61 protein-coding genes and 4 tRNA genes (1 of these 65 running past the window's edge) are annotated in these 54605 nt (G+C 68.2%); 11 read left to right on the top strand and 54 right to left on the bottom strand.

Annotation, left to right across the window (positions count from 1 at the left end; genetic code table 11):
- The 29 genes from AB0F13_RS08730 to rpsJ all read right to left on the bottom strand — a co-directional run.
- A protein-coding gene (locus AB0F13_RS08730) for a DNA-directed RNA polymerase subunit alpha (RefSeq protein WP_004946635.1) crosses the window boundary here: on the bottom strand, positions 1-761 show its 5' portion. 262 nt of this gene lie to the left of the window's left edge; 761 of the gene's 1023 nt are visible here — the first part of the coding sequence; the start codon lies at positions 759-761; its stop codon lies beyond the left edge, outside the window.
- Between the two features lie 140 nt (positions 762-901).
- On the bottom strand, positions 902-1306 hold the full coding sequence (rpsK, locus tag AB0F13_RS08725; protein ID WP_003956432.1) for a 30S ribosomal protein S11: 405 nt from the start codon (positions 1304-1306) through the stop codon (positions 902-904).
- A 68-nt stretch (positions 1307-1374) separates the two neighbouring features.
- Entirely contained in the window at positions 1375-1755 is a 381-nt protein-coding gene (rpsM, locus tag AB0F13_RS08720; protein ID WP_362077363.1) for a 30S ribosomal protein S13, read from the bottom strand.
- A gap of 178 nt (positions 1756-1933) precedes the next feature.
- Complete coding sequence (gene rpmJ, locus AB0F13_RS08715; protein ID WP_003956441.1) at positions 1934-2047, bottom strand: 50S ribosomal protein L36; 114 nt, start codon at positions 2045-2047, stop codon at positions 1934-1936.
- 59 nt (positions 2048-2106) lie between these two features.
- On the bottom strand, positions 2107-2328 hold the full coding sequence (gene infA / locus AB0F13_RS08710; RefSeq protein WP_003956442.1) for a translation initiation factor IF-1: 222 nt from the start codon (positions 2326-2328) through the stop codon (positions 2107-2109).
- 163 nt (positions 2329-2491) lie between these two features.
- Positions 2492-3328 carry a type I methionyl aminopeptidase gene (gene map / locus AB0F13_RS08705; RefSeq protein ID WP_362077360.1) on the bottom strand — a complete coding sequence of 279 codons (837 nt, stop codon included), beginning with the start codon at positions 3326-3328 and terminating at the stop codon, positions 2492-2494.
- Positions 3329-3546: 218 nt separating this feature from the next.
- Positions 3547-4203, bottom strand: coding sequence for an adenylate kinase (locus tag AB0F13_RS08700; protein ID WP_362077357.1), 657 nt, complete (start codon positions 4201-4203; stop codon positions 3547-3549).
- Complete coding sequence (gene secY, locus AB0F13_RS08695; RefSeq protein ID WP_362077355.1) at positions 4203-5516, bottom strand: preprotein translocase subunit SecY; 1314 nt, start codon at positions 5514-5516, stop codon at positions 4203-4205. Before secY ends, AB0F13_RS08700 begins: the two co-directional genes overlap by 1 nt.
- Positions 5517-5731: 215 nt before the next feature.
- A complete protein-coding gene (rplO, locus tag AB0F13_RS08690) occupies positions 5732-6187 on the bottom strand; it encodes a 50S ribosomal protein L15 (RefSeq protein WP_362077353.1) in 456 nt (151 codons plus the stop codon).
- 1 nt (position 6188) lies between these two features.
- The gene (gene rpmD, locus AB0F13_RS08685; protein ID WP_030368398.1) at positions 6189-6371 is read right to left on the bottom strand and encodes a 50S ribosomal protein L30; all 183 of its coding nucleotides are present in this window, start codon (positions 6369-6371) and stop codon (positions 6189-6191) included.
- Positions 6371-6973 (bottom strand): 30S ribosomal protein S5, encoded by a 603-nt coding sequence (gene rpsE, locus AB0F13_RS08680; protein WP_362077350.1) that lies wholly within the window; start codon positions 6971-6973, stop codon positions 6371-6373. Before rpsE ends, rpmD begins: the two co-directional genes overlap by 1 nt.
- Positions 6974-7019: 46 nt before the next feature.
- A complete protein-coding gene (rplR, locus tag AB0F13_RS08675) occupies positions 7020-7403 on the bottom strand; it encodes a 50S ribosomal protein L18 (protein ID WP_362077347.1) in 384 nt (127 codons plus the stop codon).
- Between the two features lie 3 nt (positions 7404-7406).
- Positions 7407-7946 (bottom strand): 50S ribosomal protein L6, encoded by a 540-nt coding sequence (gene rplF / locus AB0F13_RS08670; protein WP_362077344.1) that lies wholly within the window; start codon positions 7944-7946, stop codon positions 7407-7409.
- Positions 7947-7967: 21 nt separating this feature from the next.
- Positions 7968-8366, bottom strand: coding sequence for a 30S ribosomal protein S8 (rpsH, locus tag AB0F13_RS08665; RefSeq protein WP_071964540.1), 399 nt, complete (start codon positions 8364-8366; stop codon positions 7968-7970).
- A gap of 209 nt (positions 8367-8575) precedes the next feature.
- Entirely contained in the window at positions 8576-8761 is a 186-nt protein-coding gene (locus AB0F13_RS08660) for a type Z 30S ribosomal protein S14 (RefSeq protein ID WP_071964550.1), read from the bottom strand.
- 2 nt (positions 8762-8763) lie between these two features.
- On the bottom strand, positions 8764-9324 hold the full coding sequence (rplE, locus tag AB0F13_RS08655) for a 50S ribosomal protein L5 (RefSeq protein WP_362077340.1): 561 nt from the start codon (positions 9322-9324) through the stop codon (positions 8764-8766).
- On the bottom strand, positions 9324-9647 hold the full coding sequence (gene rplX / locus AB0F13_RS08650; protein WP_071964542.1) for a 50S ribosomal protein L24: 324 nt from the start codon (positions 9645-9647) through the stop codon (positions 9324-9326). Before rplX ends, rplE begins: the two co-directional genes overlap by 1 nt.
- A 3-nt stretch (positions 9648-9650) precedes the next feature.
- Positions 9651-10019, bottom strand: coding sequence for a 50S ribosomal protein L14 (gene rplN / locus AB0F13_RS08645; protein ID WP_030368406.1), 369 nt, complete (start codon positions 10017-10019; stop codon positions 9651-9653).
- Positions 10020-10135: 116 nt separating this feature from the next.
- Complete coding sequence (gene rpsQ / locus AB0F13_RS08640; RefSeq protein ID WP_030026328.1) at positions 10136-10417, bottom strand: 30S ribosomal protein S17; 282 nt, start codon at positions 10415-10417, stop codon at positions 10136-10138.
- Positions 10417-10641, bottom strand: a complete 225-nt coding sequence (gene rpmC, locus AB0F13_RS08635; RefSeq protein ID WP_030368408.1) for a 50S ribosomal protein L29 — start codon at positions 10639-10641, stop codon at positions 10417-10419. Before rpmC ends, rpsQ begins: the two co-directional genes overlap by 1 nt.
- Positions 10641-11060 (bottom strand): 50S ribosomal protein L16, encoded by a 420-nt coding sequence (gene rplP / locus AB0F13_RS08630; protein WP_030368409.1) that lies wholly within the window; start codon positions 11058-11060, stop codon positions 10641-10643. The genes rpmC and rplP overlap by 1 nt, the downstream gene beginning before the upstream one ends.
- Before the next feature lie 5 nt (positions 11061-11065).
- Complete coding sequence (gene rpsC / locus AB0F13_RS08625) at positions 11066-11887, bottom strand: 30S ribosomal protein S3 (RefSeq protein ID WP_362077335.1); 822 nt, start codon at positions 11885-11887, stop codon at positions 11066-11068.
- The gene (gene rplV / locus AB0F13_RS08620) at positions 11887-12234 is read right to left on the bottom strand and encodes a 50S ribosomal protein L22 (RefSeq protein ID WP_030359020.1); all 348 of its coding nucleotides are present in this window, start codon (positions 12232-12234) and stop codon (positions 11887-11889) included. The genes rpsC and rplV overlap by 1 nt, the downstream gene beginning before the upstream one ends.
- Before the next feature lie 41 nt (positions 12235-12275).
- On the bottom strand, positions 12276-12557 hold the full coding sequence (rpsS, locus tag AB0F13_RS08615) for a 30S ribosomal protein S19 (RefSeq protein ID WP_301886640.1): 282 nt from the start codon (positions 12555-12557) through the stop codon (positions 12276-12278).
- Positions 12558-12569: 12 nt separating this feature from the next.
- Entirely contained in the window at positions 12570-13406 is an 837-nt protein-coding gene (rplB, locus tag AB0F13_RS08610; RefSeq protein WP_071964544.1) for a 50S ribosomal protein L2, read from the bottom strand.
- A 40-nt stretch (positions 13407-13446) separates the two neighbouring features.
- Positions 13447-13770 carry a 50S ribosomal protein L23 gene (rplW, locus tag AB0F13_RS08605; protein WP_030368414.1) on the bottom strand — a complete coding sequence of 108 codons (324 nt, stop codon included), beginning with the start codon at positions 13768-13770 and terminating at the stop codon, positions 13447-13449.
- A complete protein-coding gene (gene rplD / locus AB0F13_RS08600) occupies positions 13770-14420 on the bottom strand; it encodes a 50S ribosomal protein L4 (protein WP_362077330.1) in 651 nt (216 codons plus the stop codon). The genes rplW and rplD overlap by 1 nt, the downstream gene beginning before the upstream one ends.
- Before the next feature lie 8 nt (positions 14421-14428).
- Positions 14429-15073 (bottom strand): 50S ribosomal protein L3, encoded by a 645-nt coding sequence (gene rplC, locus AB0F13_RS08595; protein ID WP_362077327.1) that lies wholly within the window; start codon positions 15071-15073, stop codon positions 14429-14431.
- 13 nt (positions 15074-15086) lie between these two features.
- Positions 15087-15395 (bottom strand): 30S ribosomal protein S10, encoded by a 309-nt coding sequence (gene rpsJ / locus AB0F13_RS08590; RefSeq protein WP_003948644.1) that lies wholly within the window; start codon positions 15393-15395, stop codon positions 15087-15089.
- A gap of 587 nt (positions 15396-15982) precedes the next feature.
- Here rpsJ and AB0F13_RS08585 point away from each other — a divergent pair.
- A complete protein-coding gene (locus AB0F13_RS08585; RefSeq protein WP_362077324.1) occupies positions 15983-18121 on the top strand; it encodes a PIG-L family deacetylase in 2139 nt (712 codons plus the stop codon).
- 85 nt (positions 18122-18206) lie between these two features.
- A complete protein-coding gene (locus AB0F13_RS08580; protein WP_362077321.1) occupies positions 18207-19208 on the top strand; it encodes a winged helix-turn-helix domain-containing protein in 1002 nt (333 codons plus the stop codon).
- Here AB0F13_RS08580 and AB0F13_RS08575 read toward each other — a convergent pair.
- On the bottom strand, positions 19189-20634 hold the full coding sequence (locus AB0F13_RS08575; RefSeq protein WP_362077318.1) for an SDR family NAD(P)-dependent oxidoreductase: 1446 nt from the start codon (positions 20632-20634) through the stop codon (positions 19189-19191). The two genes, AB0F13_RS08580 and AB0F13_RS08575, sit on opposite strands and share 20 nt — an antisense overlap.
- Positions 20635-20740: 106 nt before the next feature.
- Between AB0F13_RS08575 and AB0F13_RS08570 the strand changes: the two genes are divergently transcribed.
- Positions 20741-21604 (top strand): metallophosphoesterase, encoded by an 864-nt coding sequence (locus tag AB0F13_RS08570; RefSeq protein ID WP_362077315.1) that lies wholly within the window; start codon positions 20741-20743, stop codon positions 21602-21604.
- 79 nt (positions 21605-21683) lie between these two features.
- On the opposite strand, the gene tuf is transcribed toward AB0F13_RS08570, so the two are convergent.
- From tuf to AB0F13_RS08505, 13 genes are all read right to left on the bottom strand, one after another.
- The gene (tuf, locus tag AB0F13_RS08565) at positions 21684-22877 is read right to left on the bottom strand and encodes an elongation factor Tu (protein WP_362077312.1); all 1194 of its coding nucleotides are present in this window, start codon (positions 22875-22877) and stop codon (positions 21684-21686) included.
- A 187-nt stretch (positions 22878-23064) separates the two neighbouring features.
- Positions 23065-25188, bottom strand: a complete 2124-nt coding sequence (gene fusA, locus AB0F13_RS08560) for an elongation factor G (protein ID WP_362077309.1) — start codon at positions 25186-25188, stop codon at positions 23065-23067.
- Between the two features lie 38 nt (positions 25189-25226).
- Positions 25227-25697 (bottom strand): 30S ribosomal protein S7, encoded by a 471-nt coding sequence (rpsG, locus tag AB0F13_RS08555; protein ID WP_030368420.1) that lies wholly within the window; start codon positions 25695-25697, stop codon positions 25227-25229.
- Positions 25698-25699: 2 nt separating this feature from the next.
- Positions 25700-26071 (bottom strand): 30S ribosomal protein S12, encoded by a 372-nt coding sequence (gene rpsL / locus AB0F13_RS08550; protein ID WP_003948652.1) that lies wholly within the window; start codon positions 26069-26071, stop codon positions 25700-25702.
- Positions 26072-26666: 595 nt separating this feature from the next.
- Positions 26667-30581, bottom strand: a complete 3915-nt coding sequence (locus AB0F13_RS08545) for a DNA-directed RNA polymerase subunit beta' (RefSeq protein ID WP_362077305.1) — start codon at positions 30579-30581, stop codon at positions 26667-26669.
- 121 nt (positions 30582-30702) lie between these two features.
- A complete protein-coding gene (gene rpoB / locus AB0F13_RS08540; RefSeq protein ID WP_362077302.1) occupies positions 30703-34185 on the bottom strand; it encodes a DNA-directed RNA polymerase subunit beta in 3483 nt (1160 codons plus the stop codon).
- 614 nt (positions 34186-34799) lie between these two features.
- On the bottom strand, positions 34800-35183 hold the full coding sequence (gene rplL, locus AB0F13_RS08535; RefSeq protein WP_362077299.1) for a 50S ribosomal protein L7/L12: 384 nt from the start codon (positions 35181-35183) through the stop codon (positions 34800-34802).
- Positions 35184-35290: 107 nt separating this feature from the next.
- A complete protein-coding gene (gene rplJ, locus AB0F13_RS08530; protein ID WP_362077296.1) occupies positions 35291-35848 on the bottom strand; it encodes a 50S ribosomal protein L10 in 558 nt (185 codons plus the stop codon).
- A 350-nt stretch (positions 35849-36198) separates the two neighbouring features.
- Entirely contained in the window at positions 36199-36915 is a 717-nt protein-coding gene (gene rplA / locus AB0F13_RS08525; protein ID WP_362077293.1) for a 50S ribosomal protein L1, read from the bottom strand.
- Positions 36916-37021: 106 nt separating this feature from the next.
- Entirely contained in the window at positions 37022-37456 is a 435-nt protein-coding gene (gene rplK / locus AB0F13_RS08520) for a 50S ribosomal protein L11 (protein WP_362077290.1), read from the bottom strand.
- Positions 37457-37644: 188 nt separating this feature from the next.
- Positions 37645-38523: a transcription termination/antitermination protein NusG gene (gene nusG, locus AB0F13_RS08515; protein WP_362077287.1), complete on the bottom strand. Its 879-nt coding sequence runs from the start codon at positions 38521-38523 to the stop codon at positions 37645-37647.
- A gap of 84 nt (positions 38524-38607) precedes the next feature.
- Complete coding sequence (gene secE, locus AB0F13_RS08510; protein WP_362077284.1) at positions 38608-38982, bottom strand: preprotein translocase subunit SecE; 375 nt, start codon at positions 38980-38982, stop codon at positions 38608-38610.
- Positions 38983-39005: 23 nt separating this feature from the next.
- Positions 39006-39078 (bottom strand) — tRNA-Trp (locus AB0F13_RS08505).
- A gap of 267 nt (positions 39079-39345) precedes the next feature.
- On the opposite strand from AB0F13_RS08505, the gene AB0F13_RS08500 reads away from it, so the two are divergent.
- Together AB0F13_RS08500 and AB0F13_RS08495 are read left to right on the top strand one after the other, a co-directional pair.
- Positions 39346-40593: a pyridoxal phosphate-dependent aminotransferase gene (locus AB0F13_RS08500; RefSeq protein WP_362077281.1), complete on the top strand. Its 1248-nt coding sequence runs from the start codon at positions 39346-39348 to the stop codon at positions 40591-40593.
- Between the two features lie 152 nt (positions 40594-40745).
- Positions 40746-41780, top strand: coding sequence for an adenosine deaminase (locus AB0F13_RS08495; RefSeq protein ID WP_362077278.1), 1035 nt, complete (start codon positions 40746-40748; stop codon positions 41778-41780).
- A gap of 78 nt (positions 41781-41858) precedes the next feature.
- On the opposite strand, the gene AB0F13_RS08490 is transcribed toward AB0F13_RS08495, so the two are convergent.
- The 6 genes from AB0F13_RS08490 to AB0F13_RS08465 form a co-directional block, all read right to left on the bottom strand.
- Entirely contained in the window at positions 41859-42914 is a 1056-nt protein-coding gene (locus tag AB0F13_RS08490; protein ID WP_362078045.1) for a UDP-N-acetylmuramate dehydrogenase, read from the bottom strand.
- Between the two features lie 202 nt (positions 42915-43116).
- Positions 43117-43551, bottom strand: a complete 435-nt coding sequence (locus AB0F13_RS08485; protein ID WP_362077275.1) for a MaoC family dehydratase — start codon at positions 43549-43551, stop codon at positions 43117-43119.
- Positions 43551-44003, bottom strand: coding sequence for a MaoC family dehydratase N-terminal domain-containing protein (locus tag AB0F13_RS08480; protein WP_362077272.1), 453 nt, complete (start codon positions 44001-44003; stop codon positions 43551-43553). Before AB0F13_RS08480 ends, AB0F13_RS08485 begins: the two co-directional genes overlap by 1 nt.
- Before the next feature lie 131 nt (positions 44004-44134).
- Positions 44135-44299, bottom strand: coding sequence for a 50S ribosomal protein L33 (rpmG, locus tag AB0F13_RS08475; protein WP_087927546.1), 165 nt, complete (start codon positions 44297-44299; stop codon positions 44135-44137).
- An 85-nt stretch (positions 44300-44384) separates the two neighbouring features.
- Positions 44385-44457, bottom strand: a tRNA-Met gene (locus AB0F13_RS08470).
- Positions 44458-44508: 51 nt separating this feature from the next.
- Positions 44509-44581: transfer RNA gene (locus tag AB0F13_RS08465), tRNA-Thr, on the bottom strand.
- A 277-nt stretch (positions 44582-44858) separates the two neighbouring features.
- Between AB0F13_RS08465 and AB0F13_RS08460 the strand changes: the two genes are divergently transcribed.
- Both AB0F13_RS08460 and AB0F13_RS08455 read left to right on the top strand, forming a co-directional pair.
- On the top strand, positions 44859-46133 hold the full coding sequence (locus AB0F13_RS08460; RefSeq protein WP_362077269.1) for an amidohydrolase family protein: 1275 nt from the start codon (positions 44859-44861) through the stop codon (positions 46131-46133).
- A 21-nt stretch (positions 46134-46154) separates the two neighbouring features.
- On the top strand, positions 46155-46817 hold the full coding sequence (locus AB0F13_RS08455; RefSeq protein ID WP_362077266.1) for an NAD(P)H-binding protein: 663 nt from the start codon (positions 46155-46157) through the stop codon (positions 46815-46817).
- Between the two features lie 75 nt (positions 46818-46892).
- Here AB0F13_RS08455 and AB0F13_RS08450 read toward each other — a convergent pair.
- Positions 46893-46974: transfer RNA gene (locus AB0F13_RS08450), tRNA-Tyr, on the bottom strand.
- Positions 46975-47159: 185 nt separating this feature from the next.
- Between AB0F13_RS08450 and AB0F13_RS08445 the strand changes: the two genes are divergently transcribed.
- The gene (locus AB0F13_RS08445; protein WP_362077263.1) at positions 47160-47648 is read left to right on the top strand and encodes a YajQ family cyclic di-GMP-binding protein; all 489 of its coding nucleotides are present in this window, start codon (positions 47160-47162) and stop codon (positions 47646-47648) included.
- Positions 47649-47677: 29 nt separating this feature from the next.
- Here AB0F13_RS08445 and AB0F13_RS08440 read toward each other — a convergent pair whose 3' ends face one another.
- Together AB0F13_RS08440 and AB0F13_RS08435 are read right to left on the bottom strand one after the other, a co-directional pair.
- Complete coding sequence (locus AB0F13_RS08440) at positions 47678-49000, bottom strand: tyrosine-type recombinase/integrase (RefSeq protein ID WP_362077260.1); 1323 nt, start codon at positions 48998-49000, stop codon at positions 47678-47680.
- Positions 48993-49556, bottom strand: a complete 564-nt coding sequence (locus AB0F13_RS08435) for a helix-turn-helix transcriptional regulator (RefSeq protein ID WP_362077257.1) — start codon at positions 49554-49556, stop codon at positions 48993-48995. Before AB0F13_RS08435 ends, AB0F13_RS08440 begins: the two co-directional genes overlap by 8 nt.
- Positions 49557-49684: 128 nt before the next feature.
- Here AB0F13_RS08435 and AB0F13_RS08430 point away from each other — a divergent pair, with 128 nt between their 5' ends.
- Genes AB0F13_RS08430 through AB0F13_RS08420 form a run of 3 tightly spaced genes read left to right on the top strand, consistent with a single transcriptional unit; the run spans position 49685 to position 52538 of the window.
- Positions 49685-49906: a helix-turn-helix domain-containing protein gene (locus tag AB0F13_RS08430; protein WP_362077254.1), complete on the top strand. Its 222-nt coding sequence runs from the start codon at positions 49685-49687 to the stop codon at positions 49904-49906.
- A 14-nt stretch (positions 49907-49920) separates the two neighbouring features.
- Positions 49921-50970, top strand: coding sequence for a bifunctional DNA primase/polymerase (locus AB0F13_RS08425; RefSeq protein WP_362077251.1), 1050 nt, complete (start codon positions 49921-49923; stop codon positions 50968-50970).
- Positions 50967-52538 carry a hypothetical protein gene (locus AB0F13_RS08420; protein WP_362077248.1) on the top strand — a complete coding sequence of 524 codons (1572 nt, stop codon included), beginning with the start codon at positions 50967-50969 and terminating at the stop codon, positions 52536-52538. The genes AB0F13_RS08425 and AB0F13_RS08420 overlap by 4 nt, the downstream gene beginning before the upstream one ends.
- A gap of 383 nt (positions 52539-52921) precedes the next feature.
- On the opposite strand, the gene AB0F13_RS08415 is transcribed toward AB0F13_RS08420, so the two are convergent.
- Positions 52922-53317, bottom strand: coding sequence for an endonuclease domain-containing protein (locus AB0F13_RS08415; protein WP_362077246.1), 396 nt, complete (start codon positions 53315-53317; stop codon positions 52922-52924).
- Positions 53318-53706: 389 nt separating this feature from the next.
- Positions 53707-54381, bottom strand: coding sequence for a restriction endonuclease (locus AB0F13_RS08410; protein ID WP_362077243.1), 675 nt, complete (start codon positions 54379-54381; stop codon positions 53707-53709).
- Between the last annotated feature and the right edge of the window lie 224 nt (positions 54382-54605).

The following is a 54605-nucleotide window of genomic DNA, read 5'->3' as shown; positions in this document are numbered from 1 at the left end:
AGCTCCTCGATCGGCAGCGCCAGGTCGGCGGCAAGGGCGGCGTCCGTGGGGGACGGGCCCATGTCGATGCCCTCGGCGTCGATGTTGAGCTCGCGGGCCAGACCGAACAGCTCGACCAGGGTCTTACCGGCGGACGCCATGGCGTCGCGCGGGCGCATGGCCTGCTTGGTCTCGACGTCGACGATCAGCTTGTCGAAGTCGGTGCGCTGCTCGACACGGGTCGCCTCGACCTTGTAGGTGACCTTGAGAACCGGCGAGTAGATGGAGTCGACCGGGATACGGCCGATCTCCTGGCCCACCTGCTTGTTCTGGACGGCGGAGACGTAGCCGCGACCGCGCTCGACGGTCAGCTCCATCTCCAGCTTGCCCTTGGCGTTCAGGGTCGCCAGGACCAGGTCGGGGTTGTGCACCTCGACGCCGGCCGGCGGGGCGATGTCGGCGGCGGTGACCAGACCCGGACCCTGCTTGCGCAGGTACATCACGACCGGCTCGTCGTGCTCCGAGGAGACGACCAGCTGCTTGATGTTCAGGATCAGGTCGGTGACGTCCTCCTTGACGCCCGGCACGGTGGTGAACTCGTGCAGGACACCGTCGATGCGGATGGACGTGACCGCCGCACCCGGGATCGAGGAGAGGAGCGTACGACGCAGGGAGTTGCCGAGGGTGTAGCCGAAGCCCGGCTCCAGCGGCTCGATCACGAACCGGGAGCGGAACTCGTCGACGACCTCTTCGGTCAGCGAGGGACGCTGAGCGATCAGCATGAGTTGTTGCCTCTCAGTCTTAGGCACCCACTATTTGATGCCTAGGTCAAGGGTACGGGCGGCACGGCCCCGAAGAGCCGTACCGCCCGAAGTGCCGTGTGAAGCGGCGCGCGGATTCCTAGGGTCAGCGACCCCGGGGATCAGACGCGGCGGCGCTTCGGCGGACGGCAGCCGTTGTGCGGGGTGGGGGTGACGTCCTGGATGGAGCCAACCTCGAGGCCGGTCGCCTGCAGCGAACGGATGGCGGTCTCACGACCGGAACCCGGACCCTTGACGAAGACGTCGACCTTGCGCATGCCGTGCTCCTGCGCGCGACGGGCAGCCGACTCGGCGGCCATCTGCGCGGCGAAGGGGGTGGACTTGCGCGAGCCCTTGAAGCCGACGTGGCCGGCGGAGGCCCAGGAGATCACGTTGCCCGAAGGGTCGGTGATCGAAACGATGGTGTTGTTGAACGTGCTCTTGATGTGCGCGTGGCCGTGAGCGACGTTCTTCTTTTCCTTGCGACGCACCTTCTTGGCTGCGCCCTGACGACCCTTGGGGGGCATGTCTTACTCCTGTGGAGTGGAGGTGATCGGTCCTACAGCGAAGACCGCTGGTGAGCGTCCGCTGAGGACTACTTCTTGCCCGGCTTCTTCTTGCCGGCGATCGCGCGACGCGGGCCCTTGCGGGTACGAGCGTTCGTGCTGGTGCGCTGACCGTGGACCGGCAGGCCACGACGGTGACGCAGACCCTGGTAGCAGCCGATCTCGACCTTGCGGCGGATGTCGGCCTGGATCTCGCGACGGAGGTCACCCTCGGTCTTGAGGTTGGCGTCCACGTACTCGCGGATCTTGACCAGGTCCTCTTCGGGAAGGTCACGAACGCGGGTGTTCGGGTTCACGCCAGTGGCGGCGAGAGTCGCCTGCGACTGGGTGCGGCCGATGCCGAAGACGTAGGTGAGTGCAACCTCCACGCGCTTTTCACGCGGGATGTCAACACCGGAAACGCGTGCCATTCAATGGCTCCAGATGTTCTCGGGGGTCTGACACAGAACCGCTCCCGGCCGCCGTACAAGGTACGTTCCGGGTCCCCGGCCCCCGCCGGAGGTGTCGCCAGCCTGGGCTGGACGGGCTCTGCGTATGTACGTATTTGCTGTGCGTCGCGCGAAGAAACTGCGGAGTGCAGGTTCTGCGTCAGCCCTGGCGCTGCTTGTGGCGCAGGTTGTCGCAGATGACCATGACCCGGCCGTGGCGGCGGATCACCTTGCACTTGTCGCAGATCTTCTTGACGCTCGGCTTGACCTTCATGGGTGTGAGGTTCTCCGGGTCAGTGCCGTCACCCCGTGCGAGCGGGGCGCCGACAAGATCTACTTGTAGCGGTAGACGATCCGGCCACGCGTCAGGTCGTAGGGAGACAGCTCCACGACGACCCGGTCATCCGGAAGGATGCGGATGTAGTGCATCCGCATCTTGCCGCTGATGTGCGCGAGGACCTTGTGACCGTTCTGGAGCTCTACCTTGAACATCGCGTTCGGCAGAGACTCGATCACGGTGCCCTCGATCTCGATGGCACCTTGCTTCTTGGCCACGCTTCGCCTTTCGAATCGGCTACCTTGATCGACTCCCCCATATGCACGCAGGCATGCGGATACACGAGAGCCGACGCATCAGTCTACGTCAGGGCAACCGGAAAGACTAATCCAGGGTCCTTGCCCCGCCGAGAAGATCCTTACGCCGGCGCGCCGGGGTGACTCAGGCCAGCGGGTCGGGCGCCGCCGTGACCCCGTACTCCGCCAGCTTCGCCCGGCCGCCGTCGACCGCCGTGAGCACCAGGGGGCCCTGCTCCGTCAGGGCGACGGAGTGCTCCCAGTGCGAGGACCAGCTCTTGTCGTCCGTCAGTACGGTCCAGTCGTCCTCGAGGACGTGCGTACGGGCGGTGCCCAGGCTCACCATGGGCTCGATGGCGATGCAGAAGCCGGGAACGAGCTTGGGACCCTTGCCGCGCTTGCGGGAGACGTAATTCAGCAGGTGCGGGTCCATGTGCATCTCGGAGCCGATGCCGTGGCCGCCGTAGTCCTCGATGATCCCGTACTTGCCGGAGGCCGGGCGGGGCTGGCGGCGGATGTAGCCCTCGATGGCCTTGGAGATGTCCACCAGGCGGTTGCCGTTGCGCACGGCCGCGATACCGGCCCACATGGACTCCTCGGTCACCCGGGAGAGCTCGATGAGCTCCGGGGCGTGACCGGTGCCCACGAAGGCCGTGAAGGCCGCGTCACCGTGCCAGCCGTCCACGATGGCGCCGGCGTCGATGGAGATGATGTCGCCGTCCTTCAGGACGGTCCTGGTGTCCGGGATGCCGTGGACGACGACCTCGTTGACCGAGGTGCAGATCGTGGCGGGGAAACCGCCGTACCCGAGGAAGTTCGACTTGGCCCCGTGCTCGGCGAGCACCTTGCGGGCCACCTCGTCCAGGTCCCTGGTCGTGGCACCGGGAACGGCGGCTTCCCGGGTGGCCGCGTGGATGGCGGCGACGACAAGCCCCGCCTCGCGCATCTTCGCGATCTGCTCCGGGGTCTTGATCTCGACCATTGCGGCTGAAGCCTTTCCTGAACCGACGACTGGGCTCGCCCACGGCTCGGCCGGGGCTCCGGCGGCCCGGGGCCGCCTGGCGTGCCGCGCGGCCCGGACGGCCGGCGACGCCCGGCGGAGCCGGAGCGTCACTCAGCGCGAGGGCGCGGCAGGCCCCTACACAATACGGCCGCGATGCCCTGGTGGGCATCGCGGCCGTATCCGTACTGCTGGGTCCCTCAGGCGGCGTCGCGCTCGAGCGCGGCCATCGCCCGCTGGGTGACCTCGGCGACCTTGCCGAGCGCCGAGATCGTCACCACCAGGCCCTGGGCCTTGTAGTAGTCGATGATCGGCTCGGTCTCGCTGTGGTAGACCTCCAGCCGCTTGCGGACAGTCTCCTCGCTGTCGTCCTCGCGCTGGTACAGCTCGCCGCCGCAGATGTCGCAGACACCTTCGGTCTTCGGCGCGTTGTAGATCGCGTGGAAGACGTGGCTGCTCTCGTTGCGGCAGATCCGGCGACCGGCGATCCGCTTGACGACCTCGTCCTCCGGGACCTCCAGGTCCAGGACGGCGTCGAGCCGCAGTCCGTCGACCTTGAGGATCTCGTCCAGCGCCTCGGCCTGGGCCAGGTTGCGCGGGAAGCCGTCCAGCAGGAAACCGTCGGCGGCGTCCGGCTGCTGCATGCGGTCCTTGGCCATCCCGATGGTGACCTCGTCCGGCACCAGCTGGCCGGCCCGCATGTACTCCTGGGCCTTCTGGCCGAGCGGCGTGCCCTGGCTGATGTTCGCCCGGAAAAGGTCACCCGTCGAGATGTGCGGGATCGCGAGGTTCTTGGCGAGGTACGCGGCCTGCGTACCCTTGCCGGCGCCGGGCGGGCCGACGAGGACGATTCGCATCAGCGGAGGAACCCTTCGTAGTTGCGCTGCTGAAGCTGGCTCTCGATCTGCTTCACAGTCTCCAGACCGACACCCACGATGATCAGGATGCTGGTTCCCCCGAACGGGAAGTTCTGGTTCGCGTTGAGTGTGACCAGTGCCACGGTGGGCACCAGGGCGATCAGGCCCAGGTAGAGCGAGCCAGGCCACGTGATGCGGTTCAGCACGTAGCTCAGGTACTCCGCGGTGGGACGACCGGCCCGGATGCCCGGAATGAAACCACCATACTTCTTCATATTGTCGGCAACTTCTTCGGGGTTGAAGGAGATGGCGACGTAGAAGAAGGCGAAGAAAACGATCAGCAGGAAGTACGTGACCATGTAGATCGGGTGGTCACCCTTGACCAGGTTGGCCTGGACCCAGTTCGCCCAGCCCGCCTTGGATCCCGTGAACTGCACCAGCAGCGCCGGGATGTAGAGCAGCGACGAGGCGAAGATGACCGGGATCACACCGGCCTGGTTCACCTTCAACGGGATGTAGGTGGACGTGCCGCCGTAGGAACGGCGGCCGATCATGCGCTTCGCGTACTGCACCGGGATGCGGCGCTGGGCCTGCTCGACGAAGACGACCAGCGCGACCATGGCCAGACCGCAGAGGATCACCAGGCTGAACTCCAGCCAGCCGCCCATCAGCTTGCCCTGCATCTTGATCGCCCACAGGGCGCCCGGGAAGCCGGCCGCGATGGAGGTGAACATCAGGATGGACATGCCGTTGCCGATGCCGCGGTCGGTGATCAGCTCACCGAGCCACATGATGAGCGCGGTACCCGCGGTCATGGTGATGACCATGACGACCGTGGTGAAGATCGACTGGTTGGGAACGATCTGGTTCCCGACCGTGCAGTTCCCGAAGAGCGCACCGCTGCGCGCGGTGGCCACGAGGCCGGTGCCCTGGAGTACGGCGAGGGCGACGGTCAGATAGCGCGTGTACTGCGTGATCTTGGTTTGTCCGGACTGGCCCTCCTTCTTGAGGGCCTCAAGTCGCGGAATGACGACGGTGAGCAGCTGAAGGATGATGCTCGCCGTGATGTACGGCATGATCCCCAGCGCGAAGATCGTGATCTGAAGCAGCGCACCACCGCTGAACATGTTCACGAGGCCGAAAAGGCCCATCCCGCTCTTGGCCTGGTCCATGCACGTCTGGACGTTCTGATAGTCGACGCCCGGCACGGGCACATGTGCCCCGAGCCGGAAGAGGACCATGATGCCCAGCGTGAACAGCAGCTTCTTGCGCAGGTCGGGCGTTTTGAACGCCCGGGCGAACGCGGTGAGCACGGTGCCTCCTGCGCCTCCCACGTGGCTGCGTGAGAGGTGACGGTCTTGAAGGATCGACAGAAACCTGACGGATTACGTATCAGTCAAAATCCGCACGGACACAGGCCGTGCGGAGGTTAACAGTGCACGCCACCTTACCGGCGACCGTGCCCCCCTTGGAACGACCAACCGGGGATGCCCCTTTTGGGACATCCCCGGTTGTCAGATCAACGGGCTCAGATGAGCTCGGTGACGGTGCCGCCGGCGGCGGCAATCTTCTCCTGGGCGGAGCCGGAGACGGAGTCGACCGTCACCTGCAGCGCCACGGAGATCTCGCCCTGGCCAAGGACCTTGACGAGCTCGTTCTTGCGAACAGCACCCTTGGCGACCAGATCGGCCACCGTAACCTCGCCACCCTGCGGGTAGAGCGCGGCCAGCTTGTCCAGGTTCACGACCTGGAACTGCTTGTGGGCGGGGTTCTTGAAGCCCTTGAGCTTCGGGAGACGCATGTGGAGGGGCATCTGCCCGCCCTCGAAGCGCTCCGGAACCTGGTAGCGGGCCTTCTGGCCCTTGGTGCCACGACCTGCGGTCTTACCCTTGGACGCCTCGCCACGACCCACACGGGTCTTGGCGGTCTTGGCGCCCGGGGCAGGACGGAGGTTGTGGACCTTCAGCGGGTTGTTCTCCGCCATGTCAGTCGACCTCCTCAACCGTCACGAGGTGGCGGACGGTCTGCACCATGCCGCGGATCTCGGGACGGTCCTCCTTGACAACCACATCGTTCATGCGCTTGAGACCAAGCGAACGAAGGGTGTCGCGGTGGTTCTGCTTGCTGCCGATGTAGGACTTGACCTGCGTGACCTTGAGGCGAGCCATTACGCACCCGCCCCTGCACGCGCCCGCAGCAGAGCGGCGGGAGCAACGTCCTCCAGCGGCAGGCCACGACGGGCAGCGATCTCCTCGGGGCGCTGAAGGCCCTGAAGCGCAGCCACCGTGGCGTGCACGATGTTGATCGGGTTCGACGAACCGAGCGACTTCGACAGGATGTCGTGGATGCCCGCGCACTCGAGCACCGCTCGCACCGGGCCACCGGCGATAACGCCGGTACCGGGGGAAGCGGGCTTGAGCAGCACGACACCGGCCGCCTTCTCGCCCGTGATCGGGTGCGGGACGGTGCCCTGGATACGGGGGACCTTGAAGAAGTTCTTCTTGGCCTCTTCAACGCCCTTGGCGATGGCAGCCGGAACTTCCTTGGCCTTGCCGTAACCGACACCGACCGTGCCGTCACCGTCGCCCACCACGACCAGCGCGGTGAAGCTGAAGCGGCGACCACCCTTGACAACCTTGGCGACGCGGTTGATCGCGACTACGCGCTCAACGTACGCGGTCTTCTCGGCGGCAGCGCCACCGTCGCGACCCTTCCGGTCCCGCCGCTCGCCGCCACCGGCACCGCTTCCGCGGCGCTGGGGTCCAGCCATTGGATTTACCTCTCTCTGTTACGTCCGCTAGCTCCGGAACCGGGGCTTAGAACTTCAGCCCGGCTTCGCGGGCGGCGTCCGCCAGAGCGGCAATGCGCCCGGCGTACTGGTTGCCACCGCGGTCGAACACGACGGCCTCGACGCCGGCGGCCTTGGCACGCTCGGCGACCAGGGCGCCCACCTTCGTGGCCTGGGCGCTCTTGTCGCCCTCGCCACCGCGGATGGAGGCGTCCAGGGTCGACGCCGACGCCAGGGTGTGACCCTGAACGTCGTCGATGACCTGAGCCACCAGGTGACGGTTGGAACGCGTCACGACCAGGCGAGGACGCTCGGCCGTACCCGAAATCCGCTTACGGATGCGGATGTGGCGGCGCTTCGCGGCGGCGCGCTTGTACGCGTCACCCTTGGCGATCTTCACACCGTATGCCATGGCTTACTTACCAGCCTTTCCGACCTTGCGGCGGATGACCTCACCCGCATACTTCACGCCCTTGGCCTTGTAAGGGTCAGGCTTGCGAAGCTTGCGAATGTTGGCGGCAACCTCGCCGACCTTCTGCTTGTCGATGCCCTCGACACTGAGCTTGGTGGGCGACTCGACCTTGAAGGTGATGCCCTCGGGGGCCTCGATCAGGATCGGGTGGCTGTAGCCCAGGGCGAACTCCAGGTTGGAGCCCTTCGCCTGGACGCGGTAACCGACACCGCTGATCTCAAGAGCCTTGCTGTAGCCCTGGGTCACGCCGGTGATCATGTTCGCCACCAGCGTGCGGGACAGGCCGTGCAGGGCCTTGTTCTGACGCTCGTCGTTGGGGCGGATGACGTTCAGAACGCCGTCCTCGCCCTTGGCGATCTCGATGGGCGCGGCGATGACGTGGGTCAGGGTGCCCTTGGGGCCCTTGACCTGAACCGCGCGGCCATCAATGGTGACGTCCACACCAGCGGGAACCTGGATGGGCAGCTTGCCAATACGCGACATTAGCTATTCCTCCGTTCCCGATTACCAGACGTAGGCGAGGACTTCCCCACCCACGCCCTTCTTGCTGGCCTGCTGGCCGGTCAGGAGACCGTGGGACGTGGAGATGATCGCCACGCCCAGGCCGCCGAGGACCTTCGGCAGGTTGGTGGACTTTGCGTAGACCCGGAGGCCCGGCTTCGAGATCCGCTTGATGCCCGCGATGGAGCGCTCACGGTTCGGGCCGAACTTCAGGTCGACGACGAGCTTCTTGCCGACCTCGGCATCCTCGACCTTCCAGCCGGCGATGTAGCCCTCCTGCTGCAGGATCTCGGCGATGTGCGCCTTGATCTTGCTGTGGGGCATCGCCACGGAGTCGTGGTAAGCCGAGTTCGCGTTCCGCAGACGGGTCAGCATGTCTGCGATCGGATCGGTCATGGTCATGTTTGGCCTTCGGCCTCTCTCGCCGGGGTTTCCTATGTGCGCCATCCCTCTCCCCGAACAGAGTCGGAGCGGGTGCGGCGCGGGGACCTACGGCGTAGTAAGACGGTCATGGGCGGCGGGCGCCCAACCCTTCAACTCTACGCGAGTGAAGGACTGGGCCCCACCGTCCTTGATGCTTACCGAGAGCCCTGGTCAACCCAAGTGGGTTGTTACCAGGAGCTCTTGGTCACGCCCGGCAGCTCGCCACGGTGAGCCATCTCACGAAGGCACACGCGGCACAGGCCGAACTTGCGGTACACGGAGTGCGGGCGGCCGCAGCGGTTGCAGCGGGTGTACGCGCGAACCGCGAACTTCGGCTTGCGCGCCGCCTTGGCAATCAGGGACTTCTTCGCCACGGTCAGTTCTCCTTGAACGGGAAGCCGAGGTGACGAAGCAGCGCACGGCCCTCATCGTCATTCTTCGCCGTGGTGACCACGGTGATGTCCATACCCCGGACCCGGTCGATCTTGTCCTGGTCGATCTCGTGGAACATGACCTGCTCCGTGAGACCGAAGGTGTAGTTACCCCGACCGTCGAACTGCTTCGGGGACAGACCACGGAAGTCGCGGATGCGCGGGAGCGCCAGCGACAGGGTGCGGTCCAGGAACTCCCACATGCGGTCGCCACGGAGGGTGACGTGGGCGCCGATCGGCTGGCCCTCACGCAGCTTGAACTGCGCGATGGACTTGCGGGCCTTGGTCACGGCGGGCTTCTGACCGGTGATCGTGGTGAGGTCGCGGATGGCGCCCTCGATCAGCTTGGAGTCGCGGGCGGCGTCGCCCACACCCATGTTGACCACGATCTTGGTCAGGCCGGGAACCTGCATGATGTTCTCGAAGGAGAACTCCTCACGCAGCTTGCCGACAATCTCTTCGCGGTAGCGCAGCTTGAGACGCGGCGCGTTGGTGGTGGCAGTCATCAGATGTCCTCACCGGTGCGCTTGGCAACGCGGATCTTGTTGCCGTTGTCATCGAAGCGGTAACCGACACGGGTGACGACCTTCTTGCCGTCCTTCTCCACGACGAGCTGAACGTTGCTCACGTGGATCGGGGCCTCGGTCGTCACGATGCCGCCGGTCTGCGAACCGCGAGCGGTCTGGCCGGCCTTGGTGTGCTTCTTGACCCGGTTGACACCCTCGACGAGGACGCGGTTCTCGCTGGGCATGGCCACGATGACCTTGCCCTGCTTGCCCTTGTCCTTACCGGTGATGACCTGGACCAGGTCGCCCTTCTTGATCTTCATCGGTTACAGCACCTCCGGCGCGAGCGAGACGATCTTCATGAACTTCTTCTCGCGCAGCTCTCGGCCCACGGGGCCGAAGATACGGGTGCCGCGGGGGTCACCGTCGTTCTTGAGAACGACAGCGGCGTTCTCGTCGAAACGGATGTACGAGCCGTCGGGACGGCGGCGCTCCTTGACGGTGCGAACGATGACGGCCTTGATGACGTCACCCTTCTTCACGTTGCCACCGGGGATCGCGTCCTTGACGGTGGCGACGATGACGTCACCGATGCCCGCGTAGCGGCGACCCGAGCCACCGAGAACACGGATGCAAAGGATCTCCTTGGCACCAGTGTTGTCGGCGACGCGAAGTCGCGACTCCTGCTGGATCACGTCTATCTCCTGATCGTCTGCCGGTTCCCGGCGGGGGCCTCAAGCCTCCTGCTGGAGGCTGCGAGGCCCCACACCGAGCCTGGCGGAACTTATCCGAGGGGAAACCCCCTCAGAAATTACTTGGCCTTCTCGAGGATCTCGACGATGCGCCAGCGCTTGCTCGCCGACAGCGGACGCGTCTCCATGATGAGGACGCGGTCGCCGACGCCGGCAGCGTTCTGCTCGTCGTGCGCCTTGAGCTTGTTCGTACGGCGGATGACCTTGCCGTACAGCGCGTGCTTGACACGGTCCTCGACAGCGACGACGACGGTCTTGTCCATCTTGTCGCTGACGACGAGACCCTCACGGGTCTTGCGGAAACCGCGCTCGTTCGTCTCAGTCACATTCTTCTCGCTCATCAGGCGCTCTCCACCGTCTCGATGCCCAGCTCGCGCTCGCGCATCAGGGTGTAGATCCGGGCGATGTCCTTACGGACGGACTTGAGCCGACCGTGGTTCTCGAGCTGCCCGGTCGCCGCCTGGAAGCGGAGGTTGAACAGCTCTTCCTTGGCCTCACGGAGCTTCGCGACGAGGTCCTCGTCGTTCAGCTCACGCAGCTCGGTCGCCTTGATACCAGCGGCCATCACGACTCACCTGCCTCGCGCCGAACAATGCGGCACTTCATCGGAAGCTTGTGGGCGGCGCGGGTGAGCGCCTCCTTGGCAACCTTTTCGTTCGGGAAGGACAGCTCGAACATCACCCGACCGGGCTTGACGTTCGCGATCCACCACTCCGGAGAACCCTTACCGGAACCCATGCGGGTCTCGGCCGGCTTCTTCGTCAGCGGACGGTCCGGGTAGATGTTGATCCACACCTTGCCGCCGCGCTTGATGTGACGGGTCATGGCGATACGAGCGGACTCGATCTGCCGGTTCGTCACGTAGGCCGGGGTCAGGGCCTGGATGCCGTACTCACCGAAGGCGAGCTCAGTGCCACCCTTGGCCATGCCGTTCCGCTTGGGGTGGTGCTGCTTGCGGTGCTTGACCCTGCGAGGGATCAGCATGTCGGTCAGGCCTCCGTTCCGGTGGACTCAGCCGGAGCAGCGGTGGCCTCGGCCTTGGGGGCCTCGGCACCCTGCTGCGGCTTGCGGCCGCGGCCGCCACGCTCGCCACCACGGCCACCACGGGCCGGGCGGTCCTGGGCGCCACCACGCGACGGGCGGTTGCCCGCACGAGCGGCGGCGTTCTCGGCGCGGACCTCGGCGATGTTCTTGACGTCGCCCTTGTAGATCCAGACCTTGACGCCAATACGACCGAAGGTCGTCTTGGCCTCGAAGAAGCCGTAGTCGACGTTCGCGCGGAGGGTGTGCAGCGGCACACGGCCCTCGCGGTAGAACTCCGAGCGGGACATCTCGGCGCCGCCGAGACGGCCACCACACTGGATCTTGATGCCCTTGGCGCCGGCCTTCATCGTCGACTGCATGCTCTTACGCATGGCGCGACGGAAGGAGACGCGGGAGGACAGCTGCTCGGCGACGGCCTGGGCCACCAGCTGAGCGTCCACCTCGGGGTTCTTGACCTCGAGGATGTTCAGCTGGACCTGCTTGCCGGTCAGCTTCTCCAGCTCGCCACGGATGCGGTCGGCCTCGGCGCCACGGCGGCCGATGACGATGCCCGGGCGGGCGGTGTGGATGTCAACGCGGACGCGGTCGCGGGTGCGCTCGATCTCAACCTTCGAGATACCGGCGCGCTCCATGCCCTTCGTCATCATGCGACGAATGGCAACGTCTTCCTTGACGTAGTCCTTGTACAGCTTGTCGGCGTACCAACGCGACTTGAAGTCGGTGGTAATGCCGAGCCGGAACCCGTGCGGGTTAACCTTCTGGCCCATTACCGGGTTCCTTCCTTGCTGCTGACGACCACGGTGATGTGGCTGGTCCGCTTGCGGATCCGGTAGGCACGACCCTGGGCACGCGGACGGAACCGCTTCAGGGTCGGGCCCTCGTCCACGAACGCCTCGCTGATGAACAGCGAAGAAGCGTCCGTGTGGTCGTAGTTGTGCGCGGCGTTGGCAATGGCGCTGTCCAGCACCTTGCCAACCGGCACGCTCGCGGCCTGCGGGGCGAAACGCAGGACCGCCTGAGCCTCCGTGGCGTCCATGCCACGGATGAGGTCCACCACTCGGCGGGCCTTCATGGGCGTGACGCGGATGTACCGCGCCTGGGCCCTGGCTTCCATGGTTGTCCCTTCGGTGTCAGTCATAGTCGTTCACACCCCGCCTAGCGGCGCTTCGACTTGCGGTCGTCCTTGACGTGGCCGCGGAAGGTGCGGGTCGGCGAGAACTCGCCGAGCTTGTGGCCGACCATCGACTCGGTGACGAACACCGGGACGTGCGTCTTGCCGTTGTGCACCGCGAGCGTGTGGCCGAGCATGGCCGGCACGATCATGGAGCGACGGGACCAGGTCTTGATGACGTTCTTGGTGCCGGCTTCGTTCTGGACATCCACCTTCTTGATGAGGTGGTCGTCGACGAAGGGCCCCTTCTTGAGACTACGCGGCATCTAAACCCGCTCCTAGCGCTTCTTGTTCGTCTTGCGGCGGCGGACGATGTACTTGTTGCTCGCCTTCTTGGGAGAACGAGTACGACCCTCCTTCTGACCCCACGGGGAAACCGGGTGGCGACCACCGGAGGTCTTACCCTCACCACCACCGTGCGGGTGGTCGACCGGGTTCATCGCGACACCGCGGACGGTCGGGCGAACGCCCTTCCAGCGCATACGGCCGGCCTTGCCCCAGTTGATGTTCGACTGCTCGGCGTTGCCGACCTCGCCGACAGTGGCGCGGCAGCGGACGTCGACCAGGCGGACCTCGCCGGACGGCATGCGCAGGTGGGCGTAAGCGCCCTCCTTCGCCAGCAGCTGCACGGACGAACCGGCGGAGCGGGCGAACTTGGCGCCACCACCGGGACGGAGCTCGATCGCGTGGATCGTGGTACCGACCGGGATGTTGCGCAGCGGGAGGTTGTTACCCGGCTTGATGTCGGCCGTGGGGCCGTTCTCAACCCGGTCACCCTGGCTGAGCTTCGCCGGGGCGATGATGTAGCGCTTCTCGCCGTCTGCGTAGTGCAGGAGCGCGATGCGCGCGGTGCGGTTCGGGTCGTACTCGATGTGAGCGACCTTGGCCGGCACGCCGTCCTTGTCGTGACGACGGAAGTCGATCACGCGGTAGGCGCGCTTGTGGCCACCGCCCTGGTGACGGACGGTCACACGACCGGTGTTGTTACGGCCGCCCTTGCTGTGCAGGGGGCGGACCAGCGACTTCTCCGGCGTGGACCGCGTGATCTCGACAAAGTCGGCGACGCTGGAGCCACGACGGCCCGGGGTCGTCGGCTTGTACTTGCGGATACCCATTTCTCAGTCCTCGTCCGATTCCGGACGATCCAGACCGCCCTTAGGCGGTCGGACCGCCGAAGATGTCGATACGGTCGCCCTCGGCGAGGGTCACGATGGCGCGCTTGGTGTTGGCGCGCTTGCCGAAACCGGTCTTGGTGCGCTTGCGCTTACCCTGACGGTTGATCGTGTTGACCCCGGTGACCTTGACCGAGAAGACCGCCTCGACGGCCTGCTTGATCTGGGTCTTGTTGGCGCGCGGGTCGACGATGAACGTGTACTTGTTCTCGTCCAGCAGCGCGTAGCTCTTCTCCGAGACAACCGGCTTGACCAGGAGGTCGCGCGGGTCCGAGAAGGTCTTGCTGGTGACGACGGCCTCAGTCATCAGGCCTCGCTCCCTTCGGTCTCAATGGCCTTGGGGCCAGACACGAAGGACTCGAAGGCGGCCTGGGTGAAGACCACATCGTCCGAGACGAGCACGTCGTACGTGTTCAGCTGGCCCGGCTCCAGGATGTGGACCTGGGGCAGGTTGCGGGCGGACAGCCACGCGGCCTCGTCGGACCGGTCGACGACCAGGAGCAGGTTCTTGCGCTCCGAGATCTTGCCGAACAGGGTCTTGGCGGCCTTGGTGGACACCGCACCGTCGACCACGCCGGAGACGACGTGGATACGGCTGTGGCGGGCCCGGTCGGAGAGGGCACCGCGCAGGGCGGCGACCTTCATCTTCTTCGGGGTCCGCTGCGAGTAGTCACGCGGCTGCGGGCCGTGGACGACGCCACCGCCGGCGAACTGCGGCGCACGGGTCGAACCCTGGCGCGCGCGGCCGGTGCCCTTCTGGCGGTACGGCTTGCGGCCACCGCCTCGGACCTCGCCACGAGTCTTGGTCTTGTGCGTGCCCTGGCGGGCAGCGGCCAGCTGTGCGACGACGACCTGGTGGATCAGCGGGATGCTGACCTTCGCGTCGAAGATCTCCGTGGGGAGCTCGACGGTCCCGGCCTTGTCGCCTGCCGGCGAAAGGATGTCAATGGTGCTCATCGGTTACCTCAGGCCCCCTTGGCCGCGGTACGGACCAGGACGAGGCCGCCATTCGGACCAGGAACCGCACCCTTGATCAGGAGCAGGCCCTTCTCCGCGTCAACGGCGTGGACGGTCAGGTTCTGGGTGGTGACCCGCTCATTGCCCATACGGCCCGCCATGCGCATGCCCTTGAACACACGGCCCGGGGTGGCGCAGCCACCGATGGAACCGGGCGAGCGGTGCTTGCGCTGGGTGCCGTGACCGGCGCCGAGGCCACGGAAGTTGTGACGCTTCATGACACCGGCGAAGCCCTTGCCCTTGCTCTGGCCGGTGACGTCAACCTTGACGCCCGACTCGAACACGGCAGCGGTGATCTCCTGGCCGAGCACGTACTCGCTGGCGTCAGCGGTACGGAGCTCCACCAGGTGGCGGCGCGGGGTGACGTCGGCCTTGGCGAAGTGACCCTTGAGGGGCTTGTTCACCTTGCGCGGGTCGATCTCGCCGAAGGCGATCTGGACCGACTCGTAGCCGTCGCTGTCGTTGGTGCGGACCTGGGTGACGACGCAGGGCCCGGCCTTGACGACGGTCACCGGGACGACCCGGTTGTTCTCGTCCCAGACCTGGGTCATGCCGAGCTTCTCGCCCAGGACGCCCTTAATGTTCTTTGCCATCTCGCGCGTCACCTCAGAGCTTGATCTCGATGTCGACGCCAGCCGGCAGGTCGAGACGCATAAGCGAGTCAACCGTCTTCGGCGTGGGGTCGAGAATGTCGATGAGGCGCTTGTGCGTGCGCATCTCGAAGTGCTCGCGCGAGTCCTTGTACTTGTGCGGCGACTTGATGACGCAGTACACGTTCTTCTCAGTGGGCAGCGGCACCGGGCCCGCGACCGACGCACCAGTGCGCGTCACCGTCTCGACGATCTTCTTCGCCGAGGAGTCGATGACCTCGTGGTCGTAGGCCTTGAGCCGGATGCGGATCTTCTGTCCCGCCATGGCTACTCAGTAGTCCTGTCTCTCGTAACGCTCTGGGACTCGGCCGGCTGCGCACCCAGGATCCGGAAAACCCTGCGAACGCCGCCCTTCCTCACTCCACCTCCGACCCACGCGGTCGGGCGTGTCGCGCCCCTTCCAGCAAAATTTCCCAAAGGAAATTCCCTGCTCAAGGGGTTTGTGGGGGAAGGACACCCACCGAGCGCCTGGCTGGGGCCCCGCTGACGCTTCCCGGAAGATTCCCGTACTTCCGCCCCTCATAAGGGACGACGAGTACTGCGGGACTCGCTTCCAGTCCTCCCGACGGGAGGCGCGCAGCATCGGCACACAACCGAGCAACCTGAACAGTGTGCCACATGCCCCCGGAGGGGCGCCAATCGCGGCCGAAGACGGTACTCCGACCGGCTCACTTGTCAAACCACCCCGCCGACATACGGGACACTATGGTCGCGAACGGCCAGGTGCCACGGCCGCATCACTCCCCAGCATGCTTTGTCAGGGCTAGGGCAACCCCTGAGGAGCCCCAGCCGTCCCTTAAAGCGCTGGGGCAGCCGGGGACTGCGCGCTGCATGACAGGAGGAGTCGCTGAGTTGAACATCTCACAGCGCAGGGGCATGTCACGCCGGGCGGTACTGGCCGGGATCGCCGCCACCACGGCGGTCACCGCGGCCGGGTGCAGCGCCGGTGACTCCGGCCGGCTCACATCATCCCCCGAAGCCATAAGCCCCGTCGACCCCATCGGCCCCGGCGTCACGCAGTCCTTCGCCGGCACCCGGGGCCCCCTGCTGCTGCAGATCATGGCGCACCCGGACGACGACCTGTTCTTCATGAACCCCGACGCCCAGCACCTGGTCACCTCCGGCGTCCCCGTCGTCTCCGTGTACGTCACGGCCGGCGAGGCGGTGGGCCAGAACTGGATCCCGGGCATGCCCCAGCCCAAGCCGGACAAGGCCGCCTACTCCTCCGCCCGCCACCAGGGCCTGCGCCAGGCCTACGCCGAGATGATCGGCCGCGACAAGTTCACCCCATGGAAGGAGTCCGTCATGGACCTTCCGGGTGGTGTCCGGGCCGAGACCAACGAGCTCTCCAACGGCCGGCGCAGCGCCCGGCTGGTCTTCCTCAACATCGCCATGCTCTCCGAGGGCAACACCCGGCTGCCCCAGCTGTGGGAGCGGCCCTACGCGATGATGCAGTCCATGGTCGCCACCGGCTCGCCGTGCACCACGGTCAGCACCTACCGGCACCGGACCGTGGTGGACGTCCTGGCGGCGATCATGGCCAGGTTCCGGCCCACCGTGGTGCACACGATGGACCCCGACCCCGACTACCAGGTCCACGACGCCACGCACCCCAAGGACAACGACTACGGGGCGTGCTCGGACCACCGCGACCACACCCCGACCGCGCTCTTCACCTGGAAGGCGCTCTCCCAGTGGGTCGAGGAGGCCACCCGCCGCGACGGCCACCCGCCGCGCTTCACGGTGAACGCCTTCCGCGGCTACTACAACCAGCGCTGGCCGCACAATCTGCCTCCGCAGATCGTCGAGCAGAAGCACCGCCTCGTCTCGGCCTACGGCGGCGACCCGTCCTGGCAGTGCGGCAACGCGGCGGGCTGCGGCGACTACGGCCAGGGCGGCGAGCGGCCGCTGGCCAACCGCAAGGGCTGGATCCGCTCCACCCACTACCGCTACCCCGGCGCCCTGGCCGTCGCGGACAGCGACCGGGCGGGCCGCCTGGAGGCCTACGGCGTGCTCGGCCTGCAGGCCGTGCGCTGGCAGGAGACGTCCGCGGGCAGCGGCCGCTGGGGACAGCCGCAGAACCTCGGCGGCGGGCCCCTGGCGCCCTCCCTGGCCGCCGTCAAGGACGCCCGGGGACGCCGGCTGCTGTTCGCCCTGCGCTTCTCCGCGCTGGAGGGCCAGGGCCGCGCCAACAGCCGCGAGATCGTCGTCCTGGAGCAGCGCACACCCGGCGGCGCCTTCAAGGGCTGGAAGGGCCTCGGCAACCCCGAGCGCAGGACCGAGCGGGGGCGCCGCGTGGGAATGCCCGCCGCCGTCGCCACCCCCGACGGCCGGGTCCACCTCTTCGTCCGCAACGCCAGCAAGGGCCTCTCCAGCCGGGTGCGCGAGGCCGACGGCACGTGGGGGAAGTGGCAGAGCCTGCACGGGCAGGAGATCCAGGAGGGTCTCACCGTCGCCCTGGACAAGCAGCAGCGCGTCCACGTCTTCGGCGCCGGCCGCGACACCGTGCACCACTGGAGCCAGGAGGCCCCCGGCAGGCCGGTCCGTCACATGCCGCTCACGGGGCTGCCGGGCCCCGGTGGCGACCAGGTGGGCGCCGCGCCGGGCCCCGACGGGGCGCTGACCGTCGTCTACCGCACCCCGGCCACCGCGGAGCCGGTCGCCTACCGGCTGGAACAGGACGGCTCCGGCACCCGGCAGACCTCCGGCGGGGGGCTGCGGGACTTCACCGGCTACGGTGCGCTCGCCGCGGCCGGCCTGCCCCGGCGCGGCGGCAAGGACTCCCTGATGGTGCTGGGCCGGGCCATGAACGGCGAGATACAGCTCGCGGACGCCGAGTCCGGCGACTCCCCCGTCCGCTCGCCCCGCGACTTCGTGCCCGTGGGCACGTCCTCGCTGGTCACGGACGCCGCTCACCGGCTGTGCGCCGTAGGGGTGGGCCCGGACGCCACGCCCTGGCTGTGGCGTCCGGCGCCCGGCTCCGGCGCCTGAGGCCTATCCTCCGGAAGTGGCCGGGGAGCTTCCCTCCCCGGCCCCTCCCGCGTTCAAGCCACGCCACAGAGGGCAGGGGCAGACCGTGCGCATTCACTTCACCGGTGCCGACCTGGGCCGCATCCGGCTGACCGCGGAACCCGACCTTCTGTGGGAGACGCTGCTGGCCGCACACATGGTCCAGACGGGCCAGGCACCCCTGATCTTCAGCGAGTGGCGCAACCGGATCCGCGGCCGGCTGACGGACCCCATGCGCAGGCTCCTCGCCCTGGCACCGCCCCGGGGCTACTCCCCCGACTTCCTCACCCCGCCCGAGGCGTCCGAGGGCCTGGTGACCGGCCTGGACGCCATGCTCTCGCTGCCCCGTCGGCAGCTGCGCCGCGACCTGGAACTGCTGGCGCCGGACCGGCGCGACCTGCACTTCGTCCGGGCCCTCGCCGACGGCGGGAGCGCGCCGCTGAAGGCCCTGGGCGACGGCATCACCGCCTTCCACGACATCGCGGTCCAGCCCTACCTCGCCAAGGTGCGCGAGCACATCTCCGCCGACCGGGCCACCCGCTCCCAGGCGATCCTGCTCAGCGGCGGTGAGCATTTACTGACCACGCTGCACCCGGCGGTGCGCTGGAACCCTCCTGTGCTGGAGGTGGCGATCCCGTCGAACGAGGACGTGTACCTGGAGGGGCGCGGGCTACGGCTCGTGCCCTCCTTTTTTTGCTGGCGCGCCCCCACCGTGCTTCGCGATCCGGAGCTTCCGCCGGTGCTCGTGTACCCGATCGTCCACGACCCCGCCTGGCTGCTGGACGCCCACGGCGCCCGCGAGGCGCGGGGCGGGGAGCCGCCGCTGGCCGCCCTGCTCGGCCGCACCCGGGCCGAGGTGCTGGAGGCCACCGCCCGCGGCTGCACCACCAGCGAACTGGCCCGCCGGGTGCGCATCGCCATGGCCACTGCCAGCCACCACGCCACGGTCCTGCGCGAAGCGGGTCTGATCACCACGCACCGCGCCAACGGCAGGGCGTACCACACCCTCAGCTTCCTCGGCCGGGAGCTGCTCAACGGCCGGCGGCTGGTCACACCGGAAGCCGGGTGAGCCGCGGGCCCGTGCCCTCCCCGGCTCCCCCGAGCCCCAGCCGCCTCAGCAGGACGTCCTCGGCGGGCACTGCCAGCACCTGCACGAGGGGGCCGGCCAGGGTGCGCAGCACCGTCTCGAAGCCCTCGCGGGGGGAGATGGACCGGAAGCCCTGGCGCAGGGCCCGCTCCCGCACGCCGGCCCCGGCAGCGGCGCCCACGGTGCCCCACCAGCCCCAGTCGACGACGCGGACGGGAAAGGGCAGCCGCTGGTCGAGGGCGTGCGCGTAGGCGTCCTGGAACGCCGACCCGGCCGCGTAGCCGGCCAGCCCCGCATCGCCCAGGAGGGACTGGACGGAGGAGAAGAACAGCAGGAAGTCCAGCGGCTCGTCGTGGAAGGCCTCGGCCAGGGCGACGCTGATGCGGCTCTTGGCGGCGAGGGATTCGCACAGCGCCTCCTGGCCGAGGCCGCGGACCAGGCCCGGCGCGTGGGCCAGCGCCGAGTGGATCACGCCGTGGACGGCCCCGAAGCGCTCGTGCACGACCCGCAGACCCGCCCGCAGGCTCGCCGTGTCGCGGGCGTCGGCCCGTACGTACAGCAGCCGCGTGCCGTCGGGGTCGGCCTCCCGGATCGTGCGGAGCCGCTCCTCCCCCGGCGCGGACCGGCCGAGCAGAGCCACCCGCGCGCCGTGATCGCGGGCCAGGAAGCGGGCCACCTCCAGCCCGATGCCGCCCGCCCCGCCGACGATGACGTACGTACCGCCGTCGCGGACGTGCCCGGGCCGTGGGGCCGGCAGGGTCACCGGGCGCAGCGCCCGTACGTGGCGGGCGCCGTCGCGGTGGGCGGCGTGGCCGCCGCGCACGGCGGGCTCCGCGGCGATCAGGGCGGCGAGGTGCTCCAGGTGGGGGCTGTCCGCCCCGGGCAGCCGGCCGCCCAGGCCGAGGTCGACGACGGGCGCCTTCCAGCGCCGGTGCTCGCTCTCCAGCACCCGGGCCAGGCCGGCGAGGGAGGCCGCGTGGGGGTTGGTGACCCGTCCGCCGGCGACGGCCCAGGCGTCGTTGGTGACGATCCGCCAGTCGGCCTCGCGGGTGGCGGCCGCCGGGATGACCAGGTCCCGTGCGGTACGGAAGAGTGCCCGTACGCCGCTGCCCTCGGCCCGTTCCAGGGCGGCGACGCCGTCCGCCGCGCCCTCGGCGAGACCGCCGAGGAAGTAGACGGTGCGTGGCGCGGGGACCGTCGCCGGCCAGGGCGCGTGCGGGCTCGCTTCGAGGCGTACGACCTCGTCGGCGGGGCTCCGGGCGGCGTGCAGCCGGGCGAGGGCATCGGCCAGGGGCCGGCCGGACGGGGCGTGGACGATCAGTACCGGGCCGGGCGGCGCGGTGGGCGGCCCGGCGGGCACCGGGGCGGGCCGCCAGGCACTGGTGTAGGTGAACTCCTCGGTCGGCACATGACCTCCGGTGTGATCAACTTGCCCGCCACACGCCGGGCGACAGGGCCTACCGTAAGTTCCGCACCGTGCACCATCCATAGCCCGCCCGCGAGTCTGGAATTCGATGCAGCAGCCGATTTCGCCCCACCCCGGCCGACGGCTCCTCGCCGTCAGCGACCTGCACACCGGCATGACCGACAACGTGCCCATCGCCGAGTCACTGCGCCCCACCACCGACGAGGACTGGCTGATCGTGGCCGGTGACGTGGCCGAGCGCTTCGAGGACGTCGAGCGCACGATGGCCCTGCTGGCGGGCCGCTTCGCCAAGGTCGTGTGGGCACCGGGCAACCACGAGCTGTGGACGCCGAAGACGGATCCGGTCGACCTGCGGGGCGAGGCCCGTTACGAACGGCTGGTGAAGATGTGCCGGGACCTGGGCGTGGTGACGCCGGAGGACCCCTGGCCGGTGTGGGAGGGCGAGGGCGGGCCGGTGGCGGTCGCGCCACTGTTCACGCTGTACGACTACACCTTCCGCACCCCGACGGCGGCCACGAAGCAGGAGTCGCTGGAGCAGGCCCACGCGGCCGGGGTCGTGTGCACGGACGAGTTCCTGCTGCACCCCGAGCCCTACGCCGGCGCCGACGACTGGTGCCGCGCCCGCGTCGCGGCCACCGAGGCGCGGCTGGCCGCGCACGATGCGTCCCTGCCGCTGGTGCTGGTCAATCACTGGCCGCTGGTGCGCGAGCCCACGGACGTCATGACGTACCCGGAGTTCGCCCAGTGGTGCGGGACCGTGCTGACCCGGGACTGGCACACGCGGTTCAACACCGCCGCCGTGGTCTACGGGCACCTGCACATCCCGCGCACGACCTGGTACGACGGGGTCCGCTTCGAGGAGGTCTCCATCGGCTACCCGAGGGAGTGGCGGCGCCGGGGCCACCCGAAGGGGCTGCTGCGGCAGATCCTGCCGTACACACGGGCGACCTGAGCCACGGACCTCCAAAAACGAGCGGGCCCCGCACATCCGAGGATGTGCGGGGCCCGTTCAGACCTGCAAGTAAGAGGACTTACTTGTTGATCTTGGTGACCTGGCCGGCGCCGACGGTGCGGCCGCCCTCACGGATGGTGAAGCGCAGGCCCTCCTCCATCGCGACGGGCTGGATCAGGTTGACGGTCATCTCGGCGTTGTCGCCGGGCATGACCATCTCCGTGCCCTCCTTGAGGGTCACAACACCGGTCACGTCAGTCGTACGGAAGTAGAACTGCGGACGGTAGTTGTTGAAGAACGGGGTGTGACGGCCACCCTCGTCCTTCGACAGGATGTACGCCGTGGCCTCGAACTCGGTGTGCGGCGTGACCGTGCCCGGCTTGATGATGCACTGGCCGCGCTCGACGTCCTCGCGCTTGATGCCACGGAGGAGCAGACCGACGTTCTCGCCCGCCTGGCCCTCGTCGAGCAGCTTGCGGAACATCTCGATACCGGTGACCGTGGTGGTGGTCTTCTCGGTCTTGATGCCGATGATGTCGACGGTCTCGTTGACCTTCAGGACACCGCGCTCGATACGGCCGGTGACGACCGTACCGCGACCGGTGATCGTGAAGACGTCCTCGATGGGCATGAGGAACGGCTTGTCGACGTCACGCTCGGGCTGCGGGATGTGGTTGTCGACGGCCTCCATGAGGTCGCGGACGGACTTGCCCCACTCGGCGTCGCCCTCGAGCGCCTTGAGCGCCGAGACCTTGACGACCGGAGCGTCGTCACCGTCGAACTCGTACTCGTTGAGGAGCTCACGAACCTCGAGCTCGACGAGCTCCAGGATCTCCTCGTCGTCCACCATGTCGGCCTTGTTCAGGGCGACAACGATGTACGGCACGCCGGACTGGCGGGCCAGGAGCACGTGCTCCTTGGTCTGCGGCATCGGACCGTCGGTCGCGGCGACCACGAGGATCGCGCCGTCCATCTGGGCGGCACCGGTGATCATGTTCTTGATGTAGTCCGCGTGACCCGGGCAGTCAACGTGGGCGTAGTGACGCGACTCGGTCTGGTACTCGACGTGCGCGATCGAGATCGTGATACCGCGCTGACGCTCTTCCGGCGCCTTGTCGATCTCGTCGAACGGCGTGAAGGGGTTCAGGTCCGGGTACGCGTCGTGCAGCACCTTGGTGATCGCCGCGGTAAGAGTGGTCTTACCGTGGTCGACGTGACCGATGGTGCCGATGTTGACGTGCGGCTTAGTCCGCTCGAACTTCGCCTTCGCCACTGGGGTCCTCCTGGGAGTGGTTCTGTACGCCTAGATTCGGTCGGCGCCAGGGATCTTTGCTGGGGTGCCGTCCGCCGGGGCATCCGCCACGCTCCGCGGGAAAAAATCCTCACGGTTTGCGGTGGAATGCCCCGACAGCCGGTGTCAAGCCTAAGGCGTGAGCCTCGTCTGTGGAGACGAGAGCCCCTTACTCGCCCTTGGCCTTCGCGATGATCTCCTCGGCGACGTTCCGCGGAACCTCGGCGTAGGAGTCGAACTGCATCGAGTAGCTTGCGCGACCCGAAGTCTTGCTGCGGAGGTCTCCGACGTAGCCGAACATCTCCGACAGCGGAACCAGGCCCTTGACGAGCTTGGCGCCGTGACGGTCCTCCATGGCCTGGATCTGGCCACGGCGGGAGTTGATGTCGCCGATCACGTCGCCCATGTAGTCCTCGGGGGTGGTGACCTCAACGGACATCATCGGCTCGAGCAGAGCCGGCGACGCCTTGCGGGCACCCTCCTTGAACGCCATGGAACCGGCGATCTTGAAGGCGAGCTCCGAGGAGTCGACGTCGTGGTAGGCACCGTCGAGCAGCGTCACCTTGACGCCGGTCAGCGGGTACCCGGCCAGCACGCCGAACTCCATGGCCTCCTGGCAACCCGCGTCCACGGACGGGATGTACTCCCGCGGGATACGGCCACCGGTGACCTTGTTCTCGAACTCGTAGCCGTCGCCCTCGAGGGGCGCGATGGCCATCTGCACCTTGGCGAACTGGCCGGAACCACCAGTCTGCTTCTTGTGCGTGTAGTCGATACGCTCGACGGCCTTGCGGATCGTCTCGCGGTAGGCGACCTGCGGCTTGCCGACGTTCGCCTCGACGCGGAACTCACGGCGCATACGGTCGACCAGCACGTCGAGGTGCAGCTCGCCCATACCCGCGATGATGGTCTGGCCCGTCTCCTCGTCCGTGTGGACCTGGAAGGACGGGTCCTCCTCGGCGAGACGCTGGATGGCGACACCCAGCTTCTCCTGGTCGCCCTTGGACTTGGGCTCGATGGCGACCTGGATCACCGGAGCCGGGAAGTCCATGGACTCGAGGATGACCGGCGCGGACGCGTCACAGAGGGTCTCACCGGTGGTGGTCTGCTTCAGACCCATGACGGCGACGATGTCACCGGCACCCACCGACTCGATCTCCTCACGCTTGTTCGCGTGCATCCGGTAGATCTTGCCGATGCGCTCCTTCTTGCCCTTCACGGAGTTCTGCACCTGGGTGCCGGTCTCCATGCGGCCCGAGTAAACCCGGACGAAGGTGAGCTTGCCGAGGTGCGGGTCGCTCATGATCTTGAAGGCAAGGCCGGCGAACGGCTCGTCGTCGGACGGCTTGCGCTTCACGACCTCGTCGGCGTTGTTGACCGCGTGGCCCTCAACGGCCTCGACGTCCAGCGGCGACGGCAGGTAGCGCACGACCGCGTCGAGCAGGGGCTGAACGCCCTTGTTCTTGAACGCGGTGCCACAGAACACCGGGGTGACGGTGACGGAGTCGGCGCTGCCACGGGAGGCCAGCGTGATGCGGCGGATGGCCGCCATCAGCTGCTCCTCGGTGGGCTCCTGGCCCTCGAGGAAGAGCTCCATCATGGCGTCGTCGTGCTCGGCGACGCCCTCGAGGAGCTTGCCCCGCCATTCCTCGGCGGCCTCGGTGTGCGTGGCCGGGATGTCGACGACGTCGTACATCTCGCCCTTGGCAGCCTCGGTGGACCAGACCAGCGCCTTCATCTGGACGAGGTCGACCACGCCCTTGAAGTCGGCCTCGGCACCGATCGGGAGCTGCATGACCAGCGGGACCGCACCGAGGCGGTCGACGATCATGTCGACGCAGCGGTGGAACTCGGCACCCGTACGGTCGAGCTTGTTGACGAAGCAGATGCGCGGCACGCCGTAGCGGTCCGCCTGACGCCAGACAGTCTCGGACTGGGGCTCGACACCGGCGACGCCGTCGAACACCGTCACGGCACCGTCGAGCACGCGCAGCGAACGCTCCACCTCGACGGTGAAGTCGACGTGGCCCGGGGTGTCGATGATGTTGATGGTGTGGTCGACGTCGTTCAGCGGCCAGTGGCAGGTCGTCGCGGCAGACGTGATCGTGATGCCGCGCTCCTGCTCCTGCTCCATCCAGTCCATCGTGGCAGCGCCGTCGTGGACCTCACCGATCTTGTACGAGACACCGGTGTAGAACAGGATCCGCTCGGTGGTGGTCGTCTTGCCCGCGTCGATGTGGGCCATGATCCCGATGTTGCGGACCTTGGCCAGGTCAAGCGAAGTGGTGGCCATATGGCTCAGTCTTCTCTCGGTCTCGATGTGGGTAGCGACTACCAGCGGTAGTGCGCGAAGGCCTTGTTGGACTCGGCCATCTTGTGCGTGTCCTCACGCTTCTTGACCGCAGCGCCCAGACCGTTGGAGGCGTCCAGGAGCTCGTTCATGAGGCGCTCGGTCATCGTCTTCTCGCGACGGGCGCGGGAGTAACCGACGACCCAGCGGAGCGCGAGGGTGGAGGCGCGGCCCGGACGGACCTCGACCGGCACCTGGTAGGTGGCGCCACCGACGCGGCGGGACTTGACCTCGAGCGCCGGCTTGACGTTCTCGAGGGCGCGCTTGAGGGTGATGACCGGGTCGTTACCGGTCTTCTCGCGCAGACCCTCCATGGCGCCGTACACAATGCGCTCGGCGGTGGAGCGCTTGCCGTGCAGGAGGATCTTGTTGATCAGCGACGTCACCAGCGGGGAGCCGTAAACCGGGTCGATGATGACCGGGCGCTTCGGGGCGGGGCCCTTACGAGGCATTCTTACTTCTCCTTCTTGGCGCCGTAGCGGCTGCGAGCCTGCTTACGGTTCTTGACGCCCTGCGTGTCGAGGGAGCCGCGGATGATCTTGTAGCGAACACCCGGCAGGTCCTTCACACGGCCGCCGCGCACGAGCACGATGGAGTGCTCCTGCAGGTTGTGGCCCTCACCCGGAATGTAAGCGGTGACCTCGATGCCGGAGGTCAGACGCACACGCGCGACCTTACGGAGCGCCGAGTTCGGCTTCTTCGGGGTGGTCGTGAAAACACGCGTGCAGACGCCGCGGCGCTGGGGCGAACCCTCGAGCGCGGGCGTCTTGTTCTTCTCGACCTTGTCCTGCCGGCCCTTCCGGACCAGCTGCTGGATCGTAGGCACCGTTTCTCCGGTTTCTGTGTGCCGATCACGATAAAACTAACCTGGAAGCAAACACCGACCCACGCGGTCGGGTGTGTCGAAGGCTGCAGACCTCCGCACGAAGGCGGATTGACGCAGATTTCGGTGTCTCCGAGCCGGTCGAAACCGCTCGGTTCCGGGTCCCTCACGCGGTCTGAAGGCACGCGCAAGAGCCCAGGGACACCCCAGGCACAAGGTCAGAGCGTACCTACCGCATGGGCTGCGGTCAAAACAAATGCACACGCGGGGGGCGCCCCGATGTGCTGGATATGTCGCAGATCAGAGCGGCCCCCTGGGCCCCGGACGGGCCCTCGCGCCAGGTCCGGCGCCCGGCGGATACACCCCGATGGGCGCTCTCGGGCGTGTTGTGAGACCGCGCACACGGCCGTACGGACCCCGGACGCGCACGGGAGCGTGCGACGCCGACCCGCCCTCCAGCGGCTCCCGAGCGGCTCCGAGCGGCGCCTGGGGTGCTCTCCGCGCCCTCCGGCGGGCGGCACGGCTCCGGCGCGCGGAGAACGCCGCAGGGCGGCCACCCCGGGATCGGGGTGACCGCCCTGACGAGCGTGTCGCACGACTACTGGTTGTACGGACCGTAGTCGTAGTCCTCCAGCGGAACAGCCTGGCCGGAGCCGGTGCCGAAGGGCGAGTAGTCGATGTCGTCGTAACCGACGGCCGAGTACATCGCGGCCTTCGCCTCCTCGGTGGGCTCCACCCGGATGTTGCGGTAGCGGGACAGACCCGTACCGGCCGGGATGAGCTTACCGATGATGACGTTCTCCTTGAGGCCGATCAGGGAGTCCGACTTGGCGTTGATCGCCGCGTCGGTCAGAACCCGGGTCGTCTCCTGGAAGGACGCCGCCGACAGCCAGGACTCGGTCGCGAGCGAGGCCTTGGTGATACCCATCAGCTGCGGACGGCCGGAGGCGGGGTGACCGCCCTCGGTGACCACACGACGGTTCTCGGACTCGAAGCGCGAGCGCTCCACGAGCTCGCCCGGCAGCAGCTCCGCGTCGCCGGACTCGATGATCGTCACGCGGCGGAGCATCTGCCGGATGATGATCTCGATGTGCTTGTCGTGGATCGACACACCCTGCGAGTTGTAGACCTTCTGCACCTCGCCGACCAGGTGGACCTGGACGGCGCGCTGGCCGAGGATGCGCAGGACGTCGTGCGGGTTGGTGGCACCCACGGTGAGCTTCTGGCCCACCTCGACGTGCTCGCCCTCGCTGACCAGCAGACGGGCACGCTTCGAGATCGGGAACGCCGTCTCGTCGCTGCCGTCGTCCGGGGTGACGACGAGCTTCTTGGTCTTCTCGGTCTCCTCGATGCGGACGCGGCCGGCCGCCTCCGAGATCGGGGCGACACCCTTGGGCGTACGGGCCTCGAAGAGCTCGACGACACGGGGCAGACCCTGGGTGATGTCGTCACCGGCCACACCACCGGTGTGGAAGGTACGCATCGTCAGCTGGGTACCGGGCTCACCGATGGACTGGGCGGCGATGATGCCGACCGCCTCACCGATGTCCACCAGCTTGCCGGTCGCCAGCGAGCGGCCGTAGCAGAAGGCACAGGTGCCGACCGCGGACTCGCAGGTGAGGACCGAGCGGGTCTTGACCGTCTCGACGCCGTGGGCGACGAGCTGCTCGATGAGCACGTCACCGAGGTCGACGTTGGCAGGCGCGATGACCTTGCCGTCGATGACGACGTCCTCGGCGAGCATGCGGGCGTAGACGCTGGTCTCGACGTCGTCCGTCTTGCGCAGGACACCGTCGGCGCCCTTGGTCGCGATCACCAGCTTGAGGCCACGGTCGGTGCCGCAGTCCTCCTCGCGGATGATCACGTCCTGCGAGACGTCCACGAGACGACGGGTCAGGTAACCCGAGTCGGCGGTACGGAGCGCGGTGTCCGCGAGACCCTTACGGGCACCGTGGGTGGAGATGAAGTACTCCAGCACGGAGAGACCCTCACGGAACGACGCCTTAATGGGTCGCGGAATGGTCTCGTTCTTCGCGTTCGACACCAGACCACGCATACCGGCGATCTGCCTCATCTGCATCATGTTTCCTCGGGCACCCGAGTCAACCATCATGAAGATGGGGTTCGTCTTGGGGAAGTTCGCGTTCATCGCCTCGGCAACCTCGTTGGTCGCCTTGGTCCAGATCGCGATGAGCTCCTGCGTGCGCTCGTCCTTGGTGATCAGACCGCGCTCGTACTGCTTCTGGACCTTCTCGTCCTGCGCCTCGTAGCCCTTGACGATCTCCTTCTTCGCCTCGGGAACGACGATGTCGGAGACCGACACGGTGACGCCGGAACGGGTCGCCCAGTGGAAGCCCGCCGCCTTCAGGTTGTCGAGCGTCGCCGCCACGATGACCTTGGGGTAGCGCTCGGCCAGGTCGTTGACGATCTCGGAGAGCTGCTTCTTGCCCACCGAGTAGTCGACGAACGGGTAGTCCTCGGGCAGCAGCTCGTTGAAGAGCGCGCGGCCCAGAGTGGTGCGCAGGCGGAAGCTGTCGCCCTGCTGCCACTCCGCTTCCCCGACGCGGTCGTCGCCCTCTTCCGGAACCGGCGGAGTCCAGCCACGCGGCGGGACGGTGCCGATCGGGAAGCGGATGTCGACCTTCGCCTGGAGCGAGAGCTCACGGGCGTCGAAGGCCATGATCGCCTCGGCGGTGGAGCCGAAGGACCGGCCCTCGCCGATGACCTTGCGCTCCTTCTCGTCCGTGGTGAGGAAGAACAGGCCCAGCACCATGTCCTGGGTCGGCATGGTGACGGGACGACCGTCGGCCGGCTTCAGGATGTTGTTCGAGGACAGCATCAGGATGCGGGCCTCGGCCTGCGCCTCCGCGGAGAGCGGCAGGTGGACGGCCATCTGGTCACCGTCGAAGTCCGCGTTGAACGCGGTGCAGACGAGCGGGTGGATCTGGATGGCCTTGCCCTCGACCAGCTGCGGCTCGAAGGCCTGGATGCCGAGGCGGTGCAGCGTGGGCGCACGGTTCAACAGCACCGGGTGCTCGGCGATGACCTCTTCGAGCACGTCGTACACGACCGTGCGGCCGCGCTCGACCATGCGCTTCGCCGACTTGATGTTCTGCGCGTGGTTCAGGTCGACCAGGCGCTTCATCACGAACGGCTTGAAGAGCTCCAGCGCCATGGCCTTGGGCAGACCACACTGGTGCAGCTTCAGCTGCGGACCGACGACGATGACGGAACGCGCGGAGTAGTCCACACGCTTACCGAGCAGGTTCTGACGGAAACGACCCTGCTTGCCCTTGAGCATGTCGCTCAGGGACTTCAGCGGGCGGTTGCCCGGACCGGTGACCGGGCGACCACGGCGGCCGTTGTCGAACAGCGCGTCGACGGCCTCCTGCAGCATCCGCTTCTCGTTGTTCACGATGATCTCGGGGGCACCGAGGTCAAGGAGACGCTTGAGGCGGTTGTTGCGGTTGATCACACGGCGGTACAGGTCGTTGAGGTCGGAGGTCGCGAAGCGGCCACCGTCCAGCTGCACCATCGGACGCAGGTCCGGCGGGATCACCGGGATGCAGTCCAGCACCATGCCGCTGGGGCTGTTGCGGGTCTGCAGGAAGGCGGAGACGACCTTGAGACGCTTGAGCGCACGGGTCTTCTTCTGGCCCTTGCCGGTCCGGATGATCTCGCGGAGGCGCTCGGCCTCCTCGTCGAGGTCGAAGGACTCCAGGCGCTTCTGCAGCGCGGCGGCGCCCATCGCACCCATGAAGTAGGTGCCGAAGCGGTCGCGCAGCTCGCGGTAGAGCAGCTCGTCGCCCTCGAGGTCCTGGACCTTGAGGTTCTTGAAGCGGCTCCACACCTCGTCGAGGCGGTCGATCTCGCGCTGCGCACGGTCGCGCAGCTGCTTCATCTCACGCTCGGCGCCCTCGCGCACCTTGCGGCGCACGTCGGCCTTGGCACCCTCGGCCTCGAGCTCGGCCAGGTCGGACTCGAGCTTCTTGGCACGGGCCTCGAGGTCGGCGTCACGACGCTGCTCGACCTGCTGACGCTCGACGGAGACGTGGGCCTCCAGCGAGGGCAGGTCGCGCGTACGGCGCTCCTCGTCCACCCACGTGATCATGTAGGCGGCGAAGTAGATGACCTTCTCGAGGTCCTTCGGGGCAAGGTCGAGCAGGTAGCCCAGGCGCGAGGGGACGCCCTTGAAGTACCAGATGTGGGTGACGGGAGCGGCAAGCTCGATGTGGCCCATCCGCTCACGGCGCACCTTGGCGCGCGTGACCTCGACGCCACAGCGCTCACAGATGATGCCCTTGAAGCGGACACGCTTGTACTTGCCGCAGTAGCACTCCCAGTCCCGGGTCGGACCGAAGATCTTCTCGCAGAAGAGTCCGTCCTTTTCGGGCTTCAGGGTGCGGTAATTGATGGTCTCCGGCTTCTTGACCTCGCCGTGGGACCAGGTTCGGATGTCGTCCGCGGTCGCCAGGCCGATCCGCAGCTCGTCGAAGAAGTTGACGTCGAGCACTTGTCGTCAATCCCTCTTTCAGGGGTCGTGCCCTCTCGCGCTAGCGAGGTATGGGCTCTACATCAGTGGTCTGGGGGTCCGGGGACGGCCGGGGCCTCTTACGAGGCCCCGACCAGACCCGTCAGACCTCTTCGACGCTGCTCGGCTCGCGCCGGGACAGGTCGATACCGAGCTCCTCCGCCGCGCGGAAGACGTCCTCGTCGGTGTCCCGCATCTCGATGGACATGCCGTCCGAGGACAGCACCTCCACGTTGAGGCAGAGGGACTGCATCTCCTTGATGAGCACCTTGAAGGACTCGGGGATGCCGGGCTCGGGGATGTTCTCGCCCTTGACGATCGCCTCGTAGACCTTCACTCGGCCGGTGACGTCGTCGGACTTGATGGTCAGCAGCTCCTGGAGGGCGTACGCGGCGCCATAAGCCTCCAGCGCCCACACCTCCATCTCACCGAAGCGCTGGCCACCGAACTGAGCCTTACCACCCAGCGGCTGCTGGGTGATCATGGAGTACGGACCGGTCGACCGAGCGTGCAGCTTGTCGTCGACCAGGTGGTGCAGCTTGAGGATGTACATGTACCCGACCGAGATCGGGTCCGGGAACGGCTCGCCGGAGCGGCCGTCGAACATCCGGGCCTTGCCGGACGGGAGCACGAGGCGCTCGCCGTCGCGGTTGGGGATCGTGGACTCGAAGAGACCGGCGATCTCGTCCTCGCGGGCGCCGTCGAAGACCGGGGTCGCGACGTTGGTACCGGCGGCGACGTCGTCGGCGCCGATCGCCTGGAGGCGCTTCATCCAGTCCTCTTCGCCCTCGACCTTCCAGCCGCGGCTGGCGAGCCAGCCGAGGTGGATCTCGAGGACCTGTCCCGGGTTCATTCGGGACGGGACACCGAGGGGGTTGAGGATGATGTCGACCGGGGTGCCGTCCTCGAGGAACGGCATGTCCTCCACGGGGAGGATCTTGGAGATGACACCCTTGTTGCCGTGACGGCCGGCGAGCTTGTCACCGTCGGTGATCTTGCGCTTCTGCGCGACGTAGACGCGGACCAGCTGGTTCACGCCCGGCGGCAGCTCGTCGCCCTCTTCGCGGTCGAAGACGCGGACGCCGATGACCTTGCCGATCTCGCCGTGCGGCACCTTCAGCGAGGTGTCACGGACCTCACGGGCCTTCTCACCGAAGATCGCGCGGAGCAGGCGCTCCTCCGGGGTCAGCTCGGTCTCGCCCTTGGGCGTGACCTTGCCGACCAGGATGTCGCCGGCGACGACCTCGGCACCGATGCGGATGATGCCGCGCTCGTCGAGGTCGGCGAGGACCTCCTCGGAGACGTTCGGGATGTCCCGGGTGATCTCCTCGGGACCCAGCTTGGTGTCACGGGCGTCGACCTCGTGCTCCTCGATGTGGATCGAGGAGAGGACGTCGTCCTGCACGAGGCGCTGCGACAGGATGATCGCGTCCTCGTAGTTGTGACCCTCCCACGGCATGAACGCCACGAGCAGGTTCTTGCCGAGCGCCATCTCGCCCTCGTCCGTGGACGGGCCGTCGGCGAGCACCTGGCCGGTGCTCACGCGGGCGCCCTCGTCCACGACGACCTTCTGGTTGAAGGACGTGCCCTGGTTCGAGCGGGAGAACTTGGCGACACGGTAGGTGTTGTACGTGCCGTCGTCGTTGGCGACGGTGACGTAGTCCGCGGAGACCTCCTGGACCACACCGTCCTTCTCGGCCTTGATGACGTCGCCGGCGTCGACCGCACAGCGGTACTCCATGCCGGTGCCGACCAGCGGGGCCTCCGCCTTGATCAGCGGAACGGCCTGGCGCATCATGTTCGATCCCATGAGCGCGCGGTTGGCGTCGTCGTGCTCGAGGAAGGGGATCATGGCGGTCGCGACCGACACCATCTGGCGCGGCGAGACGTCCATGTAGTCGACGTCGTCGCCGGCGATGTAGTCGATCTCGCCACCACGGCGGCGGACCAGCACACGGGCCTCGGCGTAACGCATGTCCTCGGTGAGGGGGGCGTTCGCCTGGGCGATGACGAAGCGGTCTTCCTCGTCGGCCGTCAGGTAGTCGACCTCGTCGGTGACGACGCCGCCCACGACCTTGCGGTACGGGGTCTCCACAAAGCCGAACGCGTTGACGCGGCCGTAGGAGGCGAGCGAGCCGATCAGACCGATGTTCGGGCCTTCGGGCGTCTCGATCGGGCACATGCGGCCGTAGTGCGACGGGTGAACGTCACGGACCTCGAAGCCGGCCCGCTCACGGGAGAGACCGCCCGGGCCCAGCGCCGAGAGACGACGCTTGTGGGTCAGACCCGACAGCGGGTTGGTCTGGTCCATGAACTGGGACAGCTGGCTGGTGCCGAAGAACTCCTTGATGGAGGCGACGACCGGCCGGATGTTGATCAGGGTCTGCGGCGTGATCGCCTCGACGTCCTGGGTGGTCATCCGCTCGCGGACGACGCGCTCCATACGAGCCAGGCCGGTACGGACCTGGTTCTGGATGAGCTCGCCGACGTTGCGCAGACGACGGTTGCCGAAGTGGTCGATGTCGTCGGTCTCGACGACGATCGAGCTGCCGTTCTCGCCGAGCGTCTCGAGCTCGCCGGCGTGCAGCTTCACCAGGTACTTGATCGTCGCGATGACATCGTCGACGGTCAGCACACCGGCGTCGAGCGGGGCGTCGGCGCCCAGCTTCTTGTTGACCTTGTAGCGGCCGACCTTCGCGAGGTCGTAGCGCTTGGGGTTGAAGTAGAGGTTCTCGAGCAGCGTCTGCGCGGCCTCACGGGTCGGCGGCTCGCCCGGACGCAGCTTGCGGTAGATGTCCAGCAGCGCGTCGTCCTGGCCCTGGGTGTGGTCCTTCTCCAGGGTGGCGCGCATGGACTCGTACTCACCGAACTCCTCGAGGATCTGCTCGGTGGTCCAGCCGAGAGCCTTCAGAAGGACGGTGACGGACTGCTTGCGCTTGCGGTCGATGCGGACACCGACCATGTCGCGCTTGTCGACCTCCATCTCCAGCCAGGCACCCCGGGACGGGATGATCTTGGCCGTGAAGATGTCCTTGTCGGACGTCTTGTCGATGGAGGAGTCGAAGTAGACACCCGGCGAACGGACCAGCTGCGACACGACGACACGCTCGGTGCCGTTGATGCAGAAGGTGCCCTTCGGCGTCATGAGCGGGAAGTCGCCCATGAAGACCGTCTGGGACTTGATCTCACCGGTCTCGTTGTTGGTGAACTCGGCCGTGACGAAGAGCGGGGCCGCGTACGTGAAGTCGCGCTCCTTGCACTCGTCGATCGAGTTCTTCGGGGGCTCGAAACGGTGGTCGCGGAAGGTCAGCGACATCGACCCGGAGAAGTCCTCGATCGGGGAGATCTCCTCGAAGATCTCCTCCAGACCGGACTTGGTGGGGACGTCCTGACCACTGTCCAGCGCAGCCTCGACGCGAGCCTTCCAGGCGGCATTGCCGAGCAGCCAGTCGAAGCTCTCGGTCTGCAGCGCAAGGAGGTTCGGAACCTCGAGGGGCTCCTTGATCTTTGCAAAAGAGATGCGCAGCGGGGCGGTGCTGGCGCCGTTGTTCGTATTGGCGGTCGAGGCGTTGCGCGAGGCGGCCAAGAGGGGGTCCTTCCGAGGGCTCGGACTCACTACGCGCGTACCGGTCCCACTCCGTGCGTACGAGAGAAATCCCAGCTCAGGGAGTTCCTTCAGCAATGCTCGGGAGGGGGCATGCCCCTGGTGACGGGCAGGGAGCAGCTAACAGGCAGCGCAAAGGGTCAGTGTAGCCACTTGGCCCACTGATGTCCAGAGCGGATTTCCGGAGACCGGTGCGATACCAATCTCTCCCTCCGGGATCCTGTTGTTCCTCTTCGCCTGACGTCCGCCCGACGCAAGTCATGCGCCGTGAAGCGCATGACGATACTTCCCTCTCCGCCATCGATCCATGCCTCGCCGGAGGACCGATGTGCGACGCGTCTGGGACGCGTCCTGAGAATCGCGCGCGGCGTGCCGTTCGTCAAGGCCCCTCGGCCCCCGGCCGCCTCCGGTAGCGGGGCATTTACGGGCTTGTGGGCGCCCCGGGGCAACGAAGATCACCATACTCGCCCCCGGGACCGTGCGCGCGCATCCGTTCCGGGAACGCCCAAGGGCGACCACCCGTGTGGGTGATCGCCCTTGAGTTGTGGACGTGCGTCAGAACGCGCGTCCGAGAGGAGTCAGCGGACTCCGTGGGGTCACTTGACCTCGACGGAGGCGCCGGCGCCCTTGAGGGCCTCGGCGGCCTTCTCCGCGGCGTCCTTGGCGACCTTCTCGAGGACCGGCTTCGGGGTGCCGTCGACGAGGTCCTTGGCCTCCTTCAGACCCAGGGAGGTCAGCTCGCGCACGACCTTGATGACCTGGATCTTCTTGTCACCGGCGCCGGTGAGGATGACGTCGAACTCGTCCTGCTCCTCGACGGCCTCGGCGGCGGCACCGGCGCCACCGGCGGCGGCAACGGCGACCGGGGCGGCAGCGGTGACGTCGAACTTCTCCTCGAACGCCTTCACGAAGGCGGCAAGCTCGATGAGGGTCATCTCTTCGAACTGGGCGAGCAGGTCGTCCTGGGTGAGCTTCGCCATGATGGCGGTCCTTCCACTAATTCGGCAGGTGCCGGATGTACATTTCGGCGGGCGTACGTGGCCCGCTGCGACCGTGACGGGCGCGAGTGCTCAGGCGCGGGGCCTGATTACTCGGCAGCCTCGGCCTCGGCGGGAGCCGGCGTACCGGCACCGCCCTGCTCGACCTTGCTGCGAAGCGCCTCCGCGGTGCGGACGAACTTCGACGGCAGGGCCTGGAAGAGCGCGGCAGTCTGGGACTGCTTGCCCTTCATGGCACCCGCCAGCTTGGCGAGCAGAACCTCGCGGGACTCAAGGTCCGCAAGCTTCTTGATCTCGTCGGCGGACAGCGCCTTGCCATCAAGGACACCGCCCTTGATGACGAGAGCGGGGTTGTCCTTGGCGAAGTCACGGAGACCCTTCGCCGCCGTGACCGGGTCACCGGTCACGAAGGCGACAGCGGTCGAGCCCATAAGGTGCTCGTCCAGCTGAATTCCGGCCTCGTTGGCCGCAATCTTGGTCAGCGTGTTCTTCACCACGGCGTAGTGAGCGTTGTCACCGAGCGACCGGCGCAGCTCCTTGAGCTGCGCGACGGTGAGCCCGGTGTACGAGGTCACAACAGCGGCGTTGGAGCTGCGGAACTTGTCCGCGATCTCCTCGACGGCTGCGACCTTGTCGGGCCTCGCCATGAGCCTCGGCCTCCTTCCGGGTGATTCGGACCGCATAGGCGCGAGAAGGGACCTGGGCAAAACGAAACGCCCCGGCGCAGGCGCTCGGGGCGTGACTCGACCGTTCGGACGTAATTTTCTTACGCACCGACGGGAGTTCAACCACAATCACCTGCGCAGGTCGCCCGCAGCTAGCGGATCCTTCGGCCACCACACCTCCGGGAGGAGGTACAGCAACGACCAGCGGTCTTTGGCTTCTCGCACACCTTACGCGACAGGTGCACAGTCCTCCAAATCGGGCCGGGCCCCGCACCTGGAGAGGTGCGGGGCCCGGCCTGAGGTACTGCGCGCTACGCGCTACAAGCCGTCGGTCAGACGGTCTCGTCCTCCGCGAGGAGGTTGCGGGTGCGGTTGCCGTCCAGCGGGATGCTGGGGCCCATCGTGGTGGTCAGGGTCGCCTTCTTGACGTAGCGGCCCTTCGCGGCGGACGGCTTCAGACGAAGGATCTCGTCCAGCGCCGCGGCGTAGTTCTCGACCAGCTTGGTCTCGTCGAAGGAGACCTTGCCGATGATGAAGTGCAGGTTCGAGTGCTTGTCGACGCGGAACTCGATCTTGCCGCCCTTGATGTCCGTGACAGCCTTCGCCACGTCCGGGGTGACCGTGCCGGTCTTCGGGTTCGGCATCAGGCCACGGGGACCGAGCACGCGGCCGAGGCGGCCGACCTTGCCCATGAGGTCCGGGGTGGCGACGACGGCGTCGAAGTCCAGACGGCCCTTCGCGACCTCGTCGATGAGTTCGTCGGAGCCGACGATGTCGGCGCCGGCGGCACGCGCGGCCTCGGCACGGTCGCCGGTCGCGAAGACCAGGACCCGGGCGGTCTTACCGGTGCCGTGCGGAAGGTTCACGGTGCCGCGGACCATCTGGTCGGCCTTGCGCGGGTCGACACCCAGACGCATGGCAACCTCGACGGTCGCGTCGAACTTCACGGACGAGGTGTCCTTGGCGAGACGGACGGCCTCGAGGGGAGCGTACAGACGCTCCTTCTCGACCTTGGCGTCCGCAGCGCGGAGAGTCTTGCTGCGCTTCACTTCTGCTCCTGAATGGTTGAGCGTGGAGTCGTGGTCCGGGCCAGCGCCGGCCCTTCCACTGTGTTGTCGATCATGCGGCTGTCGCCGCGTGGTCAAACGGGGCTGATCAGCCCTCGACCGTGACACCCATGGAACGGGCGGTGCCGGCGATGATCTTCGCGGCGGCGTCCAGGTCGTTGGCGTTCAGGTCGGGCATCTTGGTCGTGGCGATCTCGCGGACCTGCGCCTCGGTGATCTTGGCGACCTTGGTCTTGTGCGGCTCGCCCGAGCCCTTGTCCACGCCCGCGGCCTTGAGGATCAGCTTGGCGGCCGGCGGAGTCTTCGTGACGAAGGTGAAGGAACGGTCCTCGTAGACCGTGATCTCCACCGGCACGACCATGCCACGCTGCGACTCGGTCGCGGCGTTGTAGGCCTTGCAGAACTCCATGATGTTGACGCCGTGCTGACCCAGCGCGGGGCCGACCGGCGGAGCCGGGTTCGCGGCACCGGCGCTGATCTGGAGCTTGATAAGCCCCGTGATCTTCTTCTTCTTGGGAGGCATTGCTCTCTCCGGGTCCTAGTGAGAGTTTTTTTGCCCAACGCACACTGCGCGCAGGCATACCGCACCACGATAACGGGTAACGCGGCCGGGCCAAAAACCGAGCAGGTCAGACAGTCCCCCGCAAGCGGGGAAAACCCCCAGCGAGAAGCACTGTCTGACCTGGTCGGAAGCGTTTTGCCAGAGAAGTGTCAGTTCTTCTGGATCTGGTCGAAGCTGAGCTCGACCGGGGTCTCGCGGCCGAAGATCTCGACGAGGCCCTTGACCTTCTTCGAGTCGGCGTTGATCTCGTTGATCGTGGCCTGCAGCGTCGCGAACGGACCGTCCGTGACCGTGACCGAGTCGCCGACCTCGAAGTCCAGCACCTGGACCTCGACCTTGCGGCTGGGGACCGGGCGGCCCTCGGCCTCGGCGGCCTCCTTGGCGGCCTTCGCCTCGGCCTCGGGGGCGAGCATCTTGACGATCTCGTCCAGGGTCAGCGGGTACGGGTCGTAGGCGTTGCCCACGAAGCCGGTGACGCCCGGCGTGTTGCGGACGACGCCCCAGGACTCGTTCGTCAGGTCCATGCGCACCAGCACGTAGCCGGGGAGCTTGTTCTGGCGGACGGTGCGGCGGTCGCCGTTCTTGATCTGGACGACCTCTTCCTGCGGCACCTCGGCCTGGAAGATGTAGTCCTCGACGTTCAGCGAGACGGCGCGCTGCTCGAGGTTGGTCTTCACGCGGTTCTCGTAACCCGCGTAGGTGTGGATGACGTACCACTCGCCGGGCAGGCCACGCAGCTCGTCGCGGAGCGCGTCGACCGGGTCGACGGGAGCGGCCTCTTCGGCGGCTTCCTCGTCCTCGGCGTCCTCGGCGGAAGCGGCCTCGGCCTCGTCGCCCTCGACATGCAGCGCGGCCTCTTCGGCCGGCTCAGCGGCGGCGTCCTCGGCGTCGGGCTCGTCGGCACCGTCGGCGTTCTCGACGATCTCCTGCGCGGTGTCGTCGCCCTCGACCTCGGCCGAGACAGCCTCGTCAACGTTGGCCTCCGCCGCGACGGGCTCGGCGGCGTCGTTCAGGTTCGGGTCAGACACGTGGCTGCTTCTTCCTGGCTTCAAGGGGTGGAACGTGCGAAGAGGCGGCTCTCCGGAAAGGCCGCCTTACGCGCGGGACCGGGCTCAGCCGAAGACGTACTTGACGGCCTGCTCGAACCCATAGTCAATCACGGTCACAAGACCGATGACGATGACAACAAAGACGATCACCACAGTGGTGTACGTCGACAACTGGCTCTTGGAGGGCCAGACGACCTTGCGGAGCTCGGCGACGACCTGACGGTAGAAAAGCGCGAGGCGACCCAGAGGGCCCTTCTTCCCGCGCTTTCCACCACGGCGGCCCTTCTTGGTGGCCACCTCGTCCTCGGGACGACCGCTCTCAGGCGTCGCGGTGGAGCCAAGGGCTTCCGTCACTACGTCCTCACCTGAATCCGGGTCGTGGCCGTGCCGCGCCCGGTTGAGCCGCACGGCGGTGCATTTCAGTACGTACGCACGCACGCACCCAGTGATGATGCGTGTAGCAGGGCCGAAGGGACTTGAACCCCCAACCGCTGGTTTTGGAGACCAGTGCTCTACCAATTGAGCTACGACCCTTTGTGGTTCCCCCAACGTACCGCATCCATCCGGATGCACGGTGTGCACGCCCGGAGCGGATCCGCCGGTAAGGGGCCAACGACGGATGAGTGTACGTGCTTCCAGGCGTGTCGTCGAACAGCTGGGGACGCGGCGTTCCCCGGAAGGCCCCTGAACAGGGCCGGTCCGGGCGTCCGGCGGGGCCCGGGACCGGGGCCGTCGAGCGCACTCCGGCCGGTCCGCGAAACCAATGTGCCCGCCCCCCGGGAGGTCTGCGACGATGCCTTTATGACCGCTGCGACTCCTGCTGTTCCTCCCGCCCAGTCCCCCACCGAGCGCCGGGTTTCGGCGCGGATCGGATCCATTTCCGAGTCCGCCACTCTCGCCGTCGACGCCAAGGCCAAGGCCCTCAAGGCGGCCGGCCGCCCCGTCATCGGCTTCGGCGCCGGTGAGCCCGACTTCCCGACGCCCGGCTACATCGTCGAGGCCGCGGTGGAGGCCTGCCGCAACCCCAAGTACCACCGCTACACCCAGGCCGGCGGCCTGCCCGAGCTGAAGGCCGCCATCGTCGCCAAGACGCTGCGCGACTCCGGCTACGAGATCGACGCCTCCCAGGTGCTCGTCACCAACGGTGGCAAGCAGGCCATCTACGAGGCCTTCGCCGCGATCCTCGACCCGGGCGACGAGGTCATCGTCCCGGCCCCGTACTGGACGACCTACCCCGAGTCGATCCGGCTCGCGGGCGGCGTCCCGGTCGATGTCGTCGCCGACGAGACCACCGGGTACCGGGTGTCGGTCGAGCAGCTGGAGGCCGCGCGCACCGAGCGCACCAAGGTGGTGCTCTTCGTCTCCCCGTCCAACCCGACCGGCGCGGTCTACACGCGGGCCCAGGTCGAGGAGATCGGCCGCTGGGCCGCCGAGCACGGCCTGTGGGTACTCACCGACGAGATCTACGAGCACCTGGTCTACGGCGACGCGGAGTTCTCCTCCCTGCCGGTGGTGGTCCCGGAGCTGCGCGACAAGTGCATCGTGGTCAACGGTGTCGCCAAGACCTACGCCATGACCGGCTGGCGGGTGGGCTGGGTCATCGGCCCGCAGGACGTCGTCAAGGCCGCGACCAACCTCCAGTCGCACGCCACGTCGAATGTGAGCAACGTCGCTCAGGTGGCCGCCCTGGCCGCCGTCTCCGGCGACCTGACGGCCGTCGAGGAGATGAAGGTCGCCTTCGACCGCCGGCGGCGCACGATCGTGCGGATGCTGAACGAGATCGACGGCGTGGTCTGCCCCGAGCCCGAGGGCGCCTTCTACGCCTACCCCTCGGTGAAGGGCCTGCTCGGCAAGGACATCCGCGGCAAGCGCCCGCAGACCTCCACCGAGCTGGCCGCCCTGATCCTCGACGAGGCCGAGGTCGCGGTCGTCCCCGGCGAGGCCTTCGGCACGCCGGGCTACCTGCGCCTGTCGTACGCGCTGGGTGACGAGGACCTGGTCGAGGGTGTCTCGCGGGTCCAGAAGCTGCTGGCGGAGGCGCGCGACTGACGCGCGGCTCCCTGCCGCTTCATTGCCGCCTTGCTGCAGCGGGCCCCGGCGTCACGCCGGGGCCCGCTCTGCTTCCCGCATTTGTTTTCGGTGCGGCGCCCGTTCAGGGAAAGCCCCTTCCGGTTGCCCGGCTCGTACGGCAAGATCCCAGGATGGAGAGTGTTCGCGACGTCCGACTGCTGCCCAAGGCCCATCTGCACCTGCACTTCACCGGGTCCATGCGCCCCTCGACCCTGCTGGAGCTCGCCGACAAGTACGGCGTGCACCTGCCCGAGGCGCTCAGCGGCGGTGAGCCGCCACGGCTCCGGGCGACGGACGAGCGCGGCTGGTTCCGTTTCCAGCGGCTGTACGACATCGCCCGCTCCTGTCTGCGCTCTCCCGAGGACATCCGGCGGCTGGTGCTGGAGGCCGCCGAGGAGGACGTCCGCGACGGTTCGGGGTGGCTGGAGATCCAGGTCGACCCCACCTCGTACGCGCCCCGGCTGGGCGGTCTGATCCCGGCGCTGGAGATCATCCTGGACGCCGTCGAGACCGCGTCCAGGGACACGGGCCTCGGCATGCGGGTCCTGGTCGCCGCGAACCGCATGAGGCATCCGCTGGACGCCCGCACGCTGGCGCGCCTGGCCGTCCGCTACGCCGACCGGGGCGTGGTCGGCTTCGGACTCTCCAACGACGAGCGGCGCGGGCTCGCCCGCGACTTCGACCGCGCCTTCGAGATCGCCCGTGAGGGCGGCCTGCTGGCCGCGCCGCACGGCGGCGAGCTCTCGGGACCGGGCAGCGTCCGGGACTGCCTGGACGACCTCCACGCGGCCCGTATCGGCCATGGTGTGCGGGCCGCCGAGGACCCCCGCCTGCTGGCCAAGCTGGCCGCCCGGGGTGTCGCCTGCGAGGTCTGCCCCTCGTCGAACGTCGCCCTCGGCGTCTATGAGAAGCCGCAGGACGTGCCGCTGCGCACCCTGTACGAGGCCGGCGTCCCGATAGCCCTCGGCGCCGACGACCCCCTGCTCTTCGGCTCCCGCCTGGCGGCCCAGTACGAGTTCGCCCGCGAGCACCACGCCTTCACGGACGCGGAGCTGGCGGAACTGGCGAGGCAGTCGGTACGGGCGTCGGCGGCGCCGCCGGGGGAACGCGAACGCCTGCTGGCGGGCGTGGACGAGTGGCTCGCCTCCGGCCCGTCGGGGGCTTGAGGACCGGGGGTCCGGGGGCGGAGCGCCCGGTCGCGGGAAGGGGCGGGCAGGGGAAAGCCTCCCGCCCCGGCACGCCGCCTACAGGCTGACGCCCACCGTCACCGGCTCGTTCACCAGCGTCACCCCGAACGCCTCCCGGACCCCGTCCCGCACCTCGCGGGCGAGGCCGAGCAGGTCCTCCGTGGTGGCCGTCCCGCGATTCGTCAGCGCCAGCGTGTGCTTCGTCGAGATCCGGGCCGCCCCCGAGCCGTACCCCTTCGTGAAGCCCGCCTTGTCGATCAGCCACGCGGCCGAGGTCTTGATCAGCCCGTCCCCCGCCGGGAACGCCGGCGGCGCGACGTCCGCGCCGAGCCGCTCGGTCACGCGGCCCAGGAACGCGGCGTGCTCGGCGGCGGTGAGGATCGGGTTGGTGAAGAACGACCCCGCGGACCACGTGTCGTGGTCCGCCGCGTCGAGGACCATGCCCTTGCCGGCCCGCAGCCTGAGCACGGTCTCCCGGGCGATGGCGGCCGGTACGCGGTCTCCGGCCCCGACGCCGAGGGCGCGGGCGGTCTCGGGGTACTTCAGGGGCGCCGAGAGGCCCCCCGCGTCCTCCAGCTCGAACCGGACCCGCAGGACGACGTAGCGCGTGGGGTCCTGCTTGAAGCGGCTGTGGCGGTAGGAGAAGGCGCAGTCGGCGTTGGGGAGGGTCACCGTCCCGCCGGTGCGGCGGTCGTAGGCCACGACCTCCGTGATCGTGGCGGAGACCTCCTGGCCGTAGGCGCCGACGTTCTGGATGGGCGTGGCGCCGGCGGAGCCGGGGATGCCGGCCAGGCACTCGATGCCGGCGAGGCCGGCCTCGACGGTACGGGCCACGGCGTCGGACCAGTTCTCACCGGCGGCCAGCTCCAGGAGGGTGCCGTCGAGGTGGAAGCCCGTGGTGGCGATGCGCAGGGCCGTGCCGTCGAAGCCCTTGTCGGAGATCACCAGGTTGCTGCCGCCGCCGATGATCAGCAGCGGGGTGCCGGTCTCGTCGGCCTCGCGGACCGCGTCGATGACCTCGGCGTCGGTGACGGCCGTGATCAGGCGGGTCGCGGGGCCGCCGAGCCGGAAGGTGGTCAGGGGGGCGAGGGGGGCGTCGTGTCGTTCCTGCACGGGCACCAGGGTACGGGGGCACCGGCCGCGGTCCGTCGTGGTGCGGACGACGGCGGCTGCGGGGGTCATTCCGGAACGACCCCCTGCGCCGCCGTCGCCCTCCCGCCGGTGGGGCCGGACGTCAGACCGTGACCGAGGTATGAGTAAGGGGCGCCCGCTAATGCGGGCGCCCCTTACCGGTGTCTTTACCTGTGCGTGCTGCTCAGGCGAGCCTGACCACGGCGCGGGCCATGCCCAGCACCTTCTGCCCGTCGCTCATGGCCACCAGGTCCACGCGGACGGTGCGGGCCTCGTCGTCGAGCTTGGCGGCGACCTTGGCGCTGACCTCGATGACCGCACCCTTGTCGTCGTTCGGCACGACGACGGGCTTGGTGAACTTCGTCCCGTAGTCGATGACGGCGGCCGGGTCGCCGGCCCAGTCGGTGACGACGCGGATCGCCTCGGCCATGGTGAACATGCCGTGCGCGATGACGTCCGGCAGTCCGACCTCCTTGGCGAACTTCTCGTTCCAGTGGATCGGGTTGAAGTCGCCGGAGGCGCCCGCGTAGCGGACCAGGGTGGCACGGGTCACGGGGAAGGACCGGCCGGGCAGCTCGGTACCCGTCTCCACCTCGTCGTACGAAATCGTGGCGGCCATCACGCCTCCTCGGCGGCGCGCGCCACCAGCTTCGTGTGCACGGTCACCACGTGCTCGTCGTTCGCGTCGTGGACCTCGCCACGGACCATCAGCACGTCGTTGCCCGCCAGCGACTTGATCGACTCGATCGTGGAGGTGACCGTCAGCCGGTCCCCCGCGCCGACCGGGCGGGTGTAGGCGAACTTCTGCTCGCCGTGCACGACGCGGTCGTAGTCCAGGCCCAGCTGCGGGTCCCGGGTGACCATCCCCGCGGCCTGGAAGGAGATCGCGAACACAAAAGTCGGCGGAGCGATGACGTCCGGGTGACCGAGCGCCTTGGCGGCCTCGGGGTCGGTGTACGCCGGATTGGCGTCGCCGACGGCCTCGGCGAATTCGCGGATCTTCTCCCGGCCGACCTCATAGGGGTCGGTGGCCGGATAGGTCCGTCCGACGAAGGACTGGTCGAGCGCCATGGGCTCGGCACCTCCTGATGGGGACTGAGGTTCCGTGGGTTCCGGAGGTTCCGGGGATTCCGGGATTTCGGGGGTGAATACGCCATGAGGCCGCCCCCAGAAGATGGGGACGGCCTCATGAACGTTCGCGTTTAGCGGGTCTCGCGGTGAGCCGTGTGGGCCTTGCAACGAGGGCAGTGCTTCTTCATCTCAAGACGGTCCGGGTCGTTGCGCCGGTTCTTCTTGGTGATGTAGTTCCGCTCCTTGCACTCCACGCAGGCCAGCGTGATCTTCGGGCGGACGTCGGTGGCAGCCACGTGAGTGCTCCTTGACGGAATGGACGGATGAACGCATAAAAGAGTAGCCGATCGGAGGACCGACCCCACAATCGGCTACTGTGTGTAGCGGTGACCGGACTTGAACCGGTGACACAGCGATTATGAGCCGCTTGCTCTACCGACTGAGCTACACCGCTTTGATGAGGGAGAGCTTCCCCGCCTGAAGGCGAGGAAACCTCACACACCAGAGCCCCAAAACGGAATCGAACCGTTGACCTTCTCCTTACCATGGAGACGCTCTGCCGACTGAGCTATTGGGGCGAGCGAGGAAGACATTACACGGTCTGCCGCCGAAGGTGAAATCCGTATCCGGCCGCCCCCGCCAGGGCGTTCCCCGGGCCGCCGCCGGGGCCGTCGGGAGCCGCGGGCCACCGGGCCGTTTCCCCGGACTGTGCGGGACTGCCCGCCGGGCTTCTCCCGCCGTTCACGGGACCCACGCCGGTACGACTATTCGGCGCCTGCTCTGACCGGCTTCGTACGCGGCCTACGCTCGGAGCGCTGCGTGATCATGCCCGCCCCGGCCACCCGGAGGATCGCGATGCCCGACAGTCAGCCGCAGCCCGCCAGAAGCCCCGACGGCGACGCCGCCATGACGCCCGGTGACGGCGTCCTGGTGCTGTGCGGCGCCCGTCTCGCCGACGGCCGCGTCGTGGACGTGCGCCTCAGCGGCGGGCGCATCGAGGCCGTCGGCACGTCCGGCAGCCTCGCCCCCGGCCCCCGGGTCGACCTCACCGGCTACGTCCTGCTCCCCGCCCCCGCCGAGCCCCACGCCCACTGCGACACCGCGCTCACGGCGGTCGCCGGCGGCCCCCTCGCCTCCGGCCTCGAGGACGTCCAGCGCCGCACTACCGAGGCCGCCCTGCTGCAGCTGGGCCACGGAGCCACCGCCGTGCGCTCCCACGTCCGCATCGGCGACGTCCAGGGGCTGCGCTCGCTGGAGGCCGTGCTGCAGGCCCGGCGGGCGCTGGCCGGGCTCACCGAGCTGAGCGCCGTCGCCGTCCCGCGGCTGCTGACCGGCGTGGCCGGCGCCGACGGCCTGGCCATGCTGCGGGACGCGGTCAAGATGGGCGTCACCGTCATCGGCGGCTGCCCCGACCTCGACCCGGACCCCACGGGTTACGCCGAGACGGTGCTGGGCATCGCCGCCGAGCACGGCTGCTCCGTCGACCTGCACACGGACGGTGACGACCCCGCCCGCCTGTCGCGGCTCGCCGCCATGGCCGGCGGACTGCGCCCCGGCGTCGCCATCGGCCCCTGCGCGGGCCTCTCACGCCTTCCGCACGACCAGGCCGTACTGGCGGGGCAGCAACTGGCGGCGGCCGGTGTGACGGTGGTCTGCCTGCCGCAGGGCGACTGCTGCGTGTCGATGGGCGGGCGCGGCTCGTGGTGCGCGCCGGTACGGCTGCTGCGGGCGGCGGGCGTGCAGGTGGCGGCGGGCAGCGGCGCCCTGCGCGACGTGGCCAACCCGGTCGGTCGCGGCGACCCCCTGGAGGCCGCCTTCCTGCTGGCCTCGCACGGCGAGCTCAGCCCGGAGCTCGCGTACGAGGCCGTGAGCGGGCGGGCCCGGGCGGCGATGGGCCTGCCGGAGGTTCGGGTGGAGGCGGGCTTCCCGGCGGAGCTGCTCGCGGTGCGCGGCAGCGGGATCGCGGGGGTCCTGTCGCTCGGCTACAGCCGGCTCGTGGTCCACCGGGGCCGGGTGGTGGCCCGTACGAGCGCGGTACGGGAGTACGGCGACGTCCGGGCCGACGACCGGGCCACCGTGGCCCTGGACCTGCCCCGGCAGTCGCCGCGCGGCGGGGATCCCGAGCGGTGACCTTCGGCGTACGGTCGGATCATGCGCATTGTCATCGCTGGAGGACATGGTCGGATCGCGCTGCGGCTGGAGCGGCTGCTCGCCGGGCGCGGTGACGAGGTGGCGGGCATCGTCCGCCGCCCGGAACAGGCAGGAGACCTGCTGGCGGCGGGCGCCGAACCGGTGGTGGCCGACCTGGAGTCGGCGTCCGTCGGGGACCTCGCCCGTCACTTGGAGGGCGCCGACGCCGCCGTCTTCGCGGCGGGCGCGGGACCGGGCAGCGGCGTGGAGCGCAAGGACACCGTCGACCGCGGGGCCGCCGCCCTCTTCGCCGATGCGGCGGAGGCGGCCGGGGTGCGGCGGTTCGTGATCGTCTCGTCCATGGGCGCCGACCGTGAGCCACCGGCGGACACGGACCCGGTCTTCGCCGCCTACCTGCGTGCGAAGGGCGCGGCCGACGCCGACGTACGCGCCCGGGCCGGCCTCGACTGGACCGTCCTGCGCCCGGGCCGCCTGACGGAGGACCCCGGCACCGGCCTGGTGAAGCTGTCCGCGGGCAGCACGGGCCGGGGCGCGGTGAGCCGCGACGACGTGGCGGCGGTGCTGGCGGCCCTGCTGGCCGAGCCCGGCACGGCGGGCCGCACGCTGGAGCTGATCGCCGGCGCCACGCCGGTGGAGGAGGCGGTCCGGGCGGCGGCCGGCTAGCGCGGCCACTGCGGCCCGCAGGCACCAGGACAACGAAAGAGCCCCTGACCTTTGCAGGTCAGGGGCCTCATTCTGTGGCGGCGCCAGGATTCGAACCTGGGTAGGCTAAGCCGACGGATTTACAGTCCGTTCCCATTGGCCACTCGGGCACACCGCCATGGGTTGCCGCCTCGGTCGCTCTTTCGAGCCGCTCCGGGGCAACGACGTAAACCATACCCGATGACCTGGGGTGGTCCGCCACTCGGTTCACAGCCCCTCGATCGGGCCCCGGGTGACTAGGCTGGCTGCGCGGCCCACCGGCCGCGCCCCCTGATGGATCTACGTACGAGGAGCCAACTCAATATGGCCGACTCCAGTTTCGACATCGTCTCGAAGGTCGAGCGGCAGGAGGTCGACAACGCCCTCAACCAGGCCGCCAAGGAGATCTCGCAGCGCTACGACTTCAAGGGTGTCGGGGCGTCTATCGAGTGGTCGGGCGAGAAGATCGAGATGCGCGCCAACGCCGAGGAACGGGTCATGGCGGTTCTCGACATCTTCCAGTCCAAGCTGATCAAGCGTGGCATCTCCCTGAAGGCCCTGGACGCCGGCGAGCCGCAGCCCTCCGGCAAGGAGTACAAGCTCTTCGCCACGATCGTGGAGGGCATCTCCCAGGAGAACGCAAAGAAGGTCGCCAAGATCATCCGCGACGAGGGCCCCAAGGGCGTCAAGGCCCAGGTCCAGGGCGATGAGCTCCGCGTGTCCTCGAAGAGCCGCGACGACCTGCAGGCCGTCCAGGCCCTCCTCAAGGGCAAGGACCTGGACTTCGCGCTTCAGTACGTCAACTACCGCTGATCTAGATCTCTGACCTGCGCATACGCACTCTAGGCGGGCCGGGCAGGGCACAACGGGGGCACATCGCCGAGGACTTCCTCGACGGCGGCCCTCGTTGTGTCCTCGTCGTCCGGCCAGAGATGCGTATAGGTGTCGAGCGTGATCGACGGCTTGGCATGGCCGAGCCGCTTCTGCACCGTCTTGACGTTCTCGCGGTGCTTGATCAGCAGCGACGCGTAGAAGTGGCGCAGGTCGTGCATGCTGGCCCCTTCGGGCACTTGCAAGAGTTCAGGCGCCCTGCCCTCCGGCTTCCCCTTCTTGACCCACGCCGCGTAGGCGCGCTCGTGCCTCGCGGAGAGTGCCTTGTTCGCGTTGCTCACCATCCGCCGCCAGACGTGCGCCCAGCCGTCGCGCCGAACCGGTTCGTTGTGCTCGTTGAGGAACAGCAGCCGAGCTTTACGCCTGCGCGGCTTACGCGGGTTCGTACGGTCCTCGATCTCCGTCTCGACGACGGGATACCGCTCGAGATGCGCCGCAAGAGCATCAACGGCCGACTTGGCGAGCGGCACAGTGCGATAGCTCTCGTGCGTCTTCGGCTCACCGAGGTAGGGCGCACCCTCCTCCGGGGTTATGAGCTGTTGCTGCACCCTCACCTCGCGGCGCAGAAAGTCGACCTGCTCGACCTCGAGTCCGAACGCCTCACCCTGGCGTAGACCGGACGCTGCGGCGAGCAGCGTGAGCGACCGGTACCAGGCCGGAGCAGCGTCGATCAAAGCGCGGACGACGTCTGGGGGCAGCGGCACGATCTCGGTACGGCGCTTCGCCGGCAGCCGCACCCCATCGCACGGGTTCACCGCGATGATCCGATCGCGCACGGCCGTGTGGAGCACGCTCACGAGGTACGCGTACGTCACGCGGAGCGTGGACAGGGCGAGCACCTGCGCACGGTCCTTGACCCATGCCTGTACCTCCGACGGACGGATGCCGGCGACGGGCCGGTCGCCGAAGGTCGGGTAGATGTGATTGCGCAGGGCGCGCTCGACGCGCGAGGCCGTTGTCGAGCGGTGAACAGCCGAGGTGCGCCAGCGTTCGGCGACTGCCCGAAAGCTCTCCTTGCCGGCAGCAGGGTCGACGTAGAGGCCGCGGGCGAGGTCAGCGTCGATGGTCGCCGCGCGGGTGTCGGCCATGTTCCGCTTGTCGAAGTTCTCTTTGCGCTGCTTCCCGCCGGCGTCGCGCCAACGAACCTGCCACCGCTTGCCCTTGCCGTGCTCGCCGCTGGGCACAAGCTTGCGTGTCTTGCTGGTGTGGTCGGCGCACGGCTCGTCGCTGTCTAACGGACGGGACTTGTGCCACCGGTCGTAGACCTCAGCCATGCGACTCCGCCTCTCCCCCCTCGATGCCCGCGTCGTCCTTCGGTGCGGGTTTGAAGCCGGCCGCCCCCAAGGCTTCCAAGAGTTGCTTGTTGATCTCGTACGCCTCTCGCTCGCGACGCCCGCGGGACTTCCATTCCTCCGCCGGCACCTCACTGCGGTAGATGCGCTCATCCATGAATGTCAGCGGCGCTTCCCCCTTGATCCACTCTCGGACCCAGCCAGCGCCCTCCCGGTTGAGGCCGTGCGTCGGCGTCGGCGTTTCCGGGGTCAGCTCGTAGCGCGCGTGGTCGTCATCGATCGGTACGACGAGGTGGATGGGGGCGACGTGCAGCGCCTGCGCCAAGATCAGCCACTCCTCAAGCGTGACCTGCCGCCGCCGGCGGCCGTTCAGGTCAGGCCGACCGCTCTCGATGTTGGCAATCACTGACGCAGTCAGCCCCGGCGCCCCGATCAGCCGGCAGCGCTCGGCCAGATCCTTGGCGGTGAGCCCTTGCCGTTTCCGCAGTTCTTGGACTCGCTCGGCGACGACTTCACTCGCCGATTGATGGTTCTTCATGGGTCACCTCTATGTCGATACGACAAATCTGTAAGCAAGATTGACATGCGGTGCGCGACGTCGGCAAGGTTGCCCAAGATCAGTTCTATCGACAAGCCCGGATGTCGAATCGACAGAGGAGTGAGATCGTGCCCCGCGCCCAAGTTCCCGGCACCGTTGACTCGGCCCGCCGCAAGCTCGCCACCGCGCGCGAACTCGCCGATTATTGCGGCGTGCCGCTCGCCACCGTCTACCAGTGGAGCCATCGAGGCGGCGGGCCCCGCCTGATCAAGGTCGGCCGTCACCTTCGCGCCCGTTGGGAAGACGTCGAGCAGTGGCTCGACGAGCAGACCATCGGCACCGCAGCGTGAAGGGCGACGACGGCTTGACCACCTCGACCGCCGAGCCGCTCCGCGTAGCTCTGTGGCTGGCTGCTCAGAGCTACGCAGTGCACCCGCTCGCCCCGGGCGGGAAGGTGCCCGTACGTGGCTGCACCCGATGCTCGCCCGGCACCACCGAACGCCCCAACCCTGCCTACATCGAGCACGACGGGCGCACCTGCTCGTGCCACGCTGCCGGCCGCCCCTGTCATGGTGTGCTGGCCGCCACGACCGACCCCCACCGCATCGCCCGGTGGTGGGAGCACATGCCCGCGGCCGGGGTCGGCGTTGCCGCCGGACCATCCGGGCTCGTCATCCTCGACGTGGACTGCCACGGCGGTGACATGCCGACCGACCTCGAGCGACTGCTGCCCGGCGTCGAACTGCCCGCCGATATCGCCCCGGGCAGCATCGTCGACGGCCGCGACGTTCTCGCCCTGCTCGTGGAGGCGCGCCGTGCCACGTTGCCCGGCTGCGCCCCGGAGACGCTCACTGTGCGTACACCCTCGGGAGGGTTTCACTACTGGTTCCGCGCACCGGCCGGCACCGTCTGGCGCCCGCAAGCCGGGGCGCTCGGCTGGCAGCTCGACGTGCGCGCCGGATCGTCCTACGCCGTAGCACCGGGCACCGTCACCCGCGACGGGGCATACACCGCGCTCGGGGACTGCCGCACGGTCGCCGAACTGCCCGTGTGGCTCGCCCGCGACCTCGACCGCACCGGGCACCGCATACGTCCCGAGCGCCCCCGCGTGGCGCTGCCATGGCGCTCCCGCAGGATGGGCGGCGGGTACGTGGCCACCGCTGTTGAGAACGAGCTGCGAGCGGTCGCCGAGGCGCAGCCCGGCACCCGTAACGCCACACTCAACCGCGCTGCCTTCAACCTCGGCACCCTGCGCGTGGTGGGCCATCTCGAGCACGACCAGCTCGCCGACGTCCTGTGCGACGCCGCCCGGCACGCCGGATTGCCCGGACGCGAGGCCGAAGCCGCGATTCGCTCGGGACTGTCCGCCGGCGAGCGGCACCCGCGCACCACCCTCACCGGAGCCGCCGCATGACTTATGCCCCCACCTTCAACCCGGCTACCGCCGCGCGCTCCGTCGTCCCCTTCCCCCGGCAGGAAGCGAGCAGCGAGCAGCCACATGCGCCGAAGCAGGAACGCCAGCCGCCGCAGGCCGAGGTGCTGCGCGTGCTCGGACAGAACCGCTTCCGGTACCTGCACCACAACGGCGCGCCGTACGCCGTCCCGTACGACGGCCCGCCCATCGCTGTACCGCTGCGCGCCACCGCCCACACCGGCACCGGCAGCCTGAGGCAGCACCTCACGCACGTGTACGTGACCGAGCGCGACCGGACGCCCTCGCAGACCGCACTCGCTGACGCCCTGGCCGCACTCGATGCGCTCGCAATGCGCGCACCCGAAGCCGAGCTGCACCTGCGCGTCGCTCCTGACCCCGCCGAGCCCTCGGTGTCCTGGCTCGACCTCGGCCGCCCCGACGGGGAGTCGGTACGCCTTGCCCCCGACGGGTGGGCACTGACCCACCCCGACCCCGAGATCGGGCCGATATGGCGGCGCAGCAAACTGGTTCGCCCCCTGCCCCGCCCGGACCGAGCGGCGGGCGGCTGGCGCACGGGCCTCGAGGAGTTGGCCACGCTGCTGCCGTTCACGCCCGAGACCCTGCCGCTCGCCGTCGGCTGGCTGCTGGCCGCCCTGCGCCCCGGCATCCCGCGCCCCATCGCCTACCTCACCGGTGAGCAGGGCACGGGCAAGAGCACGTCGGGGCAGATGCTCGCCGGGATCATCGAGGGCGCTCGCGCGCCGCTACGCCAGGCTCCCGAGACCCTGCGCGACCTCGGGCCGACCACGGCCGCCGGATGGGTGCTCGCGCTCGACAACCTCTCGGGCCTGCCCGGCTGGCTGTCCGATGCCCTGTGTCGCATCGTTACGGGCGACGCGCAGGTGACCCGCGCCCTGTACACCGACGACGACGTGAACGTGCTCACCTATCAGCGTCCCGTGCTGCTCACGGGCATCGACCTCGGCGCGCTGCGCAACGACCTTGCTGAGCGCATGATGCCGCTCGAGCTGCAACCCATCCCCCGTCACAAGCGGCGCACGGCCGGCGCTCTGTGGGCCACATACGAACAGGCGCACCCACGCATCCTCGGCGCACTGCTCGACCTCGCCGCCGCGGTATGGGCCGACCTCCCGCACGCCGCCGCTGACCTCACCGAACGCCCGCGGCTCGCCGACTTCGCCGAGTTGCTGCACGCCCTCGACCGCGTCACCGGCTGGCGCAGCCTCGCCGCCTTCAACGGCGCGCAAGATGCGCTGAACGACGCGGTCCTCGATGGTCACCCAGTCGCCGGCACCCTGCGGGATTGGACCGTCTCGCCCGCCTTCCCGTCCGGCGGCTGGCAGGGGACCATGGCCGAGCTGCACCGGCTGCTCGGCAGCGACGGGCGCGGCCTCACCGACGGCTGGCCAAAGACACCCGCGGTTCTCAGCGCCCGCATTCGCCAGGTCGCCCCTGCACTCCGCGCCCGCGGCATCTACGTGGCGCGCACCTCGGGCAGCAACAAGAACGGCAAGGTCTACGCCGTCACGCGCACCCCGACCACATGAAGCCCTCGCCCGACGCGCCCCGGCACGGCACCTCCGCCGGGGCGCTGCTGTGCCCGGGGACGCAGGGGGACGCCCGGGAGCCAACGGGGGACGGCACCCGAACCGCGAGACGTCCCCCACCACCCTGCCGACCACCTGCGGGAACAGACACGCTGCCCGACCGGGAGGACGCAGGGGACGGCTTGGCCGCTTTCCTCTCTGTCCCAGCGAGTAGGAGGGGAAGGGGTAGGAGAGGGGAAGCCGGATACGACGTCCCCCGCGTCCCGCCGTCCCCCAGTGGGTGAGCCCCGTTGGCGCGTCGCGACCGGTCGCGCCTTGCGCGCGCGTGCGCGTAGGGAGCGTAGGAGAACTCAGGAGATGCGACCCTGCGGGTGTCGACGCGTTTATCCCTGGACTGCCAGCTTCTGAGCCTCGGCGAGGACCTGGTCGAGACGCCTGCGCACCGGCTTCCCGTACTGAAGCCGCAAGCCGAGGATCACCGCTGGTGGGAGAGTCCGGTACCGAAACCACCGAGGATGTCGCGGCGGCGCGGTCCCCTCAGCGTTGTTACACAGGGTGCACAGCAAACCGCGAACGAGTCCAGACTCGTGACAGTGGTCGACCACCACGTCGGCAGGAGACGGGTGCCCGCACCCTGCGCAGCGGCCCGCCTGCCATGCAACAAGCAGGGTGACCGGGTCTTCATCAGGAAGAGGCACCGCTCGCGGGTACGGCCAGGAATGGCAGGCGGGCGGCTGAGCGTCCCTGAGCCTTTGTTCAACCTGCTCCTCAACAGTCATAGGCCTACACCCCCCATAGACGTAGCGGAAGTACGCATGCGGGTAGTCGACGGTGTCCTGCCACTCCTCGTCGTCGAGGTGGCGCGCACATCCGGCAAGGCCTGGCAGCGGGCGGGATTTGCACAGCCGGACGCCATCTTGCAAAGGCCGGCCGCACCGAGCTTCGACAGGGCGCAGCCCAGCCGCTCGCCGCTCCTCTCTGATGCGCGCAATCAGAGCGAGGTGCCGGGCCCGCTCCGGCGTGTCTTTCGGCTCGCGCGGGGGTGGGACCAACACGCGTGAACTCATCCGGACGCCTCCTGAAGCAGCGGCAACGGTGTCGCGGCCATCCCAGCACTCCCCACTGACATCGCCGTCAGGTAGCCCCACCAGAGGACTTGACCAGCGCCCTAATTCCGCGGCCGGTTGAGCGCGCTACGCGCGACGCGGTTGACTGCCCACACCGCGCCCGTCTCGTCGAACTGAAAGAGCATTACACCTTGGCTATCGGCGTAGACCAGGGCCTGGGCTGTGTACCCCTGCAAGCTGTAAAAGAGAAGGTCTTGCAGTTCTCCACGGCCAGCTGCGCCGACGAGGCGTTGCACATCGGGACGACCCACGGGCTTGCTCTTCATCTTGACCTGCGCGACGGCCCCAGTGGCCTTGGCATCGATACCGCCATCGCTGCCGCTGCCCGTGTCTCGGGCATCCGGATAGCCGATCTGCTGCATGTGATAGACGGCCAGGAATTCCGCGTCGCGCCATGTGCGCAGTAGAACCGGAGCAGTCGCCAGGCTGAGTTGCTGGGTCTGCTGAGGCTGTCGCCCCTCGCGAACAGTCGCTAGGTCACTTATGAGGCCCAACCCGATGTATAGGACGAGTGGCACGGCGAAAGGCCCTACTGCCCACATCGAGTATTCACCGTCGGGCGTGGTCCAGTCGGGAATCGCCTTGATCACTAGCCAGACGGCAACGCCAAGAAGGATGACGCCGAAACAACCCTTCGAGGCCGCGCGCTTGCTTACAGAGCGCTCATCGGCCGGTTCTCGGGATGGCTCGGGACTGACGGCGCGCTGAACAGACATGCTCCCCCTGGCACGAAAGTGTGATCGACAGTAGCGGTGCCAGCCTGGGGTGCGCCAACCCGTCCAGGAGGGCGCCAGCACGTATCAGGGCCGCAGAGCGGCACAGAGCGCGCGGAGAGTGCTGCGACCGGTCGCAGCACTCTCCCGGGCCGCAGAGGACACCGCGGAACACCAGTCACCCCACGCGTAATCTGGTTTGGCGGGTTTTGGGTGTTTTTTTGGGG

It is taken from the genome of Streptomyces sp. NPDC026206, assembly GCF_040638465.1.
In the GTDB taxonomy this organism is placed as follows: domain Bacteria; phylum Actinomycetota; class Actinomycetes; order Streptomycetales; family Streptomycetaceae; genus Streptomyces.
The sequence above is the reverse complement of the archived record's forward strand: the minus strand, read 5'-3'. Positions and strand labels throughout refer to the sequence as shown.

Excerpts from the sequence above, each read along its gene's own strand:
- rpsK (WP_003956432.1), bottom strand. The coding sequence starts at position 1,306 with ATGCCCCCCAAGGGTCGTCAGGGCGCAGCCAAGAAGGTGCGTCGCAAG.
- rpsM (WP_362077363.1), bottom strand. The coding sequence starts at position 1,755 with ATGGCACGCGTTTCCGGTGTTGACATCCCGCGTGAAAAGCGCGTGGAG.
- rpmJ (WP_003956441.1), bottom strand. The coding sequence starts at position 2,047 with ATGAAGGTCAAGCCGAGCGTCAAGAAGATCTGCGACAAGTGCAAGGTG.
- map (WP_362077360.1), bottom strand. The coding sequence starts at position 3,328 with ATGGTCGAGATCAAGACCCCGGAGCAGATCGCGAAGATGCGCGAGGCG.
- AB0F13_RS08700 (WP_362077357.1), bottom strand. The coding sequence starts at position 4,203 with ATGCGAATCGTCCTCGTCGGCCCGCCCGGCGCCGGCAAGGGTACGCAG.
- rplO (WP_362077353.1), bottom strand. The coding sequence starts at position 6,187 with ATGGCGGAGAACAACCCGCTGAAGGTCCACAACCTCCGTCCTGCCCCG.
- rpmD (WP_030368398.1), bottom strand. The coding sequence starts at position 6,371 with ATGGCTCGCCTCAAGGTCACGCAGGTCAAGTCCTACATCGGCAGCAAG.
- rpsE (WP_362077350.1), bottom strand. The coding sequence starts at position 6,973 with ATGGCTGGACCCCAGCGCCGCGGAAGCGGTGCCGGTGGCGGCGAGCGG.
- rplR (WP_362077347.1), bottom strand. The coding sequence starts at position 7,403 with ATGGCATACGGTGTGAAGATCGCCAAGGGTGACGCGTACAAGCGCGCC.
- rplF (WP_362077344.1), bottom strand. The coding sequence starts at position 7,946 with ATGTCGCGTATTGGCAAGCTGCCCATCCAGGTTCCCGCTGGTGTGGAC.
- rpsH (WP_071964540.1), bottom strand. The coding sequence starts at position 8,366 with ATGACCATGACCGATCCGATCGCAGACATGCTGACCCGTCTGCGGAAC.
- rplE (WP_362077340.1), bottom strand. The coding sequence starts at position 9,324 with ATGACTGCCACCACCAACGCGCCGCGTCTCAAGCTGCGCTACCGCGAA.
- rplX (WP_071964542.1), bottom strand. The coding sequence starts at position 9,647 with ATGAAGATCAAGAAGGGCGACCTGGTCCAGGTCATCACCGGTAAGGAC.
- rpsQ (WP_030026328.1), bottom strand. The coding sequence starts at position 10,417 with ATGAGCGAGAAGAATGTGACTGAGACGAACGAGCGCGGTTTCCGCAAG.
- rpmC (WP_030368408.1), bottom strand. The coding sequence starts at position 10,641 with ATGGCCGCTGGTATCAAGGCGACCGAGCTGCGTGAGCTGAACGACGAG.
- rplP (WP_030368409.1), bottom strand. The coding sequence starts at position 11,060 with ATGCTGATCCCTCGCAGGGTCAAGCACCGCAAGCAGCACCACCCCAAG.
- rpsC (WP_362077335.1), bottom strand. The coding sequence starts at position 11,887 with ATGGGCCAGAAGGTTAACCCGCACGGGTTCCGGCTCGGCATTACCACC.
- rplV (WP_030359020.1), bottom strand. The coding sequence starts at position 12,234 with ATGGAAGCCAGGGCCCAGGCGCGGTACATCCGCGTCACGCCCATGAAG.
- rpsS (WP_301886640.1), bottom strand. The coding sequence starts at position 12,557 with ATGCCGCGTAGTCTCAAGAAGGGGCCCTTCGTCGACGACCACCTCATC.
- rplB (WP_071964544.1), bottom strand. The coding sequence starts at position 13,406 with ATGGGTATCCGCAAGTACAAGCCGACGACCCCGGGCCGTCGTGGCTCC.
- rplW (WP_030368414.1), bottom strand. The coding sequence starts at position 13,770 with ATGACTGAGGCCGTCGTCACCAGCAAGACCTTCTCGGACCCGCGCGAC.
- rplD (WP_362077330.1), bottom strand. The coding sequence starts at position 14,420 with ATGAGCACCATTGACATCCTTTCGCCGGCAGGCGACAAGGCCGGGACC.
- rplC (WP_362077327.1), bottom strand. The coding sequence starts at position 15,073 with ATGGCAAAGAACATTAAGGGCGTCCTGGGCGAGAAGCTCGGCATGACC.
- rpsJ (WP_003948644.1), bottom strand. The coding sequence starts at position 15,395 with ATGGCGGGACAGAAGATCCGCATCCGGCTCAAGGCCTACGACCACGAG.
- AB0F13_RS08570 (WP_362077315.1), top strand. The coding sequence starts at position 20,741 with ATGCAGCAGCCGATTTCGCCCCACCCCGGCCGACGGCTCCTCGCCGTC.
- fusA (WP_362077309.1), bottom strand. The coding sequence starts at position 25,188 with ATGGCCACCACTTCGCTTGACCTGGCCAAGGTCCGCAACATCGGGATC.
- rpsG (WP_030368420.1), bottom strand. The coding sequence starts at position 25,697 with ATGCCTCGTAAGGGCCCCGCCCCGAAGCGCCCGGTCATCATCGACCCG.
- rplL (WP_362077299.1), bottom strand. The coding sequence starts at position 35,183 with ATGGCGAAGCTCACCCAGGACGACCTGCTCGCCCAGTTCGAAGAGATG.
- rplJ (WP_362077296.1), bottom strand. The coding sequence starts at position 35,848 with ATGGCGAGGCCCGACAAGGTCGCAGCCGTCGAGGAGATCGCGGACAAG.
- rplK (WP_362077290.1), bottom strand. The coding sequence starts at position 37,456 with ATGCCTCCCAAGAAGAAGAAGATCACGGGGCTTATCAAGCTCCAGATC.
- AB0F13_RS08500 (WP_362077281.1), top strand. The coding sequence starts at position 39,346 with ATGACCGCTGCGACTCCTGCTGTTCCTCCCGCCCAGTCCCCCACCGAG.
- AB0F13_RS08495 (WP_362077278.1), top strand. The coding sequence starts at position 40,746 with ATGGAGAGTGTTCGCGACGTCCGACTGCTGCCCAAGGCCCATCTGCAC.
- AB0F13_RS08485 (WP_362077275.1), bottom strand. The coding sequence starts at position 43,551 with ATGGCCGCCACGATTTCGTACGACGAGGTGGAGACGGGTACCGAGCTG.
- AB0F13_RS08480 (WP_362077272.1), bottom strand. The coding sequence starts at position 44,003 with ATGGCGCTCGACCAGTCCTTCGTCGGACGGACCTATCCGGCCACCGAC.
- AB0F13_RS08460 (WP_362077269.1), top strand. The coding sequence starts at position 44,859 with ATGCCCGACAGTCAGCCGCAGCCCGCCAGAAGCCCCGACGGCGACGCC.
- AB0F13_RS08455 (WP_362077266.1), top strand. The coding sequence starts at position 46,155 with ATGCGCATTGTCATCGCTGGAGGACATGGTCGGATCGCGCTGCGGCTG.
- AB0F13_RS08445 (WP_362077263.1), top strand. The coding sequence starts at position 47,160 with ATGGCCGACTCCAGTTTCGACATCGTCTCGAAGGTCGAGCGGCAGGAG.
- AB0F13_RS08440 (WP_362077260.1), bottom strand. The coding sequence starts at position 49,000 with ATGGCTGAGGTCTACGACCGGTGGCACAAGTCCCGTCCGTTAGACAGC.
- AB0F13_RS08435 (WP_362077257.1), bottom strand. The coding sequence starts at position 49,556 with ATGAAGAACCATCAATCGGCGAGTGAAGTCGTCGCCGAGCGAGTCCAA.
- AB0F13_RS08420 (WP_362077248.1), top strand. The coding sequence starts at position 50,967 with ATGACTTATGCCCCCACCTTCAACCCGGCTACCGCCGCGCGCTCCGTC.
- AB0F13_RS08415 (WP_362077246.1), bottom strand. The coding sequence starts at position 53,317 with ATGACTGTTGAGGAGCAGGTTGAACAAAGGCTCAGGGACGCTCAGCCG.
- AB0F13_RS08410 (WP_362077243.1), bottom strand. The coding sequence starts at position 54,381 with ATGTCTGTTCAGCGCGCCGTCAGTCCCGAGCCATCCCGAGAACCGGCC.